The following is a 57,671-nucleotide window of genomic DNA, read 5'->3' as shown; positions in this document are numbered from 1 at the left end:
CGAAGCACCGCGGCTGGAGAAGACGCTGGCGCGTCTGCGCCAGGAGCGTAGCCTGCAGGATATCTCGCTGCTCGACGATACCCAGCAGGCGCTGAAATATATTCCCTGTACCGGCCACAGCCGAATCTGGCTGCTGCAGATGGAGGATGTCGCCTTTGTCAGCAGCCGGATGAGCGGAATTTATGTCACCGATCGTGAGGGGAAGGAGGGGTTTACGGAGCTGACCTTACGCACCCTTGAGAGCCGGACGCCGCTGCTGCGCTGTCATCGACAGTATCTGGTGAATATGGCCCACCTGAAAGAGATTCGCCTTGAGGAAAACGGCCAGGCGGAGCTGCTGATGCGGGCCGGGCAAACGGTGCCGGTGAGCCGTCGCTACTTAAAAAGTCTGAAAGAGGCGATTGGTCTGTAAAACGACGGAATCATGGTAGACTTAGCGCCAGCATTTTTCATCATGAAGGCATTATGATCAGTAACGATATCTTACGTAGCCTGCGCTACACCCTGAAAACCAATAATAACGACCTGGTGCGCATTTTTGCGCTGGGCGATTCCGTCGTCAGCGCAGAGCAGCTGGTACCGTGGCTGAAAAAGGAGGACGAAGAGGGCTTCCAGCGCTGCCCGGACATTATGTTGTCGATCTTCCTCAACGGCCTGATCTATGACAAACGCGGGAAAGATGAGGCGGCCCCGCCGCTGGCGGTTGAGCGTCGGGTGAATAACAATATCGTGCTGAAAAAGCTGCGCATCGCCTTTTCGCTGAAGAGCGATGACATCCTCGCCATTCTGACTCAGCAAAAGTTTCGCGTTTCGATGCCGGAAATCACCGCCATGATGCGCGCGCCGGATCATAAAAATTTCCGCGAATGCGGTGACCAGTTCCTGCGCTATTTCCTGCGCGGTCTGACCGAGCGCATCCACGGCAAAGCGTAATCTTGCTCACCTGTTTTGCCCGGTCGGCGCTGTGCCGGCCGGGCAAGTCCTCTGTGCCGCCCCGGATCTGCGAGACCTATTTCACCTCTGTAAAACCCTGTTCGGCGAGGAGCTTCTCGGATACCGACATCGACACCTCCTGCAGCGCGCAGTTGGTCACCATTGAGCCGGGCAGCTTACACAGTTCGCTCATGTTAGCCCGGGTAAAATCCACGCTGAGATGTTCCAGCGCCTCGCTATCTTTGTAATCGATGCTCTGTTCCACGCCTTTAACGTCGAGATAAACGCTTCTCATCGGTTCAATTAACGCCCGCGCCTGCTCCTGATTCGCCGCGCCGATGGTCTGATAGGGAATGGTGTTATTAGCTTCCTGACGCAGGACTTTGTCACCGACATAATGGTAGGTAAACACCAGCCCGACGCCGTTTTCCATCCGGGTAAAGGTTTTGCTCTTTTCGTCGGGGTTATCGCAGCCTGCGAGGCCGACAATCACAAGCGAAGCCGCCAGAGCGGTAACCATCCTGCGGTAAATGTTCATCACGGTCCCTTGGTTGATAGTGAATCACGTACCGGTTTTTCAATCGGCAGACAGGTTGATTATTGTCAGGATTGCCGTAGCGCGCAACGCACAGAAAAGGCAGCAGGGGGCTGAATGGTCCGACGGTGGCGGCGCGGAAGAGAGGGCGGAAGGGACAAAAAAAGCGCTGCCGGAGCAGCGCTTGATGCGGGATTATTTTACCTGCTGACCCGGCTGGGCGCCGCTGTCAGGGCTTAACAGGAAGATATCCTTCCCGCCAGGGCCCGCAGCCATCACCATCCCTTCCGAGATGCCGAAACGCATTTTACGCGGCGCCAGGTTGGCCACCATCACCGTCAGGCGACCAATCAACACCTGCGGATCCGGGTAGGCGCTACGAATGCCGGAGAAGACGTTACGTTTCTCGCCGCCCAGATCGAGGCTCAGGCGCAGCAGCTTGTCAGAACCATCAACAAATTCGGCGTTTTCAATCAGCGCGATGCGCATATCCACTTTGGCGAAATCGTCAAAGGTGATGGTGTCCTGAATCGGATCGTCCGCCAGCGGGCCGGTGGCCGGAGCCGAGAGCGCCTTCACCTCTTCCTTCGATGCCTCTACCAGCGCCTCAACCTGCTTCATCTCGATGCGGTTGTACAGCGCCTTGAAGGTGTTGACCTTATGCGACAGCAGCGGCTGCTGGATAGCATCCCAGTTCAGTTCGCTGTTGAGGAAGGCTTCGGCGCGGGCGGTCAGCTGCGGCAGGACCGGCTTGAGCCAGGTCATCAGCACGCGGAACATATTCAGGCCCATGGTGCAGATAGCCTGCAGATCGGCGTCGCGGCCTTCCTGTCTGGCGACGACCCACGGTGCCTGCTCGTCAACGTAGCGGTTAGCCACGTCGGCCAGCGCCATGATTTCACGGATGGCTTTACCGAACTCGCGGCTGTCCCACGCTTCGCCAATGCTTGCTGCCGCATCGGTGAAGGTTTTGTACAGCGCCGGATCGGCCAGCTCAGCGGACAGCATGCCGTCGAAACGCTTATTGATAAAACCGGCGTTGCGCGAGGCGAGGTTTACCACTTTGTTGACGATGTCGGCGTTCACGCGCTGTACGAAATCTTCCAGGTTCAGGTCGATATCATCGATGCGCGAAGAGAGCTTGGCGGTGTAGTAATAACGCAGGCTGTCGGCGTCAAAATGGTTCAGCCAGGTGCTGGCCTTGATAAAGGTGCCGCGTGATTTGGACATCTTGGCGCCGTTGACGGTGACGTAACCGTGAACGAACAGGTTGGTCGGCTTGCGGAAACCGCTGCCTTCCAGCATCGCCGGCCAGAACAGGCTGTGGAAGTAGACGATATCTTTGCCGATAAAGTGATACAGCTCGGCGTCGGAGTCTTTCTTCCAGTAGGCGTCAAAGCTTTCGCTATCGCCGCGTTTGTCACACAGGTTCTTGAAGGAGCCCATGTAGCCGATCGGCGCATCCAGCCAGACGTAGAAATATTTGCCCGGCGCGTTGGGGATTTCGAAGCCAAAGTACGGCGCGTCGCGGGAAATGTCCCACTGCTGCAGACCGGACTCGAACCACTCCTGCATTTTGTTCGCCACCTGCTCCTGCAGCGCGCCGCTGCGGGTCCACGCCTGCAGCATTTCGCTAAAGGACGGCAGGTCGAAGAAGAAGTGCTCGGATTCACGCATCACCGGGGTCGCCCCGGAAACCACCGATTTCGGGTCGATCAGCTCGGTCGGACTGTAGGTCGCGCCGCACACTTCGCAGTTATCGCCATACTGATCCGGTGATTTACACTTCGGACAGGTGCCTTTCACGAAACGGTCCGGCAGGAACATCCCTTTTTCCGGATCGTAAAGCTGAGAGATGGTGCGGTTTTTGATAAAACCGTTCTCTTTCAGGCGGCCGTAGATCAGCTCAGACAGCTCGCGGTTCTCGTCGCTGTGCGTCGAGTGGTAGTTGTCGTAGCTAATATCAAAGCCCGCAAAATCGGTCTGATGCTCCTGACTCATTTCGCCAATCATCTGCTCCGGAGAGACGCCAAGCTGCTGAGCTTTCAGCATGATAGGCGTGCCGTGGGCGTCGTCAGCACAGATGAAATTGACCTCGTTGCCGCGCATTCGCTGGTAACGGACCCAGACATCAGCCTGGATGTGCTCCAGCATGTGGCCGAGGTGGATTGAGCCGTTAGCGTACGGCAGCGCGCACGTTACCAGAATTTTCTTCGCGACTTGAGTCATAGTGAGCATTACATCTTCTGTTGTAAAAAGGGCTTTTGATATTACCAAAAGGGCACTGGGTGCGCCATAAATGGCTGACCATATATGGATAATCCTCAGCTGTGATAAACTCAATGATTACTGAAAGCCTCTCATAACAACAAAGGAGTCGGGATGAATTCGCAATCCCAGGCCAAATCCCCCGAACGTCTACGTGCGATGGTCGCCGGAACGTTGGCTAATTTCCAGCACCCCACTTTGAAGCATAATCTCACCGCGCTGAAGGCACTGCACCACGTCGCCTGGCTCGACGATACCGTGCATATCGAGATCCAGATGCCGTTTGTCTGGCACAGTGCTTTTGAAGATTTAAAAGAGCAATGTAGCGCCGACCTGCTGCGCATTACCGGCGCGCAGGCGATTGACTGGAAGCTGTCGCATAACATTGCCACGCTGAAACGGGTAAAAAATCAGCCGGGCGTCAACGGGGTCAAAAATATTATTGCCGTCAGCTCCGGCAAAGGCGGGGTGGGTAAATCCTCCACGGCGGTGAACCTGGCGCTGGCGCTGGCCGCGGAAGGGGCGAAAGTCGGGATCCTCGATGCCGATATTTATGGTCCGTCGATTCCCACCATGCTCGGTGCGGAAGATCAGCGTCCCACCTCGCCAGATGGCACCCATATGGCGCCGATCATGAAATTTGGCCTCGCCACCAACTCCATCGGCTACCTGGTGACCGACGATAACGCCATGGTATGGCGCGGTCCGATGGCCAGCAAGGCGCTGCTGCAGATGCTGCAGGAGACGCTGTGGCCGGATCTGGATTATCTGGTGCTGGATATGCCGCCAGGCACCGGCGACATTCAGCTGACTCTTGCGCAGAATATCCCGGTCACCGGCGCGGTAGTGGTGACGACGCCGCAGGATATCGCGCTGATCGATGCGAAAAAAGGCATCGTGATGTTTGAGAAGGTGGACGTTCCGGTCCTCGGCATCGTCGAAAACATGAGTATCCATATCTGCAGCAACTGTGGTCACCATGAGCCGATTTTCGGCACCGGCGGCGCCGAAAAGCTGGCGGAGCAATACCACACTCAGCTGCTGGCCCAGCTGCCGCTGCACATCAATTTGCGTGAAGATCTGGATAACGGTAAGCCGACCGTGGTTGCCCGTCCGGAGAGCGAGTTCACCGAAATTTACCGTCAGCTGGCGGGACGCGTGGCGGCCCGGCTCTACTGGCAGGGGGAAGTGATTCCCGGTGAGATTGCCTTCCGCGCGGTGTAGCGTCGGCGGATAGCACAACGCCCTGGACTTTTCTGATCCGCAGCGGACAGCAAAAGGACAGGGCGTTTTTGTTGGTCCGTCAGCCGACGGACCGTCAGCCATTAGTGCTGATAGAAGATTTCGCCGTCGTAAATTTTGACAATTTTACCTTCGGTATCGGTGATCAGCACGTAGCTGCCGCCCATATAGGTGTAGTGAGTACCGGCGTCCGGCGCGGGCAGGTTACGCTGCTGCCACTGTTTAATGGTGTATTCTGGCGTCAGATAAAGCGGCGGCACGGTGTCGCCTACGCGAAACTGCGTGAAGTCTGCGGTGAAACCATCAAGTTCATATTTTTGTACGCCGCCGGTGGATGCTGCCCAGACGGTACTGGTGCTGGCCAACAGTACGCCCAGAAGCATCATTTTTGTTTTACGCATAATTTCCTCATTATTATCCTGGATTACCCTGGACACAAAATCGCAGCCTCGTATCATTCCTGAAGCATGGCCGGGAAGGCAAGCGTTGGTTGCGTTAAAAATGTAAGAAAACGATGGGCCGGTTGCCTGATTTGGCGTCGAGCGGCGGTTTTGAGAACAATCCTGGTAGCAGGATTCGGGAGTCAATATGTTCAGACTGGAAGATCTGACGCTATTTGTTCGTGCGGCGGCGCTGGGGAGTTTTAGCGATGCGGCGCGGGAGGTCGGGCAGCAGCCGGCGCAGGTGAGTGCGGCGATTAAGCGCCTGGAGACCACGCTCAATATTCGTCTTTTTGCGCGCTCTACCCGCAGCTTACGTCTGACGCCCGAAGGGGAAACCTGGCTGCCCTATGCCACCCAGATGCTGGATACGCTGCATGCCGGGCTGCAAAAAATTCAGGTGCCGGACGACGAGGTCCGCGGGACGTTGCAAATTGCGGTACCCTCCGATCTGGGGCGTAATCTGCTGCTGAACGTCTTCCGCGCCTTTCGCCAGCGGCACCCGGCGCTGAAGCTGCGCATTCTCTTTTCCGACCATCGGACCGATGTGTTTAAAGATCCGGTCGATGTCGCCTTTCGCTACGGTGACAACGACAATGCTTCGTTTATTTCTCTCCCCGTCGCGCCGGAAAACCGGCGGGTGCTGGTGGCTTCTCCGCAGTGGATTGCCCGGCACGGCGAGCCGCAGACGCCGGAGGCGCTGGCGCAACACCCTGCGCTCCTGTACGTACTGCGCGGCAGGCAGTTCGATCGCTGGACCTTAAGTCTCAACGGCGTGGTTGAACATATGCAGGTTTCCGGCGACATCATCAGCGACGACGCCGAGGTGATTCGCCGCCTGGCCATTGCAGGGGAGGGGTTTGCCTATAAGTCAGCGCTGGATGTCAGCGATGATATTCGCGCAGGACGCCTGCAGATTCTGCTGCCGCACTATCAGGGCGACAGAGTCCCGCTCAATATGATTTGCCCGCACCGCAAGCAGCTTTCTGCGGCGGTGCGGTTACTCTATGAAGAGGTCAAAGCGCACTGTGAAACGGTGCAGGCCGACGCGCTACGCGGGCCTGTGGACGTTTAGTGCCTCACCAGGGTGGCGAAATAGTAGACCAGCGGAACGGCAAGGATCCATAAACCCAGCGGGATTTCTCGCCACTTTCCGGCGACCGTTTTAATCATGATGTAGAACAGCAGCCCGCCGGCGATACCGGTACCGAAGCTGTTGGCGATCAGGGTGATCATCACCATCATTAATACCGGCAGCCCGTCGGTGAAGCTGGAGAGATCGACTTTGCGCAGGCCGCTAAACATGTTGAGACCAATCAGGATCAGCGCCGGAGCAGTGGCCTCTTTGGGGATCATCAGGGCGATCGGCGTAAACAGCAGCATCAGCAGGAACATAACCGCCGCGGCCAGCGCGGTGAGCCCGGTTTTACCGCCCGCTTCGGCGGCGGCGGAAGACTCAATCAGCGCGGTCGCCGCCGGGATCCCCAGCCACGGGCCGAGGGCTGCCGCAATCGAGTCGACCATAAACGGCCGGTTAATGTGCGGCATATTGCCCTCTTCATCCAGCAGTCCCGCTTCGCCGCCCACCGCCAGCGTGGTCCCCATGGTGGAGAAAAACTCAGAGGCGAAAAAGACAAACAGGAACGGCAGGAAAGCGATATTCAGCGCGCCCAGCATATCGACGTGGCCGAAGACCGGCGCCAGCGAGTGCGGCATTGCGATAAAACTGTCCGGCAGACGGGTGACCCCCGCCGGAATCCCCACCAGGGTGGCAAACAGAATCGCCCATAAAATGGCGCCCGGGATGCGCCGCGCCTGCAGCGCAATCGCCAGAAACAGGCCGCACAGCGCCACCAGCGCGCCGGGAGATAAGAAATCACCCAGCATCAGGGCATTGGTTTTGGCATTCGCCAGCACCAGGCCGGCATTGCGAAAACCGAGCACCGCCACGAACAAACCGATTGAAGCCGTCAGTCCCAGCTTGATGGACTGGGGGACCGAACGGGTGACCACTTCACGCAGGCCGAATTTGGTTAACAGAAAGAACAGAATACCTGACCAGCAGGCGATGCCGAGGCCAATTTGCCAGCCGATCCCTTCGCTACCGGCCAGGGTGACGCCCACCAGCACCGAGCCGCCGATGCCTGGGCCGACGATAAACGGCAGGTTAGCGTAAAACGCCATCAGCAGCGTACCGGCGACGAAGACCAGAATCGTGCCCGTGGTGGCGGCGCCTTTGTCCATGCCGCCCACCGCCAGCAGGCCGGGGATGACCACCAGCAGATAGGCGGCCGCAAGAAAGCCGGTGATCCCCGAGAGGCACTCGGTACGCAGCGTGCTGCCGCGGGAGCGCAGGGCAAAACGGCGCTCCAGCCAGCTTCCTTGTGTTGAGGTATGCAGTGTGTTGTCGGCCATGCTCAGGCTCCCCGGAGATTATTGTTGTGAGGGTCGGTGGCCGGGGTTTCCCGGCAGTCTATCAGCGGTTCGACAATCTGGCGGGTGGTGCCGTCGGTCAAACCTAAATCGGTCAAATGTGGTCCGGCATTGCAGGCGAGGCAAGTGCCTTCGATGGCCTTAAATACCCGGTAGGGCGGCTCCCAGTCGGCGATTTCTGCGCTCAGGTCGCGTAATTCGCGGAACTGCCGCGCGAGTTCTGCCGCCGGCAGATCGGAGAGCATGCCGGCAATCGGCATCGCCACGTGGGCAAGAATATCCCCCTGCCGGGAGAGCGCCATCCCGCCGCCGGAGGCAATCAGCCGGTTGGCGGCCAGCGCCATATCCTCAGCGTTACGTCCCAGCACCACCAGGTTGTGTGAATCGTGCGAGTAGCTGGTGGCGATAGCGCCGCGCAGCTCTCCCCAGCCCTCGAGCAGGGCGATTTGCGGCGTCGCCTGATGGCGGCCGTGGCGATGCTTCACCCAAATCAGGCTAAATCCAGCGGGCAGCTGAACTTCGCCGTGGCGTACCTGCACCTCGACTTCTCCCCACTGCGTAAAGCGCGCGCCGCGGATATGTCGCAGGCGGGCAACGCCGTGGACAATACCGGGGACCCGCAGCACAAAATCCTCGGTATTCAGCGGCGCCAGCTGCAGCGTATTGCGCGGCGGAGTGACACCCTCTGCGGCTGGAATGGGCTGGAGCAGCGCGCCGTCGCGGGCGACCAGTTTCCCGGCGACGTACACTTTCCGGGCCTCAAGTCTTTCCAGTGAATCAAATACCACCAGGTCGGCGCGGCGGCCGGCGGCAATCAGCCCTGAATCGTGACGCTGCAGGCGAATGGCGGCGTTGAGGGTGGCGAAGCGCAGGACGTCGGTGGCGGCGAGACCGTGTTCAATCAGCAGGTTGAGCAGGGCGATAATGCCGCCTTTTTCCAGCAGCATATCCGGCGGGACATCGTCGGTGCACACCGTGATCTGCGAGGAGAGATGCGGCAGGGTTTTCAGGGCCTTGACGATATCCGGCAGCAGATAGGGGTGCGAGCCGCGAATTTCGAGGGTCAAACCGGCGCGCAGCTTTTCCAGCGCGTCTTCCGCGGAGGTTAGCTCATGATCGGAGGTGACGCCCGCCGCGAGGTAGGCCTGGAGATCGGCGCCGCTCAGGCCGCGGGCGTGGCCTTCAATCAGCTTGCCGCTGTCGAGACCGGCCTGAACAATCTCCTGCATCCGGGCGCTGCCGTTGAGCACGCCGTGCATGTCCATCACTTCCGCCACGCCGCGCACTTCCGGCCATGCCAGCATGGTCGCCATCTCCGCTCCGGCAAAATCGGCGCCGGACATTTCCAGCCCCGGCGTCGAGGGTACGCTGGAGGGGGCGGCGACCATCACCTGCAGCGGCAGATGGCGGCTGGCGGCGACGGCATAGCGCACGCCTTCGACCCCGAGGACGTTGGCCAGCTCATGCGGGTCCCAGAAGACCGCGGTGGTTCCCTGGGCGAGGACAATTTCCGCGTAGCGTTCGGGAGGGAGGTGGGAACTCTCGAGATGGACATGGGTATCCATCAGCCCCGGTGACAGGTAGGCGCCGTCCAGCGCATGGCGTTGGTGGGCATCGGCGCGGCTGCCGCGCGGGTGCACGCTGGCGATCATCTCGCCGGTGATGCCGACATCGGCTTCGCGGACTTCACCGGTGACCATGTCGACTATCTGCGCCCCGGTCAACAACAGGTCAAAAGGTATTTCGCCCCGGGCGGCCATGACGGCGCGGCGGCGGTTTTCAGCATTGCTGGACATAACAACTCCGGCACAAGGATAATGGGGGTACTCTAGGGGCACAGCAAACGTTTGCCCAGATGAATAAATTTATCACCCGATAAGCTCGGGTTATTCTACCCGATTACCCTTAGCGAAGAATAAGATGACCGAACCGTGGCAGCGCCTGCCTGCGCTTTCTCTTAAACAGCTACAGTACTTTGTTACCCTGGCGGAGCTGCGTCATTTTACCGATACCGCCAACCGTCTGGCTATCAGCCAACCGGCGCTGAGCAGCGCCCTGCGGCAAATCGAAACGGTGCTGGGCGGCAAGCTGGTAAACCGCACCGCCTCGTCGGTCACGCTGACCGAACTGGGCGCCGCCATTCTGCCGCACGCCCGGCGCGTGCTGAGCGTGGCCCAGTTGGCGTTTCATGACATGGAACAGATTGTCGCGGCCGGCGGCGATGGTACCGTGCGTATTGGTCTGGTGCCCTCGGTGAGCTCGCTGCTCTTTCCGCTTCTGCCGCAGGTGCTGGCGCAAACCTTTCCCCGGCTGCGGGTCGAGTTTCACGATCAGACCAATGATGCGCTGGTGCGTGAGCTGCAAAGCGGGCAGATTGATTTCGGTATCGGCGCCATCGACAGCTCGCTACCCGCCGCGCTACAGGTCTACCCGCTGCGTGAAGATCCGTTTGTGGCGGTGCTGCACGGTGACGATCCGCTGGCAGACCAGCCGCACCTGCCGTGGAAACTTCTCGCCGGACGCGATATTGCGGTGTTCTCGAAAGGGAACATTCAGCGACTGGTTGGCGCGCTGGCGGAAAGCCATCGTCTGACGCTGAACACGCGGTTTCAGGTCGACTATATTGAAACGCTGTATGGCCTGGTGCGCTCGCGTCTGGCGATTGCCATTCTGCCCGAGCTGTATACCACCCATCTGCAGGATCCGGTGCTGAAAATCGCGCAGCTCCAGCAGCCGGCGCTGGCGCGGACGGTGGCGATAATGCGTGGGCCGCAGCCGCTGCCGCCGCTGATTGAGCAGTGCTTTACGCTGCTGCTCAATTCGCTACGCGAGTCGTCGGCGCGGCTCAGGGCAGATGCCTGATCAGCACGTCTATCGTCAGATGATTAATATACTCCAGCGAATGAGATGCCATGACTCCCAGCAGGCGGTTGTGATGCCCGGCGATAATCAGGTCAATCCCCCGCTGGTTTACGCAGGCTTCAACATCTTCAAAACGGCGGGTGGTGACCAGCGACAGGGTTTGCACCGGCAGCGAGACGCTGGTCGCCAGCTCATTGAGCAGCACTTTCGCCTGGATCACCTCCTGAGACACATCGTCGTTCAGCAGGCTGTCGGAGACGTAATTCAGCGCCCGATAATCGGTGCTGATATGGGCGAGCGTGATGCGCATAGCGTTCTCTTCCGCCATTCTGGCCGCATGCTGGAGCAGCGGAACGCCGTCCTGGCTGCTGTTAATCAGCACCAGGGCATGGTGATAAACGGGCATAGCCGTACCTCGACGAGTGGAGGGACCGGGAACGTCGCTCCCTGATGTTCATTTTGTGCCCGCCGCAGTGGGAATGCAAATGGCGCGGGAGAGCGGGCGCCGGTTCGCTGAAGAGAGATGAAGGTTAAAGCCGAGGGAAAAGACAAAATGCCCCACGGCCGAAGGTCGTGGAGCAGCGTAGCCCGGGGAATTACGGGGTGACGATGTTGAACCAGAACTCAAACTTGTCCATGTAGCTCAGCATTTCGTCCAGCTTCGCGCCATTACCGCTAATTTTTACGTCGCCTTTCTCTTCAGCCTGCTTCAGCGTCTCCTGTTTCAGGATGATGTTGTTCAACGTGTCGCGGCTCAGCGTGATAGTGGCGTCGGCATCTTTCGCTTCGACGTTGGCGGTGTGGTTAAGCACGCCGTTTTCCAGCTCCAGTTTGTACTTCCCGCCGTCTTTGCCGAGGTCGATATTAAACACCGCTTTAGCATGGCCGGCTTTCACGCCATCGATATGGACGGCCAGATAATCGAAGAACATTTCCGGCGTCATGGCGCGTACGGTATCCGGGCTGGCGGTGTTCGGCGTCGGCAGTTTCTGTACGCCGTTACGCAGCTCCTGGGCGCCGGTGAGGTAGAAGTTACGCCACGGACCGGATTCGGCCTGATAGCCCAGTTGCTCCAGGGCATCCGCTTCCAGGTTTTTCGCCTGCTGGTTTTTCGGGTCGGCAAAGACCACTTTGCTGGTGACCTGAGCGACCCAGCGGTAGTTACCCTGGCGGTAATCATCCTGGGCCTTTTTCAGCACCTTATCCGCGCCGCCCATGTATTCGACAAACTTCTTCGCCGCCTGCTCTGGCGCCAGTTCGTCAAGGGTTGCCGGGTTGCCATCGAACCAGCCGAGATAGAACACGTAGGTGGCTTTCACATCATGACTTACCGAACCATAGTAGCCGCGGCTTGCCCACTGTTTTTCCAGCGATGGCGGCAGCTTAAAGTTAGCGGCGATTTCATCACGGGTCAGCCCTTCGTTGGCCATGCGCAGAGTCTGGTCATTGATATAACGATACATATCGCGCTGACCTTTCATCAGCTTAACGATGTTGTCGTTACCCCAGGTCGGCCAGTGGTGCTGGGCAATAATGACTTCGGCATCGTTGCCCCAACGTTCGATGGCGGCATTGATATATTTCGACCAGGCCAGCGGATCGCGAATTTTTGCGCCGCGCAGCGAATAGGTATTGTGCAGCGTGTGGGTCACGTCTTCCGCGGCTTCGATCATTTTCTTCTCTTTGACGTACCACAGCATTTCTGACGGTGCCTCAGAGCCGGGGGCCATCATAAAGTCGTAGGTCAGGCCGTCGATCGTTTCTTCCTGCCCGGTGTGCGTAATATAGTGAGTTGGCTGCAGCAGGGTCACGGTACCGGCGGAGGTGGTGGTGCCCAGTCCGGCGCCGACCTGGCCTTTAGCATCAGGCTTCAGCAGGTTACCGTACATATAGCTGGCGCGGCGGCTCATGGCGTTGCCGGCCATAATGTTCTCTGATACGGCTTCTTCCATAAATCCGGCCGGGGCGTAAATTTTGACTTTGCCCGATTTCACATCGGCTTCATCCACCACCCCGCGGATACCGCCGTAGTGGTCAACATGGCTGTGGGTGAACAGAATGGCCACCACCGGTTTTTTACCGCGGTTTTTGAAGTACAGCTCCAGACCTTCTTTTGCCGGTTCTGCGCTCAGCAGCGGGTCAATAATAGTGATCCCTTTCGCGCCCTCAATAATGGTCATGTTGGAGAGGTCAAGATTACGGATCTGATAAACACCGTCGGTGACTTTGTACAGACCGCTGATGTTGATCAGCTGCGACTGACGCCACAGGCTCGGATTGACGGTGGCCGGCGCTTTTTCCCCTTCTTTGATGAAGTCGTATTTTGCCGGGTCCCAAATAACGTTACCCTGTTCGCCTTTAATGACGTCCTGCGGCAGGGCGGCAACAAAGCCTTTATGTGCATTGTCAAAGTCGGTTTTATCAGCAAACGGCAGCGTGTTATACAGCGCGTTATTTGCCTGCTGAGTGGCTGCGGTGGCCTCTTTCGGCATAATCTGCGCGAAAGCAGAAACCGACAGCGTTGTTAAAACACCGGCCAGCGCCAGATGTTTTGCGATTTTATTTAATTTCATTGAAGGGCCTCTTGGATAATTATCGTCGGCGGTAAAGAATAATGATGAAACGACGAAAGCAAATCTGGATTCATTGTTGACCATTGTAAGGAAAATGCATGCGGGCGATAGTCCCATATGGGACTGGTCAGCAAGCGGAGTAATACCGTAGTGAATAAGCGTGATATTCGCTGCTATACTAAAGCCGACAGCCACCGGTGCTGGAAGGAGAAACGCGTGAATTTTCAGGAAGTACACAGCTATTATCAAACGCTGAAAATAGATACCTATCTCGCAGAAATAATCGAGGAAGGCGAAGCGTTATCCGTAGGAATAAATAACAAAATAGAATTAAACCCCGGCTATATTTATTTTTGCATGGCTGGATCGATCGCGATGTTCATGCCCGGGAATAGATTAATTGTCGGTAATACCATTGAACATATGCCGGTTGGCCTGCTGGAAAGGTATTGTCCGCTGGCGAAGTTTGAATATAGTGCGGTGACGCCGGTAGAACTGATCAAAATACCCTATGCCGCATTCGACCGTATTTTTATCCACAATAACCCGCAGCGCGTTCAGGAGCTGGTGACGATCATGGCGTACATGACTATCTTCACGCTCGATCTGCACAACGAACGTCGGCAGCTGACCAGCTATCAGACGATTCGGCCGATGCTGTTTCGGTATCTTTACCGCCAGCAAACCCATAAAGGCGAAAATGAAGGGCTGGCGCTGTTTATCATTAAGCGAACGAACCTGTCGCGGACTCACGTTTTCCGGGTGCTGGCTGACCTGAAAGCCGGGGGCTACATCACGATGGTGAGGGGCAAGCTGATCTCCATCGATCGGCCGCTGCCGGAGGAGTACTAGGGGATACTCCCGCAGCCGGGGCTGCGGGAGCGAGGCGTTACGGCGTGACGATATTGAACCAGAATTCAAACTTGTCCATATAGCCCAGCATCTCGTTCAGCTTCTCACCGTTACCGGTGACCTTCACTTCGCCCTTATCTTCAGCCTGTTTCAGGGTCTCTTCTTTCAGGATGATTTTGTTGAGCGTCGCGCGGTCAAGCACGATGGTTGCATCGGCATCTTTCGCTTCGGCATTGGCGGTGTGGTTCAACACGCCGTTTTCCAGCTCCAGCTTGTATTTGCCGCCGTCATTGCCGAGGTCGATGTTAAATACCGCTTTGGCCTTACCGGCTTTTTCACCGTTGATATGCACGGCCAGGTAGTCGAAGAACATTTCTGGCGTCATGGCGCGCACGGTGTCCGGGCTGGCGGTGTTCGGCGTCGGCAGTTTCTGCACGCCGTTACGCAATTCCTGCGCACCGGTGAGGTAGAAGTTACGCCACGGACCGGATTCGGCCTGATAGCCCAGCTGCTCCAGGGCATCCGCTTCGAGGTTACGCGCATCCTGGTTTTGCGGATCGGCGAAGACAATCTTGCTGACCACCTGGGCGACCCAGCGGTAGTTACCCTGCGAGTAGTCTTCTTTCGCTTTCTTCATGATGGCATCGGCGCCGCCCATGTATTCCACGAATTTCTTCGCCGCTTCTTCCGGCGGCAGTTCGTCGAGGGTCGCCGGGTTGCCGTCAAACCAGCCGAGATACAGCACGTAGGTGGCCTTCACGTCATGGCTGACGGAGCCGTAGTAACCGCGGTTCGCCCAGGTATGCGCCAGGCTGTCCGGCAGCTTGAATTTGGCTGCGATTTCGTCACGGGTCAGCCCTTCGTTGGCCATGCGCAGGGTCTGGTCGTTGATATAACGATACAGGTCACGCTGGCTTTTCAGCAGGTTAACGACGTTTTCGTTGCCCCAGGTCGGCCAGTGGTGCTGAGCCATGATGATCTCAGCTTTATCACCCCAGCGTACAATCGCTTCGTTGATATATTTCGACCATGGCAGCGGTTCACGAATTTTCGCGCCGCGCAGGGAGTAGGTGTTGTGCAGGGTATGGGTGACATCTTCCGCCGATTCGATGAGTTTCTTCTCTTCGATATACCACAGCATTTCAGACGGCGCTTCGGAGCCCGGCGCCAGCATAAAGTCGTAGGTCAGGCCGTCGATAACTTCTTTCTGCCCGTCCTTCTCGATGATATTGGTCGGGGCAATCAGGGTCACGGTACCGGCGGAGGTGGTGGTCCCCAGCCCGGCGCCCACCTGGCCTTTGGCATCAGGCTTGAGCAGGTTGCCGTACATGTAGCTGGCGCGACGGCTCATGACGTTACCGGCCATGATATTTTCCGCCACCGCGGCTTCCATAAAGCCGGACGGCGCATAGATTTTGACTTTGCCCGCTTTCACGTCGGCTTCATCGATCACGCCGCGCACGCCGCCGTAGTGGTCAACGTGGCTGTGGGTGTAGATAACCGCCACGACCGGTTTTTTACCGCGGTTTTTATAGTACAGATCCATCCCCACTTTCGCCGTTTCGGCGGAAACCAGCGGGTCAACCACGGTAATCCCTTCTTTCCCTTCGATGATGGTCATGTTGGACAGGTCGAGGTTACGAATCTGGTACACGCCGTCGGTGACTTCAAACAGACCGCTGATGTTGATCAGCTGAGACTGGCGCCACAGGCTCGGGTTAACGGTATCCGGCGCTTTTTCTCCCTCTTTAATGAAGGCGTACTGCTGCGGATCCCAGACCACGTTGCCTTGCTCGCCTTTGATGACCTCGGTAGGCAGGGCGGCGATAAAGCCTTTGTGGGCGTTGGTGAAATCGGTGTTATCGGAGAAAGGGAGCTGATTATACAGTGCGTCATTCGCTTGCTTTGTTGCTGCTGTTGCCTCTCCCGGTGCAACCTCAGCCCAGGCGGGAAGGGTAATGGCCGATAGCATTCCTGCTAATGCCATTCCTTTCACTATGGGGGTTAAGCTCATTGGAATCCTCATGTTTTCGCTGATTCACTCGGTATTTTCGATATGACGTCATGTTAAGATTTGTAACACTTACTTAAACAATAACCGCTTGTTTCCATTGATCAAGTTTATGGTTACAAAAATGTTTATTTAGTTAATAAATGGTATTGGCGGCGTTGGGGGGATCGCGGCGAGGCGCTTGCGTCAGGCGTCGGCTTCCCGTAACCTGCCTGCAGAGAACGTTTATATCTTCTCAATGACTCGGGGTGCCCTTCCTGGTGAAGGCTGAGAAAGACCCGTACCACCTGATCTGGATAATGCCAGCGTAGGGAAGTCAGAGACCAAAGGGTCGTTGCTTCTTCATCGCCTGGCTGGAGCAAACGATGCAAGCTGAGCCTCTCAATCCCGCGCATATTGCGCATCTGCAACATCTTTTTCGCCGTCATTCCCCCCTTGTTCACTGCATGACTAACGATGTGGTACAGACCTTTACTGCCAACGTACTGCTGGCGGTCGGCGCCTCGCCCGCGATGGTGATCGATCCGCAGGAAGCGAGCCAGTTTGCGGCGCTCGCGGATGCGCTGCTGATTAACGTCGGAACCTTAACCGTCGACCGTGCGCAGGCGATGCGCGCCGCGGCACTCAGCGCGCAAAACGCGGGCAAACCGTGGGCGCTGGATCCGGTGGCGGTCGGGGCGTTAACCCTGCGCAGCGCGTTTTGCCATGAATTGTTAAGCCTGCAACCGGCCGCCATTCGCGGCAATGCGTCTGAGATTATGGCGCTGGCCGGAATGAGCGCCGGCGGACGCGGGGTCGATACTACCGATACCGCGGCGGCGGCGCTGCCCGCCGCACAGGCCCTGGCGCGGCAGATCAATACCATTGTCGCGGTGACCGGCGAAGTAGATTACGTCACCGACGGCCAGCGTACGCGTGCGGTCAGCGGCGGCGATCGGTTGATGACCCGGGTCGTGGGGACCGGCTGTGCGCTTTCGGCGGTGGTGGCGGCCAGTACCGCCATGCCTGGCGATCGCCTCGAAAACGTTGCTGCCGCCTGCGGGCTGATGAAACAGGCGGGCGGCGCGGCGGCGCGCGGCAGAGGGCCGGGCAGTTTTACCCCGGCATTTCTTGACGCGCTGTACGGGGAGAACAACGGATGAAACGAATTAATGCGCTGACTATTGCCGGTACTGATCCCAGCGGCGGCGCGGGGATCCAGGCCGACCTGAAAACTTTCTCTGCCCTCGGGGCCTATGGTTGTTCGGTGATCACCGCGCTGGTGGCGCAAAACACCCGCGGCGTGCAGTCGGTCTATCGCATCGACCCGGATTTTGTTGCCGCACAGCTGGATTCGGTATTCAGCGACGTCCGTATCGATACCACGAAAATTGGCATGCTGGCGGAAACGGATATCGTGGAAGCCGTGGCGGAGCGTCTGGCGCGCTATCAGATTGACAACGTTGTCCTGGATACGGTCATGCTGGCGAAAAGCGGCGATCCGCTGCTCTCGGCTTCGGCGGTGGCGACGCTACGCACCCGCCTGCTGCCGCAGGTTTCGCTGATCACGCCGAATCTGCCGGAGGCGGCGGCGCTGCTGGATGCGCCGCACGCGCAGAGCGAGAAAGAGATGCTGGAGCAGGGGCGGGCGCTGCTGGCGATGGGCTGCGGCGCAGTGCTGATGAAAGGCGGTCATCTCGACAACGCGGAAAGCCCGGACTGGCTGTTTACCCGCGATGGCGAGCAGCGCTTCACCGCGCCGCGGGTCCAGACTAAAAATACGCACGGAACCGGCTGTACGCTCTCCGCGGCGCTGGCGGCGCTGCGCCCGCGCTATCGCGACTGGGGAGAGACGGTTGCCGAGGCGAAAGGCTGGCTCTCTGCGGCGCTGGCGCAGGCGGATTCGCTGGAGGTGGGCCACGGTATCGGGCCGGTTCACCATTTCCACGCGTGGTGGTAAGCCTGATATACTGGCGTGAGAATTCTGCCAGGAAAAGATAAATGGAACAGGCGCATACCCGGTTAATTAGCCAGCTTGTTGAACGGATTGCGGCGTCGGATAACGCGCCGCTCTATCTGAAGTTTGCCGACACGATTAAGGATGCCGTGCGCAGCGGCTGGCTGGAAAATGGCAATATTCTTCCCGGTGAACGCGATCTCAGCCAGCTGACCGGCGTGTCGCGCATCACCGTCCGCAAAGCGCTCCAGCTGCTGGAAGACGAAGGCGTGGTGACCCGCTCGCGGGGTTACGGGACGCAGATCAACAATATCTTTGAATATTCGCTGAAAGAAGCGCGCGGCTTTACTCAGCAGGTGGTTTTACGCGGCAAGAAGCCGGATACGCTGTGGGTGAATAAACGCGTTGTCAAATGTCCGGAGGAGGTTGCCCGCCAGCTGGCAATCGCGGTGGGCAGCGATGTGTTTATGCTCAAACGCATTCGGTATGTTGATGAGGACGCGGTCTCGCTCGAAGAGTCCTGGGTGCCTGCGCATCTGATCCATGACGTTGATGCGATCAGCGTCTCGCTGTATGACTACTTTCGTAGCCAGCAGATTCTGCCGCAGCGGACCCGCTCGCGCGTCAGCGCCCGGATGCCGGACGCCGAATTTCAGTCGCATATTAAGATGGACAGCGCCATCCCGGTGCTGGTGATCAAGCAGGTTGCCCTCGATCAGTACCAGCACCCCATTGAATACAGCATCAGCTACTGCCGCAGCGATCTATACGTTTTTGTGTGCGAGGAGTAGCGCTTCGCGGTGCGGGGCGCAATCGCCGCCCCGATGGCCCACGACCCAGGCCGCAACGGCATTCCCCAGCGTAACCGCCTCCCCCAGACTCCAGCCGGCGGCCAGCCCGGCAAGCGTACCGCCGGCGTGACTGTCCCCGGCGCCGATCGTATCGACGACCGTGGTCGGGAAAGGGGCGGCGAGACCGCTCTCCTGCGGGCTGAAATAGCAGGCGCCTTCTTTATCCAGACGCACAATCAGCGGTGCGGCATATTTCTTCAGCCAGGCGGCGCCAAATGCGCTGACCTCGGGCGAAAATCCGTGCGCTTCAGCCGCGATGACGGCTTCCTGGCGGTTGACGGAAACCAGTGGCTTCAGGGCCATCAGACGCGTCATCAGCGTTTCGGGAATATCGGCAATCCGCGGGCCAAAGTCGATAAAGGCACTTACCTGCGGCTGCCGTTCCAGCCAGGAGACCAGTCGTTCGCCGCTGGCGGATGCCAGCTGATAGCCGGAAAGATAGACCAGGCTGCCGGAGGGGGCATGCACGCGTTCGAGCCACGCATCACACCACTGATTTTCCACACCGCTGAAGGACATAAAGGTCCGCTCGCCGTCCGGCTCTACCAGCGCCAGGCACCAGCCATTGTCGCCGTCCGCCTGGCTGATGACGCTGGTTAACCCCTCTTTGGCGAGGCGCTGGCGGATAATTTCCGCCCACACGCCCTGGCCAATCGGCAGCGCATTTTGTGCATCGATCCCCAGCCTTTTTAAGGTCACGGCGATGTTTAACGCGCAGCCGCCGACATTAACGCTCTGTTGCTGCAGTTCGATATCACATCCGCGCCAGGGCAGAGCATAGGCGTCGGCGATCACGTCAATCACCGCGGCGCCGAGGACGGTGACCGGACGTTGCGCCTTCAGCGTGGCCAGTTTATCCGTTAACTGTTGGGCATTCATTCGGCCTCCCGCTGCTGACGATAGTGCATCAGGGCATCGGCGTAGCGCGTGAAGTCCAGCTTATTGACCTCGTCCAGGCGTGCCTTGAAAGCACTATCGATGGCGGAAATCCCGTGTAACGCGCCGCAAATCGCCGTCGCCATGGCCCCGATGGTATCGGTATCGCCGCCCAGATTGGCGCAGAGAATGGCGCAGCGGTTAGGGTCGGTACCGGCCAGTTCCACCATCGCTATCGCGCACGGGACGGATTCAATGGTGCTGGTTCCGGCGCCAATCAGCTGATAAAGCTGCTCGCTGGCGGACTCGAGGCCATCTGCCTGGCGTACGGTGCGTAACGCCAGCTCAATACGCAGCGCCAGCGAGGCGCTAAAGGTTGTGGTCTTCTGTTCCTGCGCGTGGCGCGCCACGGCCGGCAGGGCGTCAACAATCGCTGGCCAGCCGGCGCCGTCAACGGCGCGGGAGATTGCCCAGGCGATAACCGTCGCGCCGGCGATGGCTAAATCCGATTTATGCGTCGGGCTGGAGGCCGCGGCCACGTCGCTGATAAATGCATCAAGATTGTCGCCCGGCAGCAGGCAGCCCAGCGGTGAGGCGCGCATCGCCGCGCCGTTGGTCACGCCGTTATTGTCCAGTTCGCTTACCGGTTTGCCGTTGCGAATCGCGTTGAGAGCAATTTTCGATGTCGGTCCTAAGACGTTTTTATTAAATGCATCAAAGCCTTCTGCCCAACGCAGAATATGTCGGCCAATGACATCCGGGACGATCTGCCCGTCGCATTCGATAATGGCGTCAGCGAGGCACAGGGCCATCGAGGTGTCATCGGTAAATTCCGCCTCGGCAAAGTAGCAGGCGGCGTTATTCTCCGCCGGGCCCGGCAGGAAGCGGTCGATCCAGCCAAAATGGGCTTTCACCCGCGATCGTGGCCATAGCTCTGACGGCATGCCCATCGCATCCCCTAACGCCTGCCCGTAAAGAGCACCGAGAATACGTTCTGCTTTCATTTCACTTCCCCTTGTTTAAGCTCAGCATTTTCTGTATCGACGTCGATGGTCGTAATTTCTTTGTCCGATTCCCGGAAAAACACCATGAACAGCACGGCGATAATCGCAATCATGATGGCGCCGAACGTCCACATGCCCGCCCAGTTGAAGGTGAGCCCGTTGACGGGTTGCGGGTAGGCGAACATTTTTTCCATCATCACGCCGCCGAGGCGGTAACCGAGCAGGCTGCCAAAGCCCTGGCAGCAGAGCGTAATTAACCCCTGGGCCGCATTACGCATCGATACCGGCGCCTTCTTATCAACGTAGATATAGGCGGTAACGTAGTAAAAATCGTAGCTGACGCCGTGCAGCAGAATGCCGAGGAACATCAGCGTATAGGTGAAATAGTTCTCCGCGCCGCCGAAGACAAAAAAGCCATAGCGAATGGCGGCGGTGATCAGACCAAGTAACAGAACCTTTTTAATACCAAACCGTTTAGTAAAGAACGGCAGAGCTAGCATAAAGAAGATTTCAGAGAACTGGCCGAGGGTCATCCATCCGGTGGCGTGCTTCATGCCGGCTTCGGTGAGGTAGCCGTTGGCGAAGATGTAATAGAAGGCCAGCGGCATGGCAAACAGAAAAGAGCAGAAGAAAAAGACGAGGAAGTTTTTATCGCGCAGCAGGATTAACGCATCCAGCCCCAGCATCACTTTCAGGTCCAGTTTTCCACGGCTTTTCGGCGGCGTGTCCGGCAGGAACAGGGCAAAGACGCCGAGCAGCGCAGAGCTGCCGGCGGCAATCAGCAGCGGGACATTGGTGGGCGAAATGTCGCTCAGACCGAACATCTGCGGTAAAAATCCGCATACCAGCCCGGAGCCGATCCAGCCGATCGTCCCCATCACCCGAATCCGCGGGAAATCGCGCTCAACGTCCGCCACGTTAGAAAAGGCGATGCTGTTGGTCAGCGCAATGGTCGGCATGTAGGTTAGCGAGTAGGCGAGCAGGAGCGGGAAGAAGCCGCCGAAGGTCGTCTGCTGCGCGGCGAAGTACATCAATATCGCCCCGGCGAACATCAGCACCGCCAGCACTCTCTGTGCGGAAAAGAAGCGGTCGGTCAGCGATCCCACCAGGATCGGCGAAAGAATCGCGGCGATGGCGGTACAGGCGTAGGACCAGCCGATTTCACCGGCGCTGAAGCCGCTTTTACTCAGCCACAGCCAGAGAGGGACAAACCAGGCCCCCCAGATAAACCATTCAACGAACATCATGAACGACAGCTTTGCTGTAGTTTTCATCTTTAGATCCTTCATGACAGGTAGGGTACACCTTTAAGATACCACTTGATAATACCTTTAAAATACCTTTGAGCGGATTGTTTGAGCAGGCTAACACTTTTTGTCCCTGAATCGTGCCAGCTGAAATGGCTGAAAAGTGCGATTCCGGCTGGAAAATATGCTAAGACGGTACCAGGCTTAACCTGCCCAAATAAGTGGGTCAGGATAATACATGCCGGCTGCGGCCGGCACTTACGGGAGCATAGCTATGACTGATATTACGCAGTTGCTTGGCAAAGATGCCGACAGCCTTTTACAGCACCGTTGTATGACCATTCCAGCCGACCAGCTTTATCTGCCGGGGGCGGATTACGTTGACCGGGTCATGGTGGATAACAATCGTCCGCCGGCGGTGCTGCGTAATATGCAGACCCTGTACAATACGGGGCGCCTGGCCGGAACCGGATACCTTTCCATCCTGCCGGTAGACCAGGGCGTGGAACACTCGGCGGGCGCCTCTTTTGCCGCCAACCCGCTCTACTTTGATCCGAAAAATATCGTCGAACTGGCTATCGAAGCCGGTTGTAACTGCGTAGCGTCCACCTATGGCGTACTGGCCTCGGTATCGCGTCGGTATGCGCACCGCATTCCCTTCCTGGTGAAGCTAAATCATAACGAGACGCTGAGTTACCCGAATACCTTCGACCAGACGCTGTACGCCAGCGTTGAGCAGGCCTTTAATATGGGGGCGGTGGCGGTGGGCGCGACGATCTACTTCGGTTCCGAAGAGTCGCGTCGGCAGATTGAAGAGATCTCCGCGGCGTTTGAACGCGCGCATGAACTGGGGCTGGTGACCGTGCTGTGGGCCTATCTGCGTAACCCGGCGTTTAAGAAAGATGGCGTCGATTATCATGTGTCGGCCGATTTAACCGGGCAGGCTAACCATCTGGCGGCCACCATTGGCGCTGATATCGTGAAGCAGAAAATGGCGGAAAATAACGGCGGCTATAAGGCGGTGAACTTTGGTTACACTGACGATCGCGTCTATAGCAAGCTGACCTCGGAGAATCCTATCGATCTGGTCCGTTATCAGCTGGCGAACTGCTATATGGGACGCGCCGGGTTGATTAACTCCGGCGGCGCGGCGGGCGGTGAAACTGACCTGTCGGATGCCGTACGTACGGCGGTCATCAATAAGCGTGCGGGCGGGATGGGGCTGATTCTCGGTCGTAAAGCGTTTAAAAAATCGATGAGCGACGGCGTGAAGCTGATCAACGCCGTACAGGATGTTTACCTCGATGGCAAAGTGACGATCGCCTGATCCTGAATGCGGTAAAAAAATCGCTCTGTCGGGCGTCATGCTGGCCACTTAAGGTGACCAGCATTTTTTTTGCTTTATCACCGGCGAGGACAGCCTCGCCTGCAGACGTGTTGAAAACCTGACAGCGCCGCATAAAAAACCGCCAATCTCTGTGAGGTGACGGATTCTTACACCTTTGCCGGATCGGTCAGCCGACCCGTAAACGATCGGCATTACTCTCTGTCGGGAAGGGGTTTTTATGCTCAGGAGACGCTCGTTTTCAGCGCGACGGCGACGGAGGGGCGGGTCACGCCCGGCTGCTCGACGCGAATATAGGCGCAGAGGAAAAAGGCCAGCACGTACAGCGCGGTGTACGCCACCACCACCCCAATCGTACTGAAGTACGGCAGCAGCACCACCGCAATCGCCGGCGCCAGGAAGTTGGACAGCCCCGCCGACAGGTTGTAGACCGAAATGGCCGCCCCTTTATGCTGCGGCTCCAGCGCCGGGAAGACCGCCGCCATCGGCACAAACGCCGCCACAAAAATCCCCAGCGCAATCGCCGGCACCAGCGCCATGGCAAAGTTATGCCCGAAATGCTGCGGGATGTAGTAAAACGCCAGGCTCGACAGCGCCATCCCGATACAGCCAAACCAGCGAATCACCTTCATCCAGCCCATCTTCTCCGCCACGATCCCCCAGAAAACGTTAGAGAAAATGGTGGTGAAGAAGAAAGCCGCCCACACCTGGAGCCACTCGGAGGTGGTAAAGCCCAGCTCATCGACAAACATCATCGGCATGATCACCGCAAAGCCAAACAGCGACAGGGTGTTGATGATGCGCACCATGCTGGAAAGCAAAATATTGCGGTTGGTGTAGAGCAGGGTGGCGGCGCGCCCCAGCTCAGCAAACTTCTCGCGGGTGGTGAGGTTCTGCATATGGCGCGGCGTCTGAATATGGCGCAGCGAGACCAGGGCGATAATGCCGCCGGTGATGCAGAATACCAGCGCCAGCCACAGGGTGCCCAGCTCGCCAATATGCGGGATGGTAAAGCTCGGGATATAGCTGCCAAAGACGCCAATGCCGACCGAGTAGACCGCCCAGAACCAGCCCAGCGCCGAGCTGGCGCTGTCGCTTTTCACGTTGTGCACGATGGCGACGATAAAGGAGTAGAGGAACAGCGGGTAGGCAAAGCCGCGAATACCGTAGAACAGCAGGATCAGCGGGTAGTTGGCGTGGCCGAGGCCGAAAATCAGGAACAGCACGTGGAACACGCACCACAGCACAAAGCCGATCAGCATGGTTTTCTGCGGAGTGATGATCTCGGCGACCACGCCGGAGATCCACGCCGACAGGGCGGCGGCGAGGCCGTAGAGGGTAAAGGCGAAAGAGGCCTGGGCCGGGGTGAAGCCCAGCTCCTTGATGTAGTGCGAGAGAAAAGCCAGCTCAAAGCCGTCGCCGGTCATAAACACGGCGATGGCGATGTATCCCCAGATCAGATTCAGCGGCAGACCGAACCACTGTTTGCTATTCACGGACATAATGACCTCGTTTTCAGGGTACAGGAAGACACTCCGGTGTCGTCACCGGAGGTTTTTTTATTATTAAAAGAGTGGGGCAGAGCCTCGGGACGCTACTCCCGAATCAGCCGGGCGGCCTGTTGCAACGCCAGGTAAGCTTCGTAGCGACGCTGATGAAGCGCTTGATATTGCGTCGTACAGCGGTAGGTTTTATCTACCCGGGTGAATTGCTTCATCGCTTCCGGCAGCGAGGCGGAAACCCGGCCGGCCACGGCGCCCAGAATGGCCGAACCTAACAGCACCGGTTCGCTGCATTCGGTGCTGACAATCGTCATACCGCAGGCATCGGCCAGCAGCTGGCGCACCAGCGGATGCTGCCCTGCGCCGCCGCTGATGACGATATTCTCGCTGTTAATCCCGCAGGCCTTTTGCGCGTCAACAATCTGCCGCAGGCCGTAGCCGATACCGCATAATCCCGCGACGTAGAGCGCCAGCAGATTATCCAGATCGCGCTCCATGCCCAATCCGGCAATGACCGCTTTGGCATCCGGGTCCGCCAGCGGCGCGCGGTTACCTAAGAACTCCGGCACCACGTGCAGTCCGGCGGCGAGTCCGGCGGCCTCGGAAGGGGTCGCCACCTGGGCCAGCACCCGATCGGCGAGATAGACCGGCAGCGGTACGCCCGCTTCCTGTGCCAGCTCGCGTGCCTGCGCCGCCGCAGGATGGAAACTTAACAGCTGGTCGATGGCGGCGCCTGCCGCGCTTTGCCCGCCTTCGCTCAGCCACAGGCCCGGTACCATGGCAGAGTAGTAAGGCCCCCAGACGCCGGGCACGAAGACGGCGTCTGGGGTGGTAGTCATGGTGCAGGAGGAGGTGCCGAAAACATAGGCCATGTTGCTGACCGCGCCGTTGAGAACCCCCACGGTGCCGATACCGCCGGCGTGGGCATCAATCATGCCCACCGCTACAGGGGTACCGACCGGCAGGCCCATCTCGTGCGCCACTTCTGCGCAAAGGCCCTGACCGCACGGCGTTCCCGGGTCGACAATACGCTGGCCAATGCGCGCAAAGTTATCTTCGGCCAGATCTCCCAGACCAATCTGCCGGAAGTAGCCGGCATCCCAGCGCTGCTCATGGGCCAGGTAGGTCCATTTGCAGGTGACGGTACACACCGAACGAGCTAAGTCGCCGGTGGCGCGCCAGGTCAGGTAATCGGCCAGGTCGAAAAAGTGGCGCGCCTGCTCATAGATATGCGGGCGGTTCTCCTTGAGCCAGAGGATTTTCGGCGTTTCCATCTCCGGCGAAATCCTGCCGCCGACGTACTGCAATACGGCATGTCCGGTGGTGTTAATCTGCTCCGCCTGGCCGATGGCGCGGTGATCCATCCAGACGATGATGTTGCGGTCCGGATCGTCGGAAGGCCCGACCGCCAGCGGCTCTCCGTTTTCACCAACCACGACTAACGAACAGGTGGCGTCAAAACCAATCCCGGCGACCGACTCCGGCGGCATGCCGGAGTGCGCCACGGCGGTTTTAATACACTCGCAGACCGCCTGCCAAATCTGGCGGCTGGATTGTTCCACCTGGTTTCCCGCGCTGCGAAACAGGGTGATTTCCCGCGTGGCATGGGCAAGCAGCTTGCCCTGACGGTTGAAGATGCCGGCGCGCACGCTGCCGGAGCCGACATCAACGCCAATAATGGTTTGGGTATCGTTATTCATAAAGCCGTCCTTAAGCCTCCCGGGTTAAATAATCACAGATCGACGCTGTTAGGCAGGATAACGAGATCGCGTACGGTCACGTTTTTCGAGCGCGTTACCATAAACAGCACCGACTCCGCGACTTCAATCGGCTGCATCAGACTGCCGTTGGCCAGCGCCTCTTCCATTTTTTCTTTCGGCCAGTCGTCAAGCAGGGCGGTTACTACCGGGCCCGGTAAGACGGCACCGACGCGCACGCCGTGCTGCGAAACCTGGCGGCGGGTGGTGTGTACAAAGGCCTGCACGGCGAATTTTGAGGCGGTGTAAATCGGTTCCCAGATGACCGGCACGACGCCGGCGATGGAGCTGGTAAAGATGATGTCACCGGACTTTTGCGCAATCATGTGCGGGAGTACGCTGCGCACGCAGCGGAAGGCGGCGTTAGTATTGAGATGCAGGACGCGATCCCAGACGTCCGGGTCGCCTTCGGCCACCGGTCCGCCGATGTAGGCACCGGCATTTGCATGGAAAATATCCAGTCGCCCGGTGAGATTGAGAATGCCGGCCAGAATATTATCGACCTGATCGGCCTGCATTAAATCCACCTGCAGCGCGAAGGCGTTTTCGCCGAGTTCAGCCACAATCTTAGTGAGTTTTTCGCCTTCCCGGTCGATCAGCACCACTTTGGCGCCCGCCGCGAGCAGGGTTCTGGCGCATTCGAGGCCGATACCGGATGCCGCACCGGTGACGGCGGCGACTTTACCATTGAGAGAAGTATTCATAGAGGATACAGAGTGGTTCATTTTATAATCCTTCATTGAGTCTGTTTGGTCAGTCGATCTGGTCCTCGATAAGCATGGGCCAGCGTTGATGTTATGCATGAAAAATTGTTAAGGTGTTGAATCAAAGCGTTATTTATAAATATGCGCTGAAAACTGAGCGATGAATAACGTCATTCGCCATGGAGCATAATGGTTGCTCAATCGATGAAGCTAATGTTGCGCCAGCTTCATCGATTGAGCAAGTGGGGAAATTAACAGCGAAATGAATTTGTGACGCAAGTTGGGAAAATGAAAAAAATCACTATCTACGATCTGGCGGAATTGTCCGGCGTTTCGGCCAGCGCGGTCAGTGCAATCCTCAATGGCAACTGGAAAAAACGGCGTATCAGCGCCAAACTTGCGGAAAAGGTGACGCGGATTGCTGAAGAGCAGGGCTACGCGATAAACCGCCAGGCCAGCATGCTGCGCAGTAAAAAATCGCATGTGATCGGCATGATTGTTCCCAAATACGACAACCGTTACTTCGGCTCCGTTGCGGAAAGCTTTGAAGAGATGGCGCGCGAGCGCGGTCTGCTGCCGATTATCACCTGTACCCGTCGTCGCCCTGAGCTGGAGATCGAAGCGGTGAAGGCGATGCTCTCCTGGCAGGTGGATTGGGTGGTAGCGACCGGGGCGACGAACCCGGATAAAATTACCGAGCTTTGTCAGCAGGCGGGGGTGCCTACCGTGAATCTCGATCTGCCGGGGACGCTTGCGCCGTCGGTCATTTCGGACAACTACGCCGGCGCCCGAGCGTTGACGGATAAGATCCTCGACAACAGCGCCAGGCGTCACGGCAGGCTGGCGCCGCTGACCTTCGTCGGCGGGCGCAGCAGCGACCACAATACCCTCGAACGTCTGCGCGGCTTTCGCGACGCGCACCAGGCGCGGGGCCTGAGCGTTCCCGATGAGAACGTGCTGGCTCCCGGTTATTCAAAGGGCAAAGTCGAGGCCTGTATGCAGGCCCGGTTCAGTACCCCGGAGGAACATCTGCAGGGGCTCTTCGTCAACTCGACGATTTCGCTGGAAGGGGTGGTCAGATGGCTGGCGCAGCTGGGATTAACCGGCACCGAGCAGCCGCCGATGGGCTGCTTCGACTGGGACCCGTTTGTCTATCTTCTCGGCCACGACATCGATATGGTGCAGCAGAATGTCCCGGCGATGCTGGAGGCGGTGTTCAGCATTATTGATGCCGGCGAGGCCCGCCAACAGCTGGTCGAGATCCCGCCGCTGCTGATCGGTAGCCGCGAACACCTCTGAGTCGTTGAGCGCGGCGGCGGCATGGCCTGCCGCTAGCGCGTCAGCAGCCAGCGGGCGGTGTGCTCATCCGTGACCAGGCCATTGATCCAGCCCCCCTTCAGCGCCGCCAGAATCGCCGGACGTTTATATTCTCCGCAGGCCACCGCAATGCGCGGGCACTGATTCTGGCGAATATCGTAGCTGGTGATCATCCGGTTGATATTACTCTCCACCACGCCGCCGTCGGCATCAATGAAGCGGCCGAGAATTTCGCCAATCCCGCCCTGGGCCGTCAGCTCATCCAGCTGCGCCTGGTTGATAAAGCCGTCTTTAAAGATGGGGCTGTTGGTGCCAAGCGGGCCGATGCCGACGAAAATCACGTCCGCCTGCTGCGCCACGCCTGAGACGTTGCGGAACAGGCGGCTGGTGCACCACATTTCATGTTCATCTACGGTTTGCGCGTAGCGCGGCGCGGGCCATTGATAATATTTGGCCTGGATTTTTCGCGCCAGCAGCAGAGGAACATCGTCGTAATAGTTGCACTGGCCGTCGGCGTCCATGGCGCTGATCAGCGCCACGCAGCGCGTATTCAGGCTGTCGAAGTCGATCCGCTGCATGGTCTTTTTCAGCGTCAGCCCGGAGCCGATGCCGATAATTTTCGCTTTATCATCCTGCAGATAGCGGGCCATCAGCTGGTAACAGCCGAAAGAGACGCTGTCCAGCGTGCTCTCTTCGCTCCACGCGGGAACGATATTGCAGTCGACCAGCCGGTATTTCTCCTGCAACAGCTGCGCGTAGTCGAGGCAGTTGGCCACCGGATGGTGAAGGCCGATCGAGACGATTCCCTCTTCTTTAGCGGCGGCGATCATTCGCTGTACCACCGGCCTTGAAGTCCCCAGCTGGCTGGCGATCTCGCTTTGATTCAGACCGGCAATATAGTACATCCATGCGGCGCGGACCTTCTGATCCAGCCTGATATCTTCTTCTTTACCCATGATTCCCTGCCTTAAGCGTATGGTCATAAACAGGCCCGGCCTCATTCGATCCGATAAAGGGTTCCCGCGGTCTCTGGCGTCAGGAGTCTGCATGGCGAATGATTCAGGTGATAGCCGCATTCTCGCCGCGGTTTTTAAATCAGGCAAGCTTTTGCTCTTATTTGGTCATTTGTAATTTTATTGGGTAATTGCTCTTTTGTGATCTATGGCTCTTATTTGAAACAAATGATCATCTACAGTGAGTCCCATCACTCAAGGAGATCAGAATATGAATCAGCAATTCACATGGCTTCACATCGGTCTGGGTTCATTTCATCGTGCGCACCAGGCGTGGTATCTGCATCGTTTGATCGCATCCGGCGATACGCGCTGGCATATCGCGGCGGGCAATATTCGTCAGGATGCCGAGCAGGTGGTTGAGGCGCTTATCGCCCAGAACGGGCGCTACGTTCTGGAAACCGTCAGCCCGGAAGGGGAGCGCGAATATGAAGAGATCGCCTCGATTCAAAAACTGCTGCCGTGGCAGAACGGACTGCAGCCGCTGATTGACGAAGGGGCAAACCCGCAGACCAAAGTTATCGCCTTTACCGTGACGGAAGGGGGGTACTACCTGAATACCAGCCATAAGCTGGAGACCAGCAATGCGGATTTAATTAGCGATCTGCAGGGGGGCTGCAAAACCATCTACGGCACCATCGCACGCATTCTGGAAAAACGCATGGCGGATAACGCCGGACCGCTGACGCTGCTCAACTGCGATAACGTTCGCCACAACGGCGAGCGCTTTCACGACGGGCTGGTGGAGTTTCTCCAGTTAACCGGCAAGCGGGCGGTAATAGCATGGCTGGCGGCGAATGCGACCTGCCCGAACACCATGGTGGACCGCATCACGCCGCGGCCAGCGGCCGATCTGCCGGCGCGCATCAAGGCGCAAACCGGTATTGACGATAAAGCGCCGGTGATGGGCGAGACCTTTATTCAGTGGGTGGTCGAAGATAATTTCCGCGCTGAGCGTCCGAACCTGGAGGCCGTCGGCGTGGAGATGGTTGACTCGGTTATCCCTTACGAAGAGGCTAAAATCCGCATTCTGAATGCGTCGCACAGCTGTATCGCGTGGGCCGGTACGTTAATGGGTCAACGCTATATCCACGAAAGCACGTTGACCGATTTTATTTACGCTATTGCCGACCGCTACGTCACCGAAGATGTGATTCCGTGCCTCGGCGACAACGGAATCGATCTGGCGACCTACCGCGACGTGGTCCTTAAGCGCTTCACCAACCCCTATATTCAGGACACCAACCAGCGGGTTGCGGCGGATGGGTTCTCAAAAATCCCGGCGATGATCGCCCCGACCCTACAGGAGTGCTATCAGCGCGGCGCCCGCCCGGAGGCGACGGCCATGCTGCCCGCGCTGTTCTTTGTCTTTATGGAACAGTGGCACAAAGGCACTCTGCCTTACGAATACCAGGATGGCATTCTCGATGCTCAGGCGGTCCATGAAATGTTTGAATCCAGCGACCCGATTGCGCTTTATGCCAAAGATCGGGCGCTGTTTGGTTCCCTGGCTGAACGGGCTGATTTCCTGGCGCTGATGCGCGAGAAGATTGCCGCCGTCTATTCCCTGATTCAGTAGGAGCGGGCTATGTACTTAGGCATCGATCTTGGCACCTCGGAAGTAAAAGCGCTGGTTATTGATGAGAATAATGCGGTTGTCGCCAGCCATAGCGCGCCGTTGACTATTCAGCGGCCTCATCCGCACTGGTCAGAACAGGCGCCGCAGGCGTGGTGGGAAGCCACGGAATATCTGGTCGCCACGCTGCGGGAAAAATGTGGCCATCACTGGTCCGCGATTAAGGCCGTTGGCCTCTCCGGGCAGATGCACGGGGCGGTACTGCTGGATAGCGGCGGGGAGGTGATCCGTCCGGCCATTTTGTGGAACGATACGCGCTGTGCCCAGGAGTGTCGTGAGCTGGAGGAGAGGGCGCCTGAGCTGCATCAGGTCGCCGGAAACCTGGCGATGCCGGGCTTCACCGCACCAAAACTGCTGTGGGTGCGCCGTCACGAGCCGGCAAACTTTCAGCGCACGGCAACGGTGATGCTGCCGAAGGATTATCTGCGCTACAAAATGACCGGTAAAAAAATCTCCGATATGTCGGATGCCGCCGGGACGCTGTGGCTGGACGTGGCGAAACGCGACTGGTCCGATGCGCTGCTGGATAAGTGTGGCCTGTCGCGCAGTCAGATGCCGACGCTGGTTGAAGGTTGCGAGGTGTCCGCCACCCTGGACCCGCAGGTTGCCGCGCGCTGGGGCCTGAATCCCTCGGTGGTGGTGGCCGGCGGCGGTGGCGATAACGCGGTCAGCGCGATCGGCGTCGGCGCGGTCTCGCCGGGCGATGCATTTATCTCGCTGGGTACTTCCGGGGTGTTGTTCGTGGTGACCGATGCCTATCGGCCGGCGCCGCAGTCGGCGGTGCACGCCTTCTGCCACGTCTTACCGAACCTGTGGCATCAGATGAGCGTGATGCTCAGCGCCGCCAGCTGCCTGCAGTGGTTCTGCCGTTTAACCAGTACCACCGAAGTGGCGCTGTTGGAAGAGATTGCCCAGTTGAGCGAGGAAGAGAAAGCCAACGCACCGTTCTTTCTGCCCTATCTTTCCGGGGAACGTACGCCGCATAACGATCCGGACGCGCGCGGAATGTTCTGGGGGATGACCCATTCCAGCCTACGTGCCCAGCTGGGTTACGCGGTGCTGGAGGGGGTGAGTTTCGGTATCAACGATGGCTTGCAGGTACTGAAAGAGAGCGGCACGCGGATTGAACAGTGTTCGCTGGTCGGCGGCGGCGCCCGCAGTCCGTTCTGGGCGCAGCTGCTGGCGGATATTCTTGCTATGCCGGTTGTGACCCACAAAGGCGGCGAAACCGGCGGTGCGCTGGGGGCGGCGCGGTTGGCCTGTCTGGCGGCAGGGAAACCGCTGGCTGCCGTCTGCGAAAAACCAGAGGTCTACCAGACCTGGCGCGCCGCGCCTGAACGCCATCACATTCTGATGCAACGCTATGCGCAATTTAAAGCGCTATATCTCAACGACCTGAATTACCGACATCACTGATTTTAATAATAAAAAATCCTCCGGTGGTTGCACCGGAGAGTCTTCCTGCACCCTGAAAACGAGGTCATTATGTCCGTGAATAGCAAACAGTGGTTCGGTCTGCCGCTGAATCTGATCTGGGGATACATCGCCATCGCCGTGTTTATGACCGGCGACGGCTTTGAGCTGGCTTTTCTCTCTCACTACATCAAGGAGCTGGGTTTCACCCCGGCCCAGGCTTCTTTCGCCTTTACCCTCTACGGCCTCGCCGCCGCCCTGTCGGCGTGGATCTCCGGCGTGGTCGCCGAGATCATCACCCCGCAGAAAACCATGCTGATCGGCTTTGTGCTGTGGTGCGTGTTCCACGTGCTGTTCCTGATTTTTGGCCTCGGCCACGCCAACTACCCGCTGATCCTGCTGTTCTACGGTATTCGCGGCTTTGCCTACCCGCTGTTCCTCTACTCCTTTATCGTCGCCATCGTGCACAACGTGAAAAGCGACGGCGCCAGCTCGGCGCTGGGCTGGTTCTGGGCGGTTTACTCAATTGGTATTGGCGTCTTTGGCAGCTATATCCCGAGCTTTACCATCCCGCATATTGGCGAGCTGGGCACCCTGTGGCTGGCGCTGGTGTTCTGCGTCACCGGCGGCATTATCGCCCTGGTCTCGCTGCGCCATATTCAGACGCCGCGCCATATGCAGAACCTTACCACCCGCGAGAAGTTTGCTGAGCTGGGGCGCGCCGCCACCCTGCTCTACACCAACCGCAATATTTTGCTTTCCAGCATGGTGCGCATCATCAACACCCTGTCGCTGTTTGGCTTTGCGGTGATCATGCCATTGATGTTTGTCGATGAGCTGGGCTTTACCACCTCCGAGTGGCTCCAGGTATGGGCGGCTTTCTTCTTCACCACCATTTTCTCCAACGTACTGTGGGGGATCCTCGGCGAGAAACTGGGCTGGATGAAAGTAGTGCGCTGGTTTGGCTGCATCGGGATGGCGCTGTCGAGTCTGGCGTTTTACTACATCCCGCAGCATTTCGGGCATAACTTTGCCATGGCGCTGGTGCCGGCGATTGCGCTGGGGATTTTCGTGGCGGCGTTTGTGCCGATGGCGGCGGTCTTCCCGGCGCTGGAGCCGCAGCATAAAGGGGCGGCCATTTCGGTCTACAACCTGTCGGCGGGGCTGTCCAACTTCCTGGCGCCGGCGATTGCGGTGGTGCTGCTGCCGTACTTCAGTACGATTGGGGTGGTGGTGGCGTACACCGCGCTGTATGTGCTGGCCTTTTTCCTCTGCGCCTATATTCGCGTCGAGCAGCCGGGCTTTACCCTGAAGCCTGTGCCTGCGCGCAAAAGCGTTGAGTTTTCCTGACACAGTTCCCGGGCTGACAGGCGAGTCCCGTCAGCCCGGTTTGAGGTAGAAGATGAGCATCAAAGCGGTTATTTTTGATATGGATGGGGTGATTATTGATTCAGAAGCCCTGTGGCGGCAGGCGCAACGGGAGGCGCTGGCCAGCTGGGGGGCGACGGTCAGCGAGGAGGAGTGTGAAACGCTGACGAAAGGTAAACGACTGGACGATATTGCCCGCGTGTGGTGTCGGCACTGCCGGCTGGCGATTGCGCCACAGCAGCTGGAAGCGCTCATTTTACAACGCATCGTTGGATTAATTACCGCCAAAGGAGCGGCGATGAGCGGCGTCAACGAGACATTGGCGCATTTTCGTGGCCTGGGCTACCGGATTGCGCTGGCGACCTCCTCATCTCACCAGGTGATTTCCGCGGTACTCGATAAGCTCTCTCTACGCTCCTGTTTTGATGTGATTTCCAGCGCCGATGATGAGGCGTGGGGCAAACCGCACCCGGCGGTCTACCTCTCGACCCTGGGCAAGCTGGGGCTGAGCGCCGGGGAGTGTCTGGTTATCGAGGACAGTTTTCATGGCTTTTGCGCGGCGCAGGCGGCGGGCATTGCCACGGTCGTGATTGCCCCAGACTGCCAGCATCCGCGTTTTGCCGCCGCCGTCGCCCGCCATCGCTCGTTACCGGAACTGCTGCAGACGCGCTCTGAACCTGCTCTGGCCCTCGGGTAACGACCTTATCGGTGAGCGCAGAAGCCCTGGAGATGTAAACGGTCTTTTAATCTCTTCGTTCTGCGCTCACTTTCCACCTGGTATTATTTCAGCAGCGCGCAGTCCGGCGGCAGGCGGCAGCGCAGGGCGCCCGGGAGAATTTCCATGCGGAAATGCTTACCGCTCAGCGGCTCGCCATCGAGGTTAAAGGTCATCTCGTGCGGCGCGGTGATTTCAAACCACGACGACACGCCGTCCACCAGGTTAGGGGAGTTGTCGGGGTTCGCCAGGGTAGTAAACAGCGCGGGGAGCAGCTCTTCGCCGGTAAAAACCCGCAAATGCAGCAGACCATCGTTAATCAGGGCCTGGGGGCAAAGCTGCTGACCGCCACCGGCCTGACGACCATTACCGATACCAATAACCAGCGCGTTTCCGCTCCAGCTAAAGTTTTCGCCGCGGATTTCGCAGCGGTCGGGTTTCAGGGTGTCCATACGCATCAGGCCATGAATCAGATAGGAGACGCCGCCCAGCGCGGCTTTGAGTTTTTCCGGCGTTTCGGTGGTGATCCGGGTGCCGAAGCCACCGGTTGCCATATTAATAAAGCCGGTTTTGTCATTCACTCGTGCCACGTCTATGGCGATATCGCGGCCGACGATCGCCAGTTTCAGGGCGCTGGCGAGATCTTGCGGGATCCCGACGCTGGTGGCGAAATCATTGGCGGTACCCAGCGGCAGAATACCGAGCGGCACCTGGCTCTGACGTTGGACCAGCGCCGTGGCGACCTCATTGATGGTGCCATCGCCGCCGCCGGCAATCACCGTCCCCACCTTAAGCTGCAGCGCTTCATCGACAAAACGGACGGCATCGCCTTTTTCCCAGGTCACACGGACATGGATGTCGACACCTTCCTCGCGCAACAGCGCGATCGCTTCGCGCAACTGCGGCTCGTTAGCTCCTTTGCCATTGAGAATCAGTAAGCTGGCTGGAAACACGGGCATAGTTATGGCTTCCTTTTTGTACGAGATGCAGAAAGTGTACCCCATGAAGGCGAGGATGGACATTTTGTAAAACCGGACGGCGGCGAGAAAAGAAGGAGCGCACAGCGGCGTGATAAAAAATAAGCCCGCGTAAGGGAGATTACGCAGGCTAAGGAGGTGGTTCCTGGTACAGCTAGCATTTATGGGTTATGTTTTTCAGCAGGATGGATGATACCCGCTTCAAACGAAGCGGTGTGTGATCCGTTTCTAATATCCGTGCATCCTGAAAAAATAACCCTGATAAACTAGTTGCTATGCGGATTTCTGGTCGTCTGACCAGTAAAGTTGCGCATCAGCAGAGCATACTGCAGCTCCATCTCTTCCGGCACAGGTAACCATACTGTATAGCCATCGCCAGGGGCGACCGGCATTGCCTCGCCTTTGGCATTCACCATATGTTCAAGGGTGAAGTTAACGTTGCCCTGCGGGGTCATTAGCTCAAGGCTGTCGCCGACGGAAAATTTATTCTTCACCGCCACGGCGGCCAGCTGGCCGTTGCGCTCGCCGGTAAATTCACCGACAAACTGCTGGCGCTCGGAGAGGGAATAACCGTACTCGTAGTTCTGATAGTCGTCATGGGTATGACGACGCAGGAAGCCTTCGGTGTAGCCGCGGTGGGCCAACCCTTCCAGCGTTTCCAGCAGGCTTTCGTCAAACGGTTTACCCGCCGCGGCGTCATCGATAGCCTTGCGGTAAACCTGAGCGGTGCGCGCGCAGTAATAGAACGATTTAGTGCGGCCTTCGATTTTCAGCGAGTGCACGCCCATCTGCGTCAGGCGCTCGACGTGCGCAATGGCGCGCAGGTCTTTGGAGTTCATGATGTAGGTGCCGTGTTCATCTTCGAAGGCGGTCATGTATTCGCCAGGCCGTTTGGCCTCTTCAATCATAAACACCCGGTCGGTTGGCGCGCCGATCCCCAGCGTCGGTTCGACGGTCTTGACCGGAATCGGCTCATGCTGGTGGACGATATTGCCGACGTCGTCTTCTTTGCCTTCCTGGACGTTATATTCCCAGCGGCAGGCGTTGGTGCAGGTGCCCTGGTTCGGATCGCGTTTGTTGATATAGCCCGAGAGCAGGCAGCGGCCGGAATAGGCCATGCACAGGGCGCCGTGGACGAAAATCTCGAGTTCCATCTCCGGGACCTGGCTGCGGATTTCGCCGATTTCATCCAGCGACAGTTCGCGGGAAAGAATGACCCGGCTCAGCCCCATCTGCTGCCAGAATTTAACGGTCGCCCAGTTAACGGCGTTGGCCTGGACCGACAGATGAATCTGCATATCGGGGAAGTTTTCCCGTACCAGCATGATCAAACCCGGATCGGACATAATCAGCGCGTCCGGCCCCATATCCACCACCGGCTTCAGATCGCGAATGAAGGTTTTCAGCTTGGCGTTGTGCGGCGCAATGTTGACGACCACGTAGAATTTTTTCCCCAGCTGATGGGCTTCATTGATGCCCAGCTGCAGGTTTTCATGGTTGAATTCGTTGTTGCGCACGCGCAGAGAGTAACGCGGCTGGCCAGCATAAACGGCGTCTGCGCCATAAGCGAAGGCGTAACGCATATTTTTCAGCGTTCCCGCCGGGGAAAGGAGTTCCGGTTTAAACATGATGTTCTCGTTCTGATGACAGGTCAGATTCGCCACACCTGATGCGGCGACTTGGGGAAGCACCGTTATGAACAGTGCCCACACATTAAGGGCGGGCATTGTAGCGCTGTGGGTAAGGAGAGTAAACCTTCCCCTTACCCCAATCTACCCGTGTGAAACGAGGAGGGGACCTACGCCAGGCGACAGGCGTCGGCCTCCCAGCGGTAGCCGACGCCGTAGACGGCGCGGATAAAGGACTGCTCGGCGTCCAGCGACTCCAGCTTACGCCGCAGGTTTTTGATATGGCTGTCGATCGTTCTGTCGGTCACCACCCGATAGTCATCATACAGATGATTGAGCAGCTGCTCGCGGGAGAAAACCTTGCCCGGCTCCTGCGACAGGGTTTTCAGCAGACGAAACTCGGCAGGAGTCAGATCCAGCAGCTTATCGCGCCATGAGGCCTGAAAACGGCCCTCATCGACAATCAGCGGGCTTTCCGCATCCAGCGCCAGCAGATCCCGGCGCGGCCGGCAGCGGCGGAGGATCGTTTTCACCCTGGCGACGACTTCGCGCGGGCTGTAGGGTTTGCAGATATAATCGTCGGCGCCGATCTCCAGCCCAAGCAGGCGATCGATTTCCTCAATTTTCGCCGTCACCATCACCACCGGAACGTCGGAAAAGCGACGGATCTCCCGACACAGCGTCAGGCCATCGGTTCCCGGCAGCATCAGATCTAACAAGATCAAATGCGGCGGGGTCTGGCGAACGTAAGGCAGGACCTTGTCGCCGTGATTAATCAGCGTTGGCGCATAACCTGCTGCGAACAGATAGTCGAGCAGCAACTGACCCAGTTTGGGTTCATCTTCCACGACAAGAATGCGTGGGGTATTTTCATCAACAGGTAATTCACTCATACGTCTCTCGGTGTATCACGTTCCAGAGGTAACTCTACTTTAATGCTAACCCCGCCAAAAGGCGAATGGTCGGCCCGTAAGGTGCCGCCGTGGGCAGCCACGATGTTGACACAAATAGCCAGCCCCAGTCCGGAGCCGCCGCTGGCGCGGTTGCGCGAACCTTCGGCACGATAAAAGCGCTCGCACAGCCGTTCCAGCTGTTGATCGCTGACGCCCGGACCGCTGTCGGCAAAATCAAGGATGATGCGACGGCCTGTCTGGCTGGCGCTGATCAGCAGACGTCCGCCGCTATCGGTATAGCGGAGGCTGTTTTCCAGCAGGTTATTAAAAAGCTGCATCAGGCGATCGCCGTCGCCAAATACCGTCGCGTTTTCCGGAAGCGAAACGGCGATGGTCAGCCCCCGGCTGGCAAAGCGTTCACGGAAAGCGCCCGCCGCGACTTCCAGCAGCGTAATGATATCCACGGAGGTTTTTTGATAGGCCAATGCGCCTTCGTCGGACATCGATAGCTGGTGTAGATCGTCGACCAGTTTGGTCAGGGTGGCGACCTCCGCCTGGAGCGAGGTCACGGAATCCGGGGTGAATTTGCGTACGCCGTCCTGAATCGCTTCCAGTTCGCCGCGCAGCACCGCCAGCGGGGTCCGCAGCTCATGAGAAATATCCGCCATCAGGTCGCGACGCATTTGCTGGTTGCGTTCCAGGGTGCTGGCGAGCTGGTTAAAATCCTGCGCCAGGCGGCCGAGTTCATCGCTGCTACTGACCGCCACGCGGGTGGTGAAATCTCCCGCCGCCAGGCGGTGGGTCCCTTCGACCAGACGTTTGACCGGTGCCAGCAGGCCGCGCGCCAGCGGGAAGGTTGCCAGCGCAGCAAGGATCGTCGACAGAGCAACAATCAGCCAGCTGGTGCGCTTTTGCTGACGGTCAAAGTTAATATCGGTATTGCGCGTCAGACGCTCGACCGGTGACGCGATAACCGCGCCCACCGACACGCCGTTAACCACAATGTTGCGACGGCTGCCGTCTTCAGGCACCCGCTCGCGCGGGCCAACCAGCACTCGTCCTTTCTGATCGACAACCCAGAAAAGCGTGCGCCAGCCGTGCGGGGGCATATCCGGGCCGGGGCCGCGTGGACCGTCCGGCGGAGGACCATCCGGCGGAGGACCATCGGTGTCAGGGGGGCCGATGTCCAGGCGGCCGTCAGGCGTGCCGCCGGCGTTTGTTTTGCGCCCGCCGGGGAAGCGATCGTCGTTATCGCGATCGAACGACTTTAACAGCTGGAAAATAAACCGATCGTTATTGCGCAGAAATTTCCAGTTGCCGTGCAGGGCATACTGCTCGCTCAGCGCATCGCCCAGCATCGTCAGCCGCTGTTCATTTCCGCGCTTGATATAATCGATAAATCCGCGTTCAAAACTGATGCGCACCGCCCAGTGCATGCTGATCAGCAGCACGATGCAGGTGGCCAAAATCGCCAGGAACAGCTTGCCGGTAATACCGGGACGCCATAGCTTCACGGCTCACTCCTTTTATGTCGGGCGATAGCGGTATTGCTTGCAGTATCATCCGGAACGCGGGAAAAAAGGCATGCCGGCAGCGCGATAATCACCGCCATGCTCAGATAGGTATAGAGAAAGACCTGATGGGTGGTGGCGGCATCGGCGCTGATATGCTGTTGACCAAACAGGCCGAGCAGCATCCCGGCGAGGGTCACGCCAATACTCATCGACAGCTGCATGACCATCGACAGCATGCTGTTGCCGCTGCTGGCGAGATCATCCGGCAAATCTTTCAGCGTCAGGGTGTTCATCGATGAAAAGCGGCTGGAGTTGATCATCCCCTGCACAAACAGCACCACCGGCAGCAGCCAGTACCAACCGGCCAGGGCGACGGCCATAAACAGCAGGCTAACCAGCGCGAGACCCACGGTCGCCACCATTAAGACGCGGCGGTAGCCAAAGCGGTTCACTACCTGCACCACGATACGTTTCATGCCCATGCTGCCAAGCACCATCGGAATCATCATCATCCCGGCGTGAAACGGCGTAAAGCCAAGGCCAATTTGCAGGAATACCGGCGTCATAAAGGGCAACATACCGCTGCCGATGCGCCCGGCAAAGCTGCCGCTGAGCCCGAGGGAGAAGGTGCGGTTGCGAAACAGGTTCAGGCTGAACAGGGCGTTGTCGTTGCCCCGGGCGTACCATAAATAGAGCACAATCGAGGCTACGCCAATGACCACCAGCGCGCTCAGCAGCAGCGGGGATATCCCCAGCCCTTTTTTACCGTCGAGCGCGAGGGTTAAGGTCGCCATCCCCAGCGCCAGCAGGATAAAGCCAAACATATCGAAGCGCCGGGTCTGCAGCGTGTAGTTCGGCATCAGCCACAAGGTGGCGATGGCGCCGATAATGCCCACCGGAATATTGATTAAGAAAATCCAGTGCCAGGAGGCGTATTCCACCAGCAGGCCGCCGAGGGCCGGGCCAAGCAGCGGGCCGACCTGGCCGGGGAGCGTAACAAAGGTCATGGCCGCCATATACTGGGCGCGCGGAACGATTTTCATCACCGTCAGGCGACCGACGGGTACCATCATGGCGCCGCCGACGCCCTGCAGTACGCGGGCCAGCACCAGCTGATCGAGGGTTGCGGCCTGGGCACAAAATAGCGACCCGAGCGTAAACAGAATGATGGCGCTAAAGAAGATATTGCGTACCCCCACCCGGTCCGCCAGCCAGCCGCTGGCCGGCAGCATAATCGCCACCGTCAGGACGTAGGAGACGATAACCATATGCATGTGCAGGGGGCTCTCCCCAAGGCTTTTAGCCATCGAGGGGAGGGCGGTATTCACGATGGTGGTGTCCAGCGACTGCATAAAGAAGCCGAAAGCCACTATCCATAATTGCCAGCGGACGCTGGAGGGCAGTTCTGTCATGTTATTCGCTTACCGGTTGGCTGAGTTTTCGCGAAAAACGCAACCGCAGACGGTCAAAGAACAGATAGACCACCGGCGTAGTGTAGAGGGTCAACAGCTGACTCATCACCAGCCCACCGACGATGGTGATCCCCAGCGGCTGACGCAGTTCCGAGCCGTCGCCGCCCGAGAGCACCAGCGGCAGGGCGCCAAACAGCGCCGCTAAGGTGGTCATCATAATCGGGCGGAAACGCAGCAGGCAGGCCTGGAAGATTGCCTCTTCCGGCGGCAGATTGCCGTTGCGCTGCGCCTCGAGGGCAAAGTCGACCATCATGATGGCGTTTTTCTTCACTATCCCAATTAATAGCATGATGCCGATCAGCGCAATCAGGCTAAACGGAGCGCCAAAGAGCTCCAGCGCCAGCAGCGCGCCTACCCCCGCCGAGGGGAGGGTGGAGAGAATCGTTAACGGATGCACATAGCTTTCGTAGAGGATCCCCAGCACGATATAGACCGTCGCAATGGCGGCCAGAATCAAAATAACCTGCGAGTTCATGGTCTGCTGGAAGACCTGCGCGGTGCCGGCATAGGAGCCCCGGACGCTGGAAGGCACTCCAAGCTGAGTCATCGCGCGGTTGATGGCATCGCTGGCTTCCGACAGCGATTTACCGGTCGGCAGGTTAAAGGAGATCGTCGACGCTGCCGACAATCCCTGGTGGTTGACCGACAGCGGCGCGTTAGCCGGCTGCCAGCGGGCGAAATAGGCGAGGGGGATCGGCTTACCTTCGCTGTTGATCACAAACATCTTATCCAGCGCGCTGACGTCCTGGGTATAAACCGGATCGACCTCCATCACCACTTTATACTGGTTCAGCGGCTGGTAAATCGTCGAGATCTGCCGCTGGCCGAAGGCGTTATTCAGCAGATTGTTGGCATCCTGAACGCTGATCCCAAGGCGCGACATGGTATCGCGATCGTAGATGAGGTCCATTTCGGCACCGTTATCCTGCTGGTCAGAGTTGACGTCCGCCAGTTCCGGCAGCGCGGCCAGCGCTTTACGAATCTTCGGTTCCCATTCGCGCAGCGCCGAAAGATCGTCTGACAGCAGGGTGTACTGATAGCTGGCGTTGGCCTGACGGCCGCCGACGCGAATATCCTGCACCGCCATTAAGAACAGGTTGGCGCCCGGTTCTTTCGCCAGTTTTTTACGCAGCCGGTCGATAATCTGCTGCGCCGTTTCATGTCGCTGGTCGCGAGGTTTAAGGGTGATAAACATCATCCCGCTGTTCACCCGTGAGCCGCCGGTAAAGCCGGTCACGTTATCCACCGCCGGATCTTCGCGGATGATCTGCATAAAGTCCTGCAGTTTGCCGCGCATCGCCTGGAAAGAGATACTCTGATCGGCCTGAATGCCGCCCATCAGCACGCCGGTATCCTGCTCCGGGAAGAAGGTTTTTGGAATAGAGATATAGAGCCAGACGCTGAGCGCCATGGTCCCCAACAGCACCAGACCGGTCATGCGGCTGTGTCTGAGGACCCATTTCAGCGATTTACCGTAGCCGCCCTGCACGGCGACCAGCAGGCGGCCGAAACCGCGGTTACGCGTGGGTTGAGAAGGTTTACCGCTCTTCAGCAGCCAGCCGCACATCATCGGCGTCAGGGTAAGGGAGACCGCCAGCGAGATGCCGATCGCCACCGATAAGGTGACGGCGAATTCGCGTAGCAGCCGCCCCGGCAGGCCGCCCATCAGCAGCAGCGGTAAAAAGACCGCCACCAGCGAGAGACTCATCGACAGCACGGTGAAGCCGACTTCACGGCTCCCCTGCAGCGCCGCCTGCAGCGGTTTCATCCCGGCCTCAAGATGGCGGGAGATATTTTCCAGCACCACGATAGCATCGTCGACGACGAAGCCGGTGGCGATGGTCAGGGCCATCAGCGACAGGTTGTTGAGGCTAAAGTCGCAAAGGTACATGGCCGCAAAGGTACCAATCAGCGAGACCGGCACCGCCACCGCCGGGATCAGCGTGGCTCTGCCGGAGCGCAGAAACAGGAACACCACGAGGATCACCAGCGCCACCGAGATCACCAGCGTCTGCTCGACTTCCTCCAGCGAGGCGCGGATGGTCGGCGAGCGGTCCTGGGCGATTTGCAGGTCGATAGCCGCCGGAATGGTTTTTTGCAGATCCGGCAGGCGGGCGCGAATGCTGTCGACCGTCTGGATGATATTGGCTTCCGGCAGCTTGCGGATCATCAGCAAAATTGCCGGCTTCGCGTTGGTCATCCCGGCGTTACGCACATCCTGCACCGAATCGCTGATCTGCGCGACGTCGCCAAGACGCACCGCCGCGCCGTTGTTGTAGTGTACGATCAGCGGCTGGTATTCCGCGGCGGTTTTGAGCTCATCGTTCGTTTGTACCTGCCAGCGCGAGCTGTGATCTTCCAGCGCCCCCTGCGGTCTACGGACGTTGGCGTTATCGATAGCGGTGCGCACGGCGTCCAGCGACACGCCCTGGTTAAACAGCGCCTGCGGGTTGAGGTCGACGCGCACCGCGGGCAGCGAGCTGCCGCCCACGTCGACGTCGCCAACGCCGTCAATCTGGGCGATGGTTTGCGCCAGTTGAGTCGAGGCAAAATCGTACAGCTCGCCCTGGGAGTAGGTATCCGAGGTGAGCGTGAGGATCATAATCGGCGCATCGGATGGGTTGGCCTTGCGATAGGTCGGGCGGCTTGGCATGCCGCTCGGCAGCAGGCTTTGCGCGGCGTTGATCGCCGCCTGCACATCGCGGGCGGCGCCGTTAATATCGCGGTCGAAATTGAACTCCATAATAATGCGCGTGCTGCCCAGCGAACTGGTGGAGGTCATTTCCGACACGCCGGCGATCCGGCCGAGCGAGCGTTCAAGCGGCGTGGCCACCGACGAGGCCATGGTTTCCGGCGACGCGCCGGGCAGCGAGGCGCTGATCATGATCACCGGGAAATCCACCTGCGGCAGCGGGGCGACCGGCAGCAGACGGAAACCGAGTACCCCGCACAGGGTGATGGCGAGCGAAATCAGAATCGTCGCCACCGGGCGGTAAATGAAGAGGGCGAAAAACTTCATTTACGCCTCCTCCTCATGCCGTGGGAAGCGGCTCTTGATATACAGCGACAGGCGGTCGAAGAGCAGATAGATAACCGGGGTGGTGAACAGCGTCAGCACCTGGCTTAACATCAGACCGCCCACCATACCGATACCCAGAGGACGCCGTAGCTCGGCGCCGACGCCGGTGCTCAGCATCAGCGGCAGCGCGCCGAGCAGAGCGGCAAGCGTGGTCATCAGAATCGGGCGAAAACGCAGCAGGCAGGCCTGATAAATCGCCTCACGTGGCGGCATGCCCTGTTCGCGTTCGGCGGCCAGCGCAAAGTCGATCATCATGATGGCGTTCTTCTTGACGATACCAATCAGCAGGATAATCCCGATAATGGCGATAACGTCCAGCTCGCTGCCTGCCAGCCACAGCGCCAGCAGCGCGCCGACGCCGGCGGTCGGTAAGGTCGACAGAATGGTTATCGGGTGGATAAAGCTTTCATACAGCACGCCGAGCACGATATACATCGCCACGACCGCCGCCACCACCAGCCAGACGGTGTTGCCGAGCGCCGACTGGAAGGCGAGGGTGCTGCCCTGGAACTGGGTGCGGATATCGGTCGGCAAATCCAGCGCCTGTTCGGCGGCGAGGATGGCGTCGACCGCATCGCCCAGCGAGTAGTTATCCGGGACGTTGAACGAAATGGTGGTCACCGGGAACTGATCGAGATGGTTAATCGACAGCGGCGCGAAGCGCTGCTCGACGCTGGCGATGGACTTCAGCGGCACGATGCCGCCCCCGCTGCTGGTCAGGCGAATATTGTCCAGCGCCGCCAGCCCCGGCGTCTCCCGGGTGTCATGCTCCAGCACCACGCGATACTGGTTGGCCTGAGTGTAGATGGTCGAGATCAGCCGCTGGCCGAAGGCGTTATACAGCGCATTATCGACATCGGCCATGCTGATGCCGAGACGGCTGGCGCTGTCGCGATCGACTTTGATATAGGCGGCGAGGCCCTTATCCTGCCAGTCGCTGCTGACGTCGGAGAGCTGCGGAAGCGCCTGGAGACGCGTCAGCAGCTGCGGCACCCAGTTACTGAGGGCATCCAGCGAGTTCGCCTGCAAGGTGAACTGATACTGGGTCCGGCTGACGGTGGTATCGATAGTCAGATCCTGCGTCGGCTGTAGGTAGAGCTCGACGCCGGGGATCCCGTCCACCGATTTTTGCAGGCGGCTAATCACGGCCTGCACACGGTCGTCGCGTTCATCCAGCGGTTTGAGGTTAATCTGCAGGCGGGCGCTATTCAGCGCCGGGTTGGTGCCGTCCACCCCGACGTAGGAGGTCAGGCTCTCGACGGCCGGGTCTTTGAGGATCGCCGCGGAAACCTGCTCCTGGCGCTGCGCCATATTCGCAAACGAAGCGGACTGCGGAGCCTGTAACGTCCCCTGAATAATGCCGTTGTCCTGAATCGGGAAGAAGCCTTTCGGAATGAAGACCCACAGCATGATTGACAGCACCAGCGTGCCTAAGGCCACGCTCAGGGTCAGCCACGGGTGATTCAGCACCCGGCTAAGCATCCGACCATACGCGGCAATGACCCGCTCGAAGAAGCGCTCGCTGGCCCGCGAGAAGCGGTTTTGCTTACGCAGCGACTCGTGACTGAGCATGCGCGCGCACATCATTGGCGTCAGCGTCAGCGAGACGACGGCGGAAATTAATATTGCCACCGCGAGGGTAATAGCAAACTCGCGGAACAGCCGGCCGACGATATCGCCCATAAACAGCAGCGGGATCAGCACCGCAATCAGCGAGAAGGTCAACGAGATGATGGTAAAGCCGATCTCTCCGGCACCTTTCAGCGCGGCGGCGAGCGGTTTTTCGCCCTTTTCGATATAGCGCGAGATGTTTTCGATCACCACGATGGCGTCATCGACAACGAAGCCGGTGGCGATAGTGAGCGCCATCAGCGTCAGGTTGTTGATCGAGAAGTCGAGGAACACCATCACCGCGAAGGTGCCCACCAGCGACAGCGGCACGGCGACGCCGGGGATAATGGTCGCCGGTACGTTGCGCAGGAACAGGTAGATGATCATCACCACCAGCGCAATCGCCAGCATCAGCTCAAACTGGGTATCGCTCACCGACGCGCGAATGTTGGTGGTGCGGTCGGAAAGGACCTGCACCTTGACCGACTTCGGCAGGCTCTCGGTCAGCTGCGGCAGCATCTGACGCACGCTATCGGCGGTGGCGATGATGTTCGCTCCCGGCTGGCGTTGAACGTTCATGACGATCGCCTGCTGGTTGTTCGCCCATGCGCCGAGCCAGCTGTTTTCCGCCCCTTGCTCAATGGTAGCGACATCGCCGAGACGAATCGGCGCGCCGTTCTGCCAGGCGACGATCAGGCGGCGATAATCTTCCGCCGACTGCATCTGATCGTTAGCGGAGAGGGTCACGGCGCGGGAAGGGCCGTCAAGGCTGCCTTTGGCCGAGTTGACGTTGGCGCTGGTGATAGCGGTGCGGATGGTTTCGCTGGTCAGCCCCAGCGCGGCAATCGCCTGCGCATTGAGCTTCACGCGGACCGCCGGGCGTTGACCGCCCGCGAGGGTCACCAGCCCGACGCCGGAGACCTGGGAAATTTTCTGCGCCACGCGGGTCTCCACCATATCTTCCACCTGGGTCATCGGAATGGCGGAAGAGGTGACCGCGAGGGTCATGATTGGCGGATCGGCCGGGTTGACTTTACTGTACACCGGCGGGTTCGGCAGGTCGGATGGCAGCAGGTTGGTGGCGGCGTTGATCGCGGCCTGGACCTCCTGTTCGGCCACGTCCAGCGGCAGGGTAAGCTGGAACTGGAGCGTGACCACCGAGGCGCCGCCGGAACTTTGCGACGACATCTGCTTCAGGCCCGACATCTGGCCAAACTGGCGTTCCAGCGGGGCGGTAATCGCCGATGTGACGACGTCCGGACTGGCGCCGGGATAGAGGGTGACTACCTGAATGGTCGGATAATCCACTTCCGGCAAGGCGGAAACCGGCAGGAATCGATAGCCGATGATCCCCGCCAGCATAATCGCCACCATCAGCAGCGTGGTGGCGACCGGGCGCAGAATAAACAGTCGGGAAGGGCCGCCCGTACTGCTCGGGGGTAATACCTGCATCAGGAGCGCGCTCCTTTATGGCCATACTCACGGCTGGTGGCTTTCTCCGCCGCGGCCGCCGGCGCGCTGTGCGGGTCCACCACTTCCACTTTTGCCCCTTCGGTCAGACGATCGATACCGTCAGTAACCACCCGGTCACCCGCCGACAGCCCGGCGGTAATCACCACCTTCAGACTGTCCTGAATACCCGGCGTGACGGTGTGCTTGCTGACTTTATTCTCATCGTTCAATACCCAGACGAAATGGCCTTCATTGCCCATCTGCAGTGCGGCAGTCGGGATGACGATGGCGTTCTGTTCCGTGTCTACCAGCATACGGGCGTTCACGAACTGGTTCGGGAACAGGGTGTCGTCCTGGTTGTTAAAGCGCGCTTTCAGTTTGATGGTCCCGGTGGTGGCGTCAATCTGGTTATCCAGACTCAGCAGCGACCCTTCGCTGATTTTTTGTTTGTTGGTCCGGTCCCAGGCCTCAACCTGCAGCGTTTTCCCGGCTTTCTGCGCCTGGACAACGGTCGCGATATCATTTTCCGGCAGCGTGAAGACCAAATCGATTGGGTGGGTTTGGGTTAACACCACGATGCCGGTGGTATCGCTGCTTGAAATCTGATTGCCGATATCCACCTGTTTTAAGCCAACGCGGCCGTCAATCGGCGCGGTGATGCGGCTCCAGTTCAGCTGCAGCTGGGCGCTGGCCACGGCGGCTTCGTCGGCTTTGATGGTGCCTTCCGTTTCGCTGACCAGCGACTGCTGGGTATCCAGCTCCTGGCGGGAAACAAGATTGCTCTTCACCAGCTGTTGATAGCGGGCGAGATCGCGTCGGGCGTTAGCGAGCGTGGCTTTATCTTTCGCCAACTGGCCCTGGGCCTGCGCCAGCGCGACTTTAAACTGACTGGGGTCGATTTCGGCGAGCAGATCGCCCGCTTTGACCTGCTGGCCTTCCTGGAAGTGGATAGCTAACAGCTGGCCATCCACCCGGCTGCGTACGGTCACCGTGTTGGCTGCCGTCACCGTACCGAGGCCGCTGAGATAGCGAGGCACCGATTCGCTGGTGGCTGTTGCCGCCTGAACCGGTGCCAGGGCCGCGCCGAAGCGGCCATGGCGACCGCCGCCTGGCGCCTGCGGCTGTGAGCCATTTGCCGCCGCAGGCGTAGCGTTTGTCGCTTCACGACTCTGCCAGAACCAGTACCCGGCACCGGCAATGACGATGACCGCCAGCGCGATGCCCCAACGGAGTGTATGACTGCCTTTCATTAATTTGCTATCTCATCCTGAAACGTTTCGCGAAATGATACTAGTTTAGTGACCAAACGCCCCGCAAAAATGGAGGAATTATGAAAAGACTGTTGAGATATGTCTGGATAAAACGCTTTTCGATGAGCTGGTTAGGCTAAAAAAGAGGGCAAAACTGACCCGTCATTCGCCGTAGCCTGCGCGTTTGCTCCAGGTTCTGGCTGGACGAGGCGATTTTTCATGTCTGGTATAACCGCCCTGACGCCATTATTATCAAGATTATAGATTTGTACTGCAGGGACGGGTACGTCGGGTGTCCGGATTTGTCACGCGAATACCGGCATCCACCAGGAGTTGTGCAGAGACGATGAAATTTATCCATAAGACGAAATGGCTGTTGACGGGCGGCGGCATCGCCGTGCTCCTTTCCGTTTTGCTGACCAACGCTGTGATGTTAAATAACCAGCGCGCTCAGCTTGATACGTTGAGCCATGAGCTTCTCGCCCACGCCGAAGATGTGACCACGCAAATCATCTCTTCTATTGATCACGCGCAGAAGCGACATCTTGATGGCTGTAACAAACAGGCGATCGCGGCCTTGCGAGAGGTTATCTGGAAGTATGCCAGCGTGGAAGACATTGGCATCGTGGAGAACGGTAAGCTGGCCTGCACCGCCAACTGGGGCAGGCTGGATAAACCGCTGCCGCTCCCCGCCGAAAAATATGTCGTACCGAATGGATACCGTATTTACCCGGGCGTAAAAAACTATCTCCCGTACGGGGTGGTTCTCGATATGACCCAACAAGGCAATATTATTTCCTTTACCTCATCATTTGCCTTTAGCACATTTTCCCGCCAGCACCACGGTTTTAATTTTTCTTTAACCAGCCTGAACGGTGAACATGTTTTTCTTAATAATATGAAATTCGCGATCGGGGCAAGGTCGTCGATAAGCGTTAGCTTATGCAGCAGTAAATTCGATATTTGCACTCATCTGACGGAGCGAAAACAGGGATTTTTGTCCCTCTCTCCGCTCCTTATCGTCCTCATGGTGGGCGCGGCTTTTATTCTCGGCGCCGCGATTGTCTATTCCATTCTGAGCTATCTCAGCGAACGGCGATCGCTGGAGTTTCGCTTAAAAAAAGCGATTATTAATCAGCGCATTTACATGGAATATCAGCCGTTGGTGTGCGCTAAAAATGAACGCATAGTCGGCGTCGAGGCGCTGGTTCGCTGGCATGATCCGCGCTATGGTCACATCTCTCCGGAGCTGTTTATTTCAATGGCCGAACAGCTGAATGTTTACCACGATCTTTCGCAGCTGGTGATGGAGAAGGCCACCAGCGAGTTGAAAACCATTCTGCTCGCCGACGCCCGCTTTACCCTCGCGATTAATATCGGCAAATATGAAATTAATGACCCGCTTTATTTAGATAATCTCCTGCGGGTTTTGCAACATAAAGGTATTCGCCCTCAGCAGATTAAAATTGAGATTACCGAAAGAAGCGGCGAATACTATAAAAAAATCGCCGCCTTTTCTTTACAGGCGATGAACCGCGGATTGCGCATCGCCCTCGATGATTTCGGCACCGGCTCTTCAAACCTGCAGTGGTTAACCGAAGTGTTTTATGATGAGATAAAACTGGATAAATTTTTCGTCAACGGACTTAAGAATGAGTATAAACGAGCTATTCTGACCTCGCTTCTTGATGTCGTTTGCAGGCTGAATAAGCAAATCGTTTTTGAAGGCGTGGAGAGTAAAGCGGATTTTGAGTTCGTCAAATCCTTCGATGAAAATGCGTTAATTCAGGGATGGTATTTTTACCGGTCGATGCCGATCGAAAAACTCACCGCGCTGCTCCTTCCCGTCTCTCCCTCTCATCCGGCGGCAAACGCGCCGCGCTAGCCTTCGGCAAGAGCCCGTCATCCGACAGCGGAATGCGTCGTTTCCCCGGCAATATACAGCGTAAATTGACCTTTGTGGCCGGCTATTCAGCCGGACTGGTGACAACATCTGTTTGATAATCAAGAAAACCCGTTGCTTTACCGGCATGTCGGGAACAACAACGATCACTAGTCACCTGAGGGTTCTCTATGCATTTTAACCAGGCTATCGCCCGCCTGCCGGCCGCAACCTGTGCCGCCGGTCAAACCACCGCCCGGCTCGGCGCGCCGGATATTGCCGGCACCACGCGTCAGTTCCTCGCCTATGTCGAAACCTTGCTGCAGCTCGGCCTGAAAGTGACCGTATTGCCTGCGGCTGCGGATTATCCGGATGCCCACTTTGTTGAAGATACCGCGGTCGTCATGCCGGAACTGGCGGTCATCACTCATCCCGGCGCGCCGAGTCGCCAGGGGGAAGTGGCATCGATAGCGCCGGTGCTTGCCGGTTTTCGTCCACTGGTGCACATGAGCGAGCGGGGTCATATGGATGGCGGCGACGTGCTGCTGGTCGGTAAACAGTTCTTTGTTGGCCAGACGGCGCGTACCGATGAGCAGGGGATCCGCGAGTTTGCCGCTGCCGTTGAGCCGCATGGCTATCAGGTGACGTCCATTGACGTGAGCGCCGGGCTGCACCTGAAGTCCATCGTCAACTATGTCGGACGCAATACGTTGCTGCTGACGGAAGGGTACGTCAATCACCCGGCGTTTAGCGGGTTCAATACCATTGTGATCCCGGAAGAGGAGTCGTACGCCGGGAATACGCTCTGGATCAACGACACATTAATTACGCCTCAGGGGTACCCCTATACCCTGGGCGAGATCAGCAAGCTGGGGATGCCGGTTGTGCAACTCGATACCAGCGAATTTAAGAAAATGGATGGCGGCCTGACCTGCCTTTCACTGCGTTTTTAGCCACGTCGTTGACATCAGGGGTAACAGAATATGAAAACACGCATTACCGCTTTACTGGCCTGTATGGCGCTCAGCGCGCCGCTCGCCGCCCAGCAGTTTGACACCATCAGCTTCGGCGTTGACGGTGGCTATCCGCCCTTTGACGTGCTGGCGCCCAGCGGCGAGATCACCGGCTTTGATATCGACATTGCCAATGCGCTCTGTACGCAGCTAAAAGCGAAGTGCGTCTTCGTCAAGCAGCCGTTTGAGAGCATGATCGCCGCGCTGAATGCGCATAAATTTGATGCAATTATTGCTTCGCTGAATATTACCGACGAACGTAAGAAGGAAGTGGATTTCACCGATCGCTACTATCGCAGCGCGGCGCAGCTGGTGGCGCGCAAGGGGAGTCCGCTGCTGCCGGAGGCCGCCAGTCTTAAGGGCAAGACCGTCGGCGTACAAACCGGCTCAACCCATGAAGCCTACGCCAGAACCCACTGGGCCGGTCAGGGCGTGAAGATCGTCGGTTACGCCAATCAGGACAACGTCTATCTGGATCTGCTCTCCGGGCGTATCGATGCCTCCTTACAGGATAATATCCAGGCGGCGACCAGCTTTGTTGACACGCCGCGCGGGCAAAAATTCGCCTTCGCTGGCCCGGTTATCAGCGACGGCAGCATCTCGTCTGATGTCGGCATTGCGGTCAATAAAGACAATCCGGCATTGCGCGACGCCCTCAACGAGGCCATCAAGCAGATCCGCGCCGACGGCACCTACGCCGCGATTGAGAAAAAGTACTTTAGCTTCGATATCTACGGCAATTAAGCCGTAAAGGGGAGGGCGCGGTCGGCGAGCGGCGCCCCTTTACGCAACGGGTGGAAGACAGAATATGGTTGCAGATTATTTACCGCTACTGTTACGCGGCGCGGGGGTATCGTTGTGCGTGATGCTGGTCTCACTGCTGGTGGCGCTGCTGCTGGGGCTGGTGAATGCGCTGATTAAGCTGTTCGGACCGCGTTGGCTGCGCTGGTTTTCCACCGGCTATACCACGCTGGTGCGCGGCATTCCGGAGCTGGTGATTATGCTGCTGCTGTTTTTTGGCGGCGAGATGCTGGTCAACGCGCTGCTGTCGCTGGCAGGACTTGGGCCGGTGCGTTTTAATACCTTTATTTCCGGCGTGCTGGCGATTGGCTTCGTGTTTGGCGCCTATTACACCGAGACGTTTCGCGGCGCGTTTCTCACCGTCGATCGGGGACAAACCGAAGCGGCTGAAGCCTACGGCATGCGGCCGTGGCTGGTCTTCCGGCGGATTATGCTGCCGCAGATGCTGAGCTTTGCCATTCCAGGCATCAATAATAACTGGTTGGGTTTGATGAAGGCGTCGGCGCTGGTCTCCATTCTCGGTTTAGAAGATATGGTGTGGCTGGCGGAACAGGCCGGGCGCGCCACGCAGAAACCCTTTTTGTTCTACTTCCTGGTCTCGCTGATTTATATGGTCATCACCGCCTTGTCCAGCTGGCTGTTTAGCCTTCTGGCGAAGCGCTACGCCCTGCGTTCGTCAACGGCGGGGGCGACGCAATGAATCTGCAGACCTTTATCGAGGCGGTACCGGGCTATCTGTGGAGTGACGGCAACGGTTCCACGAGCGGGCTGGCGATGACGGCGGAGCTGTTTTTGCTCGCCCTGGCGCCCGGCATGGTGCTGGCGGTGCTGCTGGCGATTGGCCAGGCCTACGGTCCGCGCCTGCTGGCCTGGCCCGTGCGCGGCTTCACCTGGTTTTTCCGCAGCACGCCGCTTTATCTGCAGCTGATGCTGATCTATTACGGGCTGTCTCAGTTCGACATCGTCCAGCTGGGCTGGCAAAACGATCGGCCGTTCTGGCTGCTGTTCCGCGACGCAACCTTCTGCGCCACCCTGGCGCTGGTGCTGAACACCGCGGCGTATGTCGCGGAATTGCTGGCGGGGATGATGGCGACGTTTCCGCGTCAGGAGTGGGTGGCCGGGGAAGCCTATGGCATGACTAAGTGGCAGATTATTCGCCGGCTGGTCCTGCCCGCTACGCTGCGGCGCGGGATCCCGGCGCTGAACAATGAGATGGTGTTTTTACTGCACGCCACTTCGCTCGCCAGTACCGTGACATTGCTGGATATCACCGGCGTGGCGCGCGCCTTTTATGCCATTACCTACTCGCCGTTTATCCCGTTCCTGATGGCCGCGGCGCTCTATTTAGTGTGCACTTTTTTGCTGATTTACCTCTTTTCGCGGGCGGAACGACGCTGGCTGGCGTTTATCAAGCGCCCCTGATCAGGAGCGTTTGATGGACTGCAGTTCCGTCAGGGTGACGATTTTATCGACGCGAAATTTTTTGCTGGTCAGCCAGCTGTCGGCCAGCTGGCAGTAGTGCGCCATGCTGCGACAGCCGATACGCACCAGAAAGTCAAAGCTGCCGCTGACCAGCCAGCAGTCGAGCACCTCCGGCGTCTGGCGCATCTCTTGTTCAAATACCGGCTGTGAGCGGCCGTGGTCGGCCAGCGCAATTTGCGCCTGCACCACGAAGGCATGCTCCGGTTCGGGGAGTTCAATCACCGCGCTGTAGCCACGGATAATGCCGTCACGCTCAAGGCCACGTACGCGTTCCAGGCAGGGACGGGCGGTGAGGTTTACCTGCTCCGAGAGCTTTTGATAAGAAATGCGGCCATCCCGGCGCAGGATTTCAAGGATCTTGTGATCGATACGGTCAAGCCGGGCTTTCTTTTCCACAGATAGGATGTCCAATGAAAATTAAACACTATACCTTACCCGAACATGCGTTGAGTGGGCAGCGGCAATTAACCCATTTTCACTTTGGCGAACCCGGCCGTGGAGAAAAAATCTATCTCCAGGCGGGACTGCACGCCGATGAAATCCCGGGCATGCTGGTTCTGCATTATCTTAAAAGATTACTCAACCAGGCGGAACGGCGCGCCGAGCTGCGCGGTGAAATTATCCTCGTCCCGGTCGCTAACCCGCCGGGCCTGGCTCAGGTGGTGCTCAACGGCGGTATCGGGCGATTTGACCTGGCGAGCGGTCGCAACTTTAACCGCGATTTTCCCGATCTGGCCCCCCTTGCGCAGCGGTATCTCTGCGCCGATGAACCGCTGACCCGTGAAGCATACCTGCAGCAGGTGCGCGAGGCGATGCGTGAGGCGCTGGCCGCCGAACCGCTGCGCAGCGAAGTTCAGGCGCTACGCCACCATCTGCTGAGTCTGGCCTGTGATGCCGACGTGGTGCTGGATCTGCACTGCGACGATCGGGCCATTTTGCACCTGTATGCCGATCCGGCCTGGCAGGCGGAGGCCGGCGTGGTGGCTGCCTTTTTAGGTATTGAAACGGTACTGCTGTCGCAAGAGAGCGGCGGTTACTCGTTTGATGAAGCCTGCGGGTTGCCCTGGCATCGCCTGGCCGCCCGCTTTCCGCAATGGCAGCACGGCCAGCCTGGCTGTATGGCGGTGACCGTGGAGCTGCGCGGTCAGCAGGATGTGAATCACGCGCTGGCTCGTGAGGATGCCGAACGTCTGTACCGTTACTTGCAATACCGCGGCGTGCTGGCGGGCGCATGCCCGCCGGTCCCACAGCAGGAGACGCTGATGTTGCCCTTTTCAGGGGGAGAGATTGTCACCGCGCCGGCGAGCGGGATCCTCGTACCGTTGAAACAGCCCGGCGAGTGGGTCAGCGCCGATGAGGTGGTGGCCGAGATTATCGACCCTCTCACCGATATGATTCAATCGGTCCGTCCGCAGGTCGGCGGGTTGATTTACGCCAGCCGGCGGGCGCCATTTGTCACCTTTGGCGCCGAGGTGATGAAAATAGTCGGCAAGCAGCCTTATGCCGGCGGCGGGGGGCTGGCGATGTAAAACGGGCGGCCGGGAGACCTCCGCCATCGGGCGTCAGAATCCGCGGCGGCGGCCGCGGAGTGGATGAGGATTGATATGCATCAACAGTTTTATCAACTGCAGAGATAAATAACTAAAAAAGAGTTGTAACCCTTGCGTCTTTTATTCAATTTATGTGGTGAATGTTTAATGCATACGGATAAAAAAAACATATGTGCATTAAAATCAATACATTAAATAAATCAGGGGTTCATTGTTGTGGCAAGTGCAAACAAACTCACGCTGTTTATCGTTATTTTCATGCTGCTGGGGATCCTCTCCGGCGCGGTGATTCATGCGTATGCCTCTCCGGGCACAATTACCTCATGGGCAGAAAATATTACGCTCTTTACCGACATGTTCTTGCGGCTGATTAAGATGGTCATTGCGCCATTAGTCTTCAGTACGCTGACGGTGGGGATTATGCGTCTGGGAGAAACCGCGACTATCGGGCGAGTGGGCGGTAAGGCGATGGTGTGGTTCATCACCTCGTCGATCCTCTCTATTCTGGTCGGGCTGGTGATTGTGACCATTGAACATCCCGGCGCAGGCTTAAACCTGGCGATTCCTAAAGAGTCGGTGGATACCGGCCTTGCGGTCAGCGGAATGAGCTTAAAAGGGTTCCTGTCTCACACCATCCCGACCAGTATTACCGAGGCAATGGCGAACAACGAAATTCTGCAAATCGTGGTGTTCTCGATGTTCTTCGGCATCGCCGGGGCCTCGCTGGGGGAGAAATTCAACGCGCCGCTGGTCGCCGCGCTCAACGTCGTCTCTCATATCATGCTGAAGGTCACCGGATATGTGATGTACGTGGCTCCGCTGGCTATTTTTGCCGCCATCTCATCGGTTATCGCCTCGCAGGGGATGGGCATTTTGCTTAACTACGCCTCCTTTATCGGCGGCTACTACATCGCGGTGCTGCTGACCAGCGCGGTGCTGCTGGCGGTAGGTTATATGGTGCTGAAAAAAGAGGTCTTCCGCCTGCTCAACATGCTCAAAGATCCGGTGCTGGTGGCGTTCACCACCAGCAGCTCTGAGGCGGCGTATCCGAAGACCCTGGAGCGGCTGGTCAGTTTTGGCTGCTCGCGCAACATCGTCTCCTTCGTGCTGCCCATTGGCTACTCCTTTAACCTGGTGGGGTCGATGGTCTACTGCTCGTTCGCTTCGATGTTTATTGCCCAGGCTTATAACATCCAGCTGAGTTTTAGCGAAATTACCGTCATGATGCTGACCTTGATGCTGGCATCAAAAGGGATTGCCGGGGTCCCGCGTTCTGCGCTGGTGGTACTGGCCGCCACGATTCCGAGCTTCAATATCCCCGTCGCCGGGATTTTGCTGTTGATGGGCATCGACCATTTCCTTGATATGGGCCGTTCGGCGATCAATGTGCTGGGCAACGGAATTGCCACGGCGATGCTGTCGAAAAACGAAGGGCTGTTGCAGGAAGAGGAGCCGGAAGCGCAACCTCAGCAGGTGCAGGCCTGATTGCTCAACGCCCTCTTCGCGGAGGGCGTTCTCTCGTATAGCGCGGGAAAATGTTGCGGAAAAAGAGGCCCCCAACAGGCACGCAAGGGGCAATGTGACGAAACGAATCCACCCCGATTAACCTATTATTTTCATGGTACAAAAATACGCGGCAGTATCTTTATACCCGGGTGGTGAATAATTTTATCGGTTAGCTACGGTGGATGAGAAGTTATTTCCCGCGGGTAAGCTTGTTTTCAGAACGGATAACCTGAGCAACCCGTTGAATTCCTAATTTTCCCTGTTTCAATTGTGCGCGCAGATGCGCTGATTGATTTTATCCGCGTTCTTTTAACACGCTAATGAACTGAAAGAAGTCATAATGATTATTCAGTCCGTATTTTTCCATGATCTGATTTTTATGATAAATCACGGTCTTCGGGCTGAGCTGATGAAGGGCGGAAATTTTACCAATATCAAAGCCATTCATCAGACCATGGGCAACGACGACCTGCGAAGGCGACAGGCTTTTGTGCGGGCAGTTGGCGCATATTGATGTTGAGTCGAGCGCCCGTTTTGACTCCGGCTCTTCACTCCTGGCGAGCGCCCGGCCAATAATCTCACGCAGGCTGTCAATATTGACCGTTCTCACGGGAACGAAGGTGACATCTTTCAGGCAGTTGACGATCCGCGTCTTTTCCGGCAGCTCATCATAGCGGTGCAAAATGATCACTGAACTGTTTTTCTTACGGTTTTTAATGCTGGTATTA

47 protein-coding genes and 1 riboswitch (2 of these 48 running past the window's edge) are annotated in these 57,671 nt (G+C 58.2%); of the genes, 22 read left to right on the top strand and 25 right to left on the bottom strand.

What is annotated here, in order from left to right; translation table 11 throughout:
* Positions 1–412, top strand: the 3' portion of a protein-coding gene (gene btsR, locus ROR01S_RS02260; RefSeq protein WP_004864711.1) for a two-component system response regulator BtsR. It extends 308 nt beyond the left edge of the window; 412 of the gene's 720 nt are visible here — the last part of the coding sequence; its start codon lies beyond the left edge, outside the window; it ends in the stop codon at positions 410–412.
* Between the two features lie 53 nt (positions 413–465).
* The gene (locus ROR01S_RS02255) at positions 466–933 is read left to right on the top strand and encodes a YehS family protein (protein WP_004864709.1); all 468 of its coding nucleotides are present in this window, start codon (positions 466–468) and stop codon (positions 931–933) included.
* Between the two features lie 76 nt (positions 934–1,009).
* Here the strand turns inward: ROR01S_RS02255 and ROR01S_RS02250 are convergent, their stop codons facing one another.
* Both ROR01S_RS02250 and metG read right to left on the bottom strand, forming a co-directional pair.
* Entirely contained in the window at positions 1,010–1,471 is a 462-nt protein-coding gene (locus ROR01S_RS02250) for a YehR family lipoprotein (protein ID WP_015583854.1), read from the bottom strand.
* A 192-nt stretch (positions 1,472–1,663) separates the two neighbouring features.
* Entirely contained in the window at positions 1,664–3,697 is a 2,034-nt protein-coding gene (gene metG / locus ROR01S_RS02245; protein ID WP_064359129.1) for a methionine--tRNA ligase, read from the bottom strand.
* Between the two features lie 153 nt (positions 3,698–3,850).
* Here metG and apbC point away from each other — a divergent pair, with 153 nt between their 5' ends.
* Positions 3,851–4,960, top strand: coding sequence for an iron-sulfur cluster carrier protein ApbC (apbC, locus tag ROR01S_RS02240; protein WP_015583856.1), 1,110 nt, complete (start codon positions 3,851–3,853; stop codon positions 4,958–4,960).
* A gap of 101 nt (positions 4,961–5,061) precedes the next feature.
* Here the strand turns inward: apbC and ROR01S_RS02235 are convergent, their stop codons facing one another.
* A complete protein-coding gene (locus ROR01S_RS02235; protein WP_064359072.1) occupies positions 5,062–5,379 on the bottom strand; it encodes an RcnB family protein in 318 nt (105 codons plus the stop codon).
* A 187-nt stretch (positions 5,380–5,566) separates the two neighbouring features.
* Between ROR01S_RS02235 and ROR01S_RS02230 the strand changes: the two genes are divergently transcribed.
* On the top strand, positions 5,567–6,493 hold the full coding sequence (locus tag ROR01S_RS02230) for a LysR family transcriptional regulator (protein WP_064359071.1): 927 nt from the start codon (positions 5,567–5,569) through the stop codon (positions 6,491–6,493).
* On the opposite strand, the gene ROR01S_RS02225 is transcribed toward ROR01S_RS02230, so the two are convergent.
* Together ROR01S_RS02225 and ROR01S_RS02220 are read right to left on the bottom strand one after the other, a co-directional pair.
* Positions 6,490–7,833: an NCS2 family permease gene (locus ROR01S_RS02225; RefSeq protein WP_015583857.1), complete on the bottom strand. Its 1,344-nt coding sequence runs from the start codon at positions 7,831–7,833 to the stop codon at positions 6,490–6,492. The two genes, ROR01S_RS02230 and ROR01S_RS02225, sit on opposite strands and share 4 nt — an antisense overlap.
* 2 nt (positions 7,834–7,835) lie before the next feature.
* The gene (locus ROR01S_RS02220; RefSeq protein ID WP_004864692.1) at positions 7,836–9,647 is read right to left on the bottom strand and encodes an adenine deaminase; all 1,812 of its coding nucleotides are present in this window, start codon (positions 9,645–9,647) and stop codon (positions 7,836–7,838) included.
* Between the two features lie 124 nt (positions 9,648–9,771).
* Here ROR01S_RS02220 and ROR01S_RS02215 point away from each other — a divergent pair, with 124 nt between their 5' ends.
* On the top strand, positions 9,772–10,713 hold the full coding sequence (locus tag ROR01S_RS02215; RefSeq protein WP_015583858.1) for a LysR family transcriptional regulator: 942 nt from the start codon (positions 9,772–9,774) through the stop codon (positions 10,711–10,713).
* Here the strand turns inward: ROR01S_RS02215 and ROR01S_RS02210 are convergent.
* Together ROR01S_RS02210 and ROR01S_RS02205 are read right to left on the bottom strand one after the other, a co-directional pair.
* Positions 10,697–11,119 carry a universal stress protein gene (locus ROR01S_RS02210; RefSeq protein ID WP_032724796.1) on the bottom strand — a complete coding sequence of 141 codons (423 nt, stop codon included), beginning with the start codon at positions 11,117–11,119 and terminating at the stop codon, positions 10,697–10,699. The genes ROR01S_RS02215 and ROR01S_RS02210 overlap by 17 nt on opposite strands.
* A gap of 190 nt (positions 11,120–11,309) precedes the next feature.
* Positions 11,310–13,286 (bottom strand): alkyl/aryl-sulfatase, encoded by a 1,977-nt coding sequence (locus ROR01S_RS02205; protein ID WP_064359070.1) that lies wholly within the window; start codon positions 13,284–13,286, stop codon positions 11,310–11,312.
* Between the two features lie 216 nt (positions 13,287–13,502).
* Here ROR01S_RS02205 and ROR01S_RS02200 point away from each other — a divergent pair, with 216 nt between their 5' ends.
* Entirely contained in the window at positions 13,503–14,138 is a 636-nt protein-coding gene (locus ROR01S_RS02200; protein ID WP_064359128.1) for a helix-turn-helix domain-containing protein, read from the top strand.
* Positions 14,139–14,175: 37 nt separating this feature from the next.
* Here ROR01S_RS02200 and ROR01S_RS02195 read toward each other — a convergent pair whose 3' ends face one another.
* Positions 14,176–16,152, bottom strand: a complete 1,977-nt coding sequence (locus ROR01S_RS02195) for an alkyl/aryl-sulfatase (protein WP_004864681.1) — start codon at positions 16,150–16,152, stop codon at positions 14,176–14,178.
* 231 nt (positions 16,153–16,383) lie between these two features.
* A riboswitch (TPP riboswitch) is annotated at positions 16,384–16,480 on the top strand.
* A gap of 34 nt (positions 16,481–16,514) precedes the next feature.
* On the opposite strand from ROR01S_RS02195, the gene thiM reads away from it, so the two are divergent.
* Genes thiM through ROR01S_RS02180 form a run of 3 tightly spaced genes read left to right on the top strand, consistent with a single transcriptional unit; the run spans position 16,515 to position 18,876 of the window.
* On the top strand, positions 16,515–17,291 hold the full coding sequence (gene thiM / locus ROR01S_RS02190) for a hydroxyethylthiazole kinase (RefSeq protein WP_044350880.1): 777 nt from the start codon (positions 16,515–16,517) through the stop codon (positions 17,289–17,291).
* Positions 17,288–18,088: a bifunctional hydroxymethylpyrimidine kinase/phosphomethylpyrimidine kinase gene (gene thiD, locus ROR01S_RS02185; RefSeq protein WP_015583862.1), complete on the top strand. Its 801-nt coding sequence runs from the start codon at positions 17,288–17,290 to the stop codon at positions 18,086–18,088. The genes thiM and thiD overlap by 4 nt, the downstream gene beginning before the upstream one ends.
* A 41-nt stretch (positions 18,089–18,129) precedes the next feature.
* Entirely contained in the window at positions 18,130–18,876 is a 747-nt protein-coding gene (locus ROR01S_RS02180) for a GntR family transcriptional regulator (protein ID WP_015583863.1), read from the top strand.
* On the opposite strand, the gene ROR01S_RS02175 is transcribed toward ROR01S_RS02180, so the two are convergent.
* The 3 genes from ROR01S_RS02175 to ROR01S_RS02165 are packed head-to-tail and all read right to left on the bottom strand — an operon-like array spanning position 18,850 to position 22,090.
* Complete coding sequence (locus tag ROR01S_RS02175) at positions 18,850–19,815, bottom strand: PfkB family carbohydrate kinase (RefSeq protein WP_032717943.1); 966 nt, start codon at positions 19,813–19,815, stop codon at positions 18,850–18,852. The two genes, ROR01S_RS02180 and ROR01S_RS02175, sit on opposite strands and share 27 nt — an antisense overlap.
* On the bottom strand, positions 19,812–20,816 hold the full coding sequence (locus tag ROR01S_RS02170; RefSeq protein WP_064356844.1) for an ADP-ribosylglycohydrolase family protein: 1,005 nt from the start codon (positions 20,814–20,816) through the stop codon (positions 19,812–19,814). Before ROR01S_RS02170 ends, ROR01S_RS02175 begins: the two co-directional genes overlap by 4 nt.
* Positions 20,813–22,090 carry a nucleoside permease gene (locus ROR01S_RS02165; RefSeq protein WP_015583866.1) on the bottom strand — a complete coding sequence of 426 codons (1,278 nt, stop codon included), beginning with the start codon at positions 22,088–22,090 and terminating at the stop codon, positions 20,813–20,815. The genes ROR01S_RS02170 and ROR01S_RS02165 overlap by 4 nt, the downstream gene beginning before the upstream one ends.
* Before the next feature lie 247 nt (positions 22,091–22,337).
* Here ROR01S_RS02165 and fbaB point away from each other — a divergent pair, with 247 nt between their 5' ends.
* Positions 22,338–23,390, top strand: coding sequence for a class I fructose-bisphosphate aldolase (gene fbaB, locus ROR01S_RS02160; RefSeq protein WP_015583867.1), 1,053 nt, complete (start codon positions 22,338–22,340; stop codon positions 23,388–23,390).
* Positions 23,391–23,632: 242 nt separating this feature from the next.
* On the opposite strand, the gene ROR01S_RS02155 is transcribed toward fbaB, so the two are convergent.
* From ROR01S_RS02155 to ROR01S_RS02145, 3 genes are all read right to left on the bottom strand, one after another.
* Positions 23,633–24,910: an RbtT/DalT/CsbX family MFS transporter gene (locus tag ROR01S_RS02155; RefSeq protein WP_064359069.1), complete on the bottom strand. Its 1,278-nt coding sequence runs from the start codon at positions 24,908–24,910 to the stop codon at positions 23,633–23,635.
* 92 nt (positions 24,911–25,002) lie between these two features.
* On the bottom strand, positions 25,003–26,610 hold the full coding sequence (locus tag ROR01S_RS02150) for an FGGY-family carbohydrate kinase (RefSeq protein ID WP_064359068.1): 1,608 nt from the start codon (positions 26,608–26,610) through the stop codon (positions 25,003–25,005).
* Between the two features lie 32 nt (positions 26,611–26,642).
* On the bottom strand, positions 26,643–27,392 hold the full coding sequence (locus tag ROR01S_RS02145; RefSeq protein ID WP_004864656.1) for an SDR family oxidoreductase: 750 nt from the start codon (positions 27,390–27,392) through the stop codon (positions 26,643–26,645).
* A gap of 267 nt (positions 27,393–27,659) precedes the next feature.
* Between ROR01S_RS02145 and ROR01S_RS02140 the strand changes: the two genes are divergently transcribed.
* Positions 27,660–28,670, top strand: a complete 1,011-nt coding sequence (locus tag ROR01S_RS02140; RefSeq protein ID WP_004864654.1) for a LacI family DNA-binding transcriptional regulator — start codon at positions 27,660–27,662, stop codon at positions 28,668–28,670.
* Positions 28,671–28,702: 32 nt separating this feature from the next.
* On the opposite strand, the gene ROR01S_RS02135 is transcribed toward ROR01S_RS02140, so the two are convergent.
* Entirely contained in the window at positions 28,703–29,644 is a 942-nt protein-coding gene (locus tag ROR01S_RS02135) for a sugar-binding transcriptional regulator (RefSeq protein ID WP_032717927.1), read from the bottom strand.
* Between the two features lie 268 nt (positions 29,645–29,912).
* Between ROR01S_RS02135 and dalD the strand changes: the two genes are divergently transcribed.
* The 4 genes from dalD to ROR01S_RS02115 all read left to right on the top strand — a co-directional run bounded on the left by dalD (position 29,913) and on the right by ROR01S_RS02115 (position 34,815).
* Positions 29,913–31,280 (top strand): D-arabinitol 4-dehydrogenase, encoded by a 1,368-nt coding sequence (dalD, locus tag ROR01S_RS02130; protein WP_044350119.1) that lies wholly within the window; start codon positions 29,913–29,915, stop codon positions 31,278–31,280.
* Between the two features lie 9 nt (positions 31,281–31,289).
* Positions 31,290–32,753 (top strand): xylulokinase, encoded by a 1,464-nt coding sequence (gene xylB, locus ROR01S_RS02125; protein WP_015583873.1) that lies wholly within the window; start codon positions 31,290–31,292, stop codon positions 32,751–32,753.
* 69 nt (positions 32,754–32,822) lie between these two features.
* A complete protein-coding gene (locus tag ROR01S_RS02120; RefSeq protein WP_064356845.1) occupies positions 32,823–34,100 on the top strand; it encodes an RbtT/DalT/CsbX family MFS transporter in 1,278 nt (425 codons plus the stop codon).
* Between the two features lie 52 nt (positions 34,101–34,152).
* Positions 34,153–34,815 carry an HAD family hydrolase gene (locus tag ROR01S_RS02115; RefSeq protein ID WP_015583875.1) on the top strand — a complete coding sequence of 221 codons (663 nt, stop codon included), beginning with the start codon at positions 34,153–34,155 and terminating at the stop codon, positions 34,813–34,815.
* An 83-nt stretch (positions 34,816–34,898) separates the two neighbouring features.
* Here ROR01S_RS02115 and yegS read toward each other — a convergent pair whose 3' ends face one another.
* From yegS to ROR01S_RS02075, 8 genes are all read right to left on the bottom strand, one after another.
* Positions 34,899–35,792, bottom strand: coding sequence for a lipid kinase YegS (gene yegS / locus ROR01S_RS02110; protein ID WP_015583876.1), 894 nt, complete (start codon positions 35,790–35,792; stop codon positions 34,899–34,901).
* A 284-nt stretch (positions 35,793–36,076) separates the two neighbouring features.
* Entirely contained in the window at positions 36,077–37,438 is a 1,362-nt protein-coding gene (trhP, locus tag ROR01S_RS02105) for a prephenate-dependent tRNA uridine(34) hydroxylase TrhP (protein ID WP_015583880.1), read from the bottom strand.
* A gap of 170 nt (positions 37,439–37,608) precedes the next feature.
* Entirely contained in the window at positions 37,609–38,331 is a 723-nt protein-coding gene (baeR, locus tag ROR01S_RS02100; protein ID WP_004864635.1) for an envelope stress response regulator BaeR, read from the bottom strand.
* Entirely contained in the window at positions 38,328–39,845 is a 1,518-nt protein-coding gene (gene baeS, locus ROR01S_RS02095) for an envelope stress sensor histidine kinase BaeS (RefSeq protein ID WP_015583881.1), read from the bottom strand. Before baeS ends, baeR begins: the two co-directional genes overlap by 4 nt.
* Positions 39,842–41,257, bottom strand: coding sequence for an MFS transporter (locus ROR01S_RS02090; protein WP_032717919.1), 1,416 nt, complete (start codon positions 41,255–41,257; stop codon positions 39,842–39,844). The genes baeS and ROR01S_RS02090 overlap by 4 nt, the downstream gene beginning before the upstream one ends.
* Position 41,258: 1 nt before the next feature.
* A complete protein-coding gene (gene mdtC, locus ROR01S_RS02085) occupies positions 41,259–44,336 on the bottom strand; it encodes a multidrug efflux RND transporter permease subunit MdtC (protein ID WP_015583883.1) in 3,078 nt (1,025 codons plus the stop codon).
* A complete protein-coding gene (locus tag ROR01S_RS02080) occupies positions 44,337–47,459 on the bottom strand; it encodes an MdtB/MuxB family multidrug efflux RND transporter permease subunit (protein WP_032717917.1) in 3,123 nt (1,040 codons plus the stop codon).
* Positions 47,459–48,709, bottom strand: coding sequence for an MdtA/MuxA family multidrug efflux RND transporter periplasmic adaptor subunit (locus tag ROR01S_RS02075; RefSeq protein ID WP_015583885.1), 1,251 nt, complete (start codon positions 48,707–48,709; stop codon positions 47,459–47,461). Before ROR01S_RS02075 ends, ROR01S_RS02080 begins: the two co-directional genes overlap by 1 nt.
* Positions 48,710–49,055: 346 nt before the next feature.
* Between ROR01S_RS02075 and ROR01S_RS02070 the strand changes: the two genes are divergently transcribed.
* From ROR01S_RS02070 to ROR01S_RS02050, 5 genes are all read left to right on the top strand, one after another.
* Positions 49,056–50,594, top strand: a complete 1,539-nt coding sequence (locus ROR01S_RS02070) for an EAL domain-containing protein (RefSeq protein WP_064359067.1) — start codon at positions 49,056–49,058, stop codon at positions 50,592–50,594.
* Positions 50,595–50,782: 188 nt separating this feature from the next.
* On the top strand, positions 50,783–51,544 hold the full coding sequence (locus tag ROR01S_RS02065; RefSeq protein ID WP_032717915.1) for a dimethylarginine dimethylaminohydrolase family protein: 762 nt from the start codon (positions 50,783–50,785) through the stop codon (positions 51,542–51,544).
* A 30-nt stretch (positions 51,545–51,574) separates the two neighbouring features.
* On the top strand, positions 51,575–52,348 hold the full coding sequence (locus ROR01S_RS02060) for an ABC transporter substrate-binding protein (RefSeq protein WP_015583888.1): 774 nt from the start codon (positions 51,575–51,577) through the stop codon (positions 52,346–52,348).
* A 64-nt stretch (positions 52,349–52,412) separates the two neighbouring features.
* Positions 52,413–53,105, top strand: a complete 693-nt coding sequence (locus ROR01S_RS02055) for an ABC transporter permease (RefSeq protein ID WP_015583889.1) — start codon at positions 52,413–52,415, stop codon at positions 53,103–53,105.
* Positions 53,102–53,827: an ABC transporter permease gene (locus ROR01S_RS02050; protein WP_015583890.1), complete on the top strand. Its 726-nt coding sequence runs from the start codon at positions 53,102–53,104 to the stop codon at positions 53,825–53,827. Before ROR01S_RS02055 ends, ROR01S_RS02050 begins: the two co-directional genes overlap by 4 nt.
* On the opposite strand, the gene ROR01S_RS02045 is transcribed toward ROR01S_RS02050, so the two are convergent.
* Complete coding sequence (locus tag ROR01S_RS02045; RefSeq protein WP_004864612.1) at positions 53,828–54,283, bottom strand: Lrp/AsnC family transcriptional regulator; 456 nt, start codon at positions 54,281–54,283, stop codon at positions 53,828–53,830.
* A gap of 14 nt (positions 54,284–54,297) precedes the next feature.
* Here ROR01S_RS02045 and ROR01S_RS02040 point away from each other — a divergent pair, with 14 nt between their 5' ends.
* Both ROR01S_RS02040 and ROR01S_RS02035 read left to right on the top strand, forming a co-directional pair.
* The gene (locus ROR01S_RS02040) at positions 54,298–55,416 is read left to right on the top strand and encodes a succinylglutamate desuccinylase/aspartoacylase family protein (protein WP_064359066.1); all 1,119 of its coding nucleotides are present in this window, start codon (positions 54,298–54,300) and stop codon (positions 55,414–55,416) included.
* Between the two features lie 237 nt (positions 55,417–55,653).
* A complete protein-coding gene (locus ROR01S_RS02035) occupies positions 55,654–56,922 on the top strand; it encodes a dicarboxylate/amino acid:cation symporter (RefSeq protein WP_015583892.1) in 1,269 nt (422 codons plus the stop codon).
* A gap of 316 nt (positions 56,923–57,238) precedes the next feature.
* Here ROR01S_RS02035 and ROR01S_RS02030 read toward each other — a convergent pair whose 3' ends face one another.
* Positions 57,239–57,671, bottom strand: partial view of a helix-turn-helix transcriptional regulator gene (locus ROR01S_RS02030; protein ID WP_015583893.1) — the 3' portion only. It continues 185 nt past the right edge of the window; 433 of the gene's 618 nt are visible here — the last part of the coding sequence; its start codon lies off the right edge, out of view; it ends in the stop codon at positions 57,239–57,241.

It is taken from the genome of Klebsiella ornithinolytica NBRC 105727 = ATCC 31898 (assembly GCF_001598295.1).
Classification (GTDB): Bacteria; Pseudomonadota; Gammaproteobacteria; order Enterobacterales; family Enterobacteriaceae; genus Klebsiella; species Klebsiella ornithinolytica.
Note: the sequence above shows the minus strand (reverse complement) of the source record. Positions and strands in the feature narration are given on the sequence as shown.

What these genes read in the sequence shown, in the direction of transcription:
- ROR01S_RS02255 (WP_004864709.1), top strand. Translation starts at nt 466, where the DNA reads ATGATCAGTAACGATATCTTACGTAGCCTGCGCTACACCCTGAAAACC.
- ROR01S_RS02250 (WP_015583854.1), bottom strand. Translation starts at nt 1,471, where the DNA reads ATGAACATTTACCGCAGGATGGTTACCGCTCTGGCGGCTTCGCTTGTG.
- metG (WP_064359129.1), bottom strand. Translation starts at nt 3,697, where the DNA reads ATGACTCAAGTCGCGAAGAAAATTCTGGTAACGTGCGCGCTGCCGTAC.
- apbC (WP_015583856.1), top strand. Translation starts at nt 3,851, where the DNA reads ATGAATTCGCAATCCCAGGCCAAATCCCCCGAACGTCTACGTGCGATG.
- ROR01S_RS02235 (WP_064359072.1), bottom strand. Translation starts at nt 5,379, where the DNA reads ATGCGTAAAACAAAAATGATGCTTCTGGGCGTACTGTTGGCCAGCACC.
- ROR01S_RS02230 (WP_064359071.1), top strand. Translation starts at nt 5,567, where the DNA reads ATGTTCAGACTGGAAGATCTGACGCTATTTGTTCGTGCGGCGGCGCTG.
- ROR01S_RS02225 (WP_015583857.1), bottom strand. Translation starts at nt 7,833, where the DNA reads ATGGCCGACAACACACTGCATACCTCAACACAAGGAAGCTGGCTGGAG.
- ROR01S_RS02220 (WP_004864692.1), bottom strand. Translation starts at nt 9,647, where the DNA reads ATGTCCAGCAATGCTGAAAACCGCCGCCGCGCCGTCATGGCCGCCCGG.
- ROR01S_RS02215 (WP_015583858.1), top strand. Translation starts at nt 9,772, where the DNA reads ATGACCGAACCGTGGCAGCGCCTGCCTGCGCTTTCTCTTAAACAGCTA.
- ROR01S_RS02210 (WP_032724796.1), bottom strand. Translation starts at nt 11,119, where the DNA reads ATGCCCGTTTATCACCATGCCCTGGTGCTGATTAACAGCAGCCAGGAC.
- ROR01S_RS02205 (WP_064359070.1), bottom strand. Translation starts at nt 13,286, where the DNA reads ATGAAATTAAATAAAATCGCAAAACATCTGGCGCTGGCCGGTGTTTTA.
- ROR01S_RS02195 (WP_004864681.1), bottom strand. Translation starts at nt 16,152, where the DNA reads ATGAGCTTAACCCCCATAGTGAAAGGAATGGCATTAGCAGGAATGCTA.
- thiM (WP_044350880.1), top strand. Translation starts at nt 16,515, where the DNA reads ATGCAAGCTGAGCCTCTCAATCCCGCGCATATTGCGCATCTGCAACAT.
- thiD (WP_015583862.1), top strand. Translation starts at nt 17,288, where the DNA reads ATGAAACGAATTAATGCGCTGACTATTGCCGGTACTGATCCCAGCGGC.
- ROR01S_RS02180 (WP_015583863.1), top strand. Translation starts at nt 18,130, where the DNA reads ATGGAACAGGCGCATACCCGGTTAATTAGCCAGCTTGTTGAACGGATT.
- ROR01S_RS02175 (WP_032717943.1), bottom strand. Translation starts at nt 19,815, where the DNA reads ATGAATGCCCAACAGTTAACGGATAAACTGGCCACGCTGAAGGCGCAA.
- ROR01S_RS02170 (WP_064356844.1), bottom strand. Translation starts at nt 20,816, where the DNA reads ATGAAAGCAGAACGTATTCTCGGTGCTCTTTACGGGCAGGCGTTAGGG.
- ROR01S_RS02165 (WP_015583866.1), bottom strand. Translation starts at nt 22,090, where the DNA reads ATGAAAACTACAGCAAAGCTGTCGTTCATGATGTTCGTTGAATGGTTT.
- fbaB (WP_015583867.1), top strand. Translation starts at nt 22,338, where the DNA reads ATGACTGATATTACGCAGTTGCTTGGCAAAGATGCCGACAGCCTTTTA.
- ROR01S_RS02155 (WP_064359069.1), bottom strand. Translation starts at nt 24,910, where the DNA reads ATGTCCGTGAATAGCAAACAGTGGTTCGGTCTGCCGCTGAATCTGATC.
- ROR01S_RS02150 (WP_064359068.1), bottom strand. Translation starts at nt 26,610, where the DNA reads ATGAATAACGATACCCAAACCATTATTGGCGTTGATGTCGGCTCCGGC.
- ROR01S_RS02145 (WP_004864656.1), bottom strand. Translation starts at nt 27,392, where the DNA reads ATGAACCACTCTGTATCCTCTATGAATACTTCTCTCAATGGTAAAGTC.
- ROR01S_RS02140 (WP_004864654.1), top strand. Translation starts at nt 27,660, where the DNA reads ATGAAAAAAATCACTATCTACGATCTGGCGGAATTGTCCGGCGTTTCG.
- ROR01S_RS02135 (WP_032717927.1), bottom strand. Translation starts at nt 29,644, where the DNA reads ATGGGTAAAGAAGAAGATATCAGGCTGGATCAGAAGGTCCGCGCCGCA.
- dalD (WP_044350119.1), top strand. Translation starts at nt 29,913, where the DNA reads ATGAATCAGCAATTCACATGGCTTCACATCGGTCTGGGTTCATTTCAT.
- xylB (WP_015583873.1), top strand. Translation starts at nt 31,290, where the DNA reads ATGTACTTAGGCATCGATCTTGGCACCTCGGAAGTAAAAGCGCTGGTT.
- ROR01S_RS02120 (WP_064356845.1), top strand. Translation starts at nt 32,823, where the DNA reads ATGTCCGTGAATAGCAAACAGTGGTTCGGTCTGCCGCTGAATCTGATC.
- ROR01S_RS02115 (WP_015583875.1), top strand. Translation starts at nt 34,153, where the DNA reads ATGAGCATCAAAGCGGTTATTTTTGATATGGATGGGGTGATTATTGAT.
- yegS (WP_015583876.1), bottom strand. Translation starts at nt 35,792, where the DNA reads ATGCCCGTGTTTCCAGCCAGCTTACTGATTCTCAATGGCAAAGGAGCT.
- trhP (WP_015583880.1), bottom strand. Translation starts at nt 37,438, where the DNA reads ATGTTTAAACCGGAACTCCTTTCCCCGGCGGGAACGCTGAAAAATATG.
- baeR (WP_004864635.1), bottom strand. Translation starts at nt 38,331, where the DNA reads ATGAGTGAATTACCTGTTGATGAAAATACCCCACGCATTCTTGTCGTG.
- ROR01S_RS02090 (WP_032717919.1), bottom strand. Translation starts at nt 41,257, where the DNA reads ATGACAGAACTGCCCTCCAGCGTCCGCTGGCAATTATGGATAGTGGCT.
- mdtC (WP_015583883.1), bottom strand. Translation starts at nt 44,336, where the DNA reads ATGAAGTTTTTCGCCCTCTTCATTTACCGCCCGGTGGCGACGATTCTG.
- ROR01S_RS02080 (WP_032717917.1), bottom strand. Translation starts at nt 47,459, where the DNA reads ATGCAGGTATTACCCCCGAGCAGTACGGGCGGCCCTTCCCGACTGTTT.
- ROR01S_RS02075 (WP_015583885.1), bottom strand. Translation starts at nt 48,709, where the DNA reads ATGAAAGGCAGTCATACACTCCGTTGGGGCATCGCGCTGGCGGTCATC.
- ROR01S_RS02070 (WP_064359067.1), top strand. Translation starts at nt 49,056, where the DNA reads ATGAAATTTATCCATAAGACGAAATGGCTGTTGACGGGCGGCGGCATC.
- ROR01S_RS02065 (WP_032717915.1), top strand. Translation starts at nt 50,783, where the DNA reads ATGCATTTTAACCAGGCTATCGCCCGCCTGCCGGCCGCAACCTGTGCC.
- ROR01S_RS02060 (WP_015583888.1), top strand. Translation starts at nt 51,575, where the DNA reads ATGAAAACACGCATTACCGCTTTACTGGCCTGTATGGCGCTCAGCGCG.
- ROR01S_RS02055 (WP_015583889.1), top strand. Translation starts at nt 52,413, where the DNA reads ATGGTTGCAGATTATTTACCGCTACTGTTACGCGGCGCGGGGGTATCG.
- ROR01S_RS02050 (WP_015583890.1), top strand. Translation starts at nt 53,102, where the DNA reads ATGAATCTGCAGACCTTTATCGAGGCGGTACCGGGCTATCTGTGGAGT.
- ROR01S_RS02040 (WP_064359066.1), top strand. Translation starts at nt 54,298, where the DNA reads ATGAAAATTAAACACTATACCTTACCCGAACATGCGTTGAGTGGGCAG.